This is a genomic window from Simkaniaceae bacterium (assembly GCA_021734805.1).
In the GTDB taxonomy this organism is placed as follows: Bacteria; Chlamydiota; Chlamydiia; order Chlamydiales; family JACRBE01; genus Amphritriteisimkania.
Window position 1 is genome coordinate 1 of sequence record JAIPIG010000013.1, and the last position, 47,899, is coordinate 47,899.

Annotated in this window: 42 protein-coding genes; 22 read left to right on the top strand and 20 right to left on the bottom strand. The window is 39.9% G+C overall.

Annotated elements, in window-relative coordinates; all coding sequences use genetic code 11:
* Window positions 1-267: 267 nt before the first annotated feature.
* Window positions 268-552, top strand: coding sequence for an HPr family phosphocarrier protein (locus K9M07_03600; GenBank protein ID MCF7852310.1), 285 nt, complete (start codon window positions 268-270; stop codon window positions 550-552).
* On the opposite strand, the gene K9M07_03605 is transcribed toward K9M07_03600, so the two are convergent.
* The 3 genes from K9M07_03605 to rpiA all read right to left on the bottom strand — a co-directional run bounded on the left by K9M07_03605 (window position 524) and on the right by rpiA (window position 2,326).
* Entirely contained in the window at window positions 524-1,135 is a 612-nt protein-coding gene (locus K9M07_03605; GenBank protein ID MCF7852311.1) for a class I SAM-dependent methyltransferase, read from the bottom strand. The genes K9M07_03600 and K9M07_03605 overlap by 29 nt on opposite strands.
* A gap of 3 nt (window positions 1,136-1,138) precedes the next feature.
* Window positions 1,139-1,555 (bottom strand): bifunctional nuclease family protein, encoded by a 417-nt coding sequence (locus tag K9M07_03610; protein MCF7852312.1) that lies wholly within the window; start codon window positions 1,553-1,555, stop codon window positions 1,139-1,141.
* A gap of 87 nt (window positions 1,556-1,642) precedes the next feature.
* Window positions 1,643-2,326, bottom strand: a complete 684-nt coding sequence (gene rpiA, locus K9M07_03615; protein MCF7852313.1) for a ribose 5-phosphate isomerase A — start codon at window positions 2,324-2,326, stop codon at window positions 1,643-1,645.
* 180 nt (window positions 2,327-2,506) lie between these two features.
* Here rpiA and K9M07_03620 point away from each other — a divergent pair, with 180 nt between their 5' ends.
* The 6 genes from K9M07_03620 (at window position 2,507) to K9M07_03645 (ending at window position 8,291) form a co-directional block, all read left to right on the top strand.
* Entirely contained in the window at window positions 2,507-2,827 is a 321-nt protein-coding gene (locus tag K9M07_03620; protein MCF7852314.1) for a hypothetical protein, read from the top strand.
* Complete coding sequence (tyrS, locus tag K9M07_03625) at window positions 2,817-4,103, top strand: tyrosine--tRNA ligase (protein MCF7852315.1); 1,287 nt, start codon at window positions 2,817-2,819, stop codon at window positions 4,101-4,103. Before K9M07_03620 ends, tyrS begins: the two co-directional genes overlap by 11 nt.
* 136 nt (window positions 4,104-4,239) lie before the next feature.
* The gene (locus K9M07_03630; GenBank protein MCF7852316.1) at window positions 4,240-4,575 is read left to right on the top strand and encodes an HU family DNA-binding protein; all 336 of its coding nucleotides are present in this window, start codon (window positions 4,240-4,242) and stop codon (window positions 4,573-4,575) included.
* 178 nt (window positions 4,576-4,753) lie between these two features.
* Window positions 4,754-6,166, top strand: coding sequence for a hypothetical protein (locus K9M07_03635; GenBank protein ID MCF7852317.1), 1,413 nt, complete (start codon window positions 4,754-4,756; stop codon window positions 6,164-6,166).
* A 102-nt stretch (window positions 6,167-6,268) separates the two neighbouring features.
* Window positions 6,269-7,309: a L,D-transpeptidase gene (locus K9M07_03640; protein ID MCF7852318.1), complete on the top strand. Its 1,041-nt coding sequence runs from the start codon at window positions 6,269-6,271 to the stop codon at window positions 7,307-7,309.
* A gap of 16 nt (window positions 7,310-7,325) precedes the next feature.
* A complete protein-coding gene (locus K9M07_03645; GenBank protein MCF7852319.1) occupies window positions 7,326-8,291 on the top strand; it encodes an acetyl-CoA carboxylase carboxyltransferase subunit alpha in 966 nt (321 codons plus the stop codon).
* 2 nt (window positions 8,292-8,293) lie between these two features.
* Here K9M07_03645 and K9M07_03650 read toward each other — a convergent pair whose 3' ends face one another.
* On the bottom strand, window positions 8,294-9,745 hold the full coding sequence (locus K9M07_03650) for a DNA photolyase family protein (GenBank protein MCF7852320.1): 1,452 nt from the start codon (window positions 9,743-9,745) through the stop codon (window positions 8,294-8,296).
* A gap of 219 nt (window positions 9,746-9,964) precedes the next feature.
* On the opposite strand from K9M07_03650, the gene K9M07_03655 reads away from it, so the two are divergent.
* Complete coding sequence (locus K9M07_03655) at window positions 9,965-11,899, top strand: ABC transporter ATP-binding protein/permease (GenBank protein MCF7852321.1); 1,935 nt, start codon at window positions 9,965-9,967, stop codon at window positions 11,897-11,899.
* An 8-nt stretch (window positions 11,900-11,907) separates the two neighbouring features.
* Here the strand turns inward: K9M07_03655 and K9M07_03660 are convergent, their stop codons facing one another.
* Together K9M07_03660 and K9M07_03665 are read right to left on the bottom strand one after the other, a co-directional pair.
* On the bottom strand, window positions 11,908-12,738 hold the full coding sequence (locus K9M07_03660) for an SDR family oxidoreductase (GenBank protein MCF7852322.1): 831 nt from the start codon (window positions 12,736-12,738) through the stop codon (window positions 11,908-11,910).
* Complete coding sequence (locus tag K9M07_03665; GenBank protein MCF7852323.1) at window positions 12,725-13,429, bottom strand: DUF3820 family protein; 705 nt, start codon at window positions 13,427-13,429, stop codon at window positions 12,725-12,727. The genes K9M07_03660 and K9M07_03665 overlap by 14 nt, the downstream gene beginning before the upstream one ends.
* Window positions 13,430-13,562: 133 nt before the next feature.
* Here K9M07_03665 and pdhA point away from each other — a divergent pair, with 133 nt between their 5' ends.
* The 9 genes from pdhA (at window position 13,563) to K9M07_03710 (ending at window position 23,662) form a co-directional block, all read left to right on the top strand.
* Window positions 13,563-14,573: a pyruvate dehydrogenase (acetyl-transferring) E1 component subunit alpha gene (gene pdhA, locus K9M07_03670; protein MCF7852324.1), complete on the top strand. Its 1,011-nt coding sequence runs from the start codon at window positions 13,563-13,565 to the stop codon at window positions 14,571-14,573.
* Window positions 14,574-14,584: 11 nt separating this feature from the next.
* Complete coding sequence (locus K9M07_03675) at window positions 14,585-15,565, top strand: pyruvate dehydrogenase complex E1 component subunit beta (GenBank protein ID MCF7852325.1); 981 nt, start codon at window positions 14,585-14,587, stop codon at window positions 15,563-15,565.
* Window positions 15,566-15,575: 10 nt separating this feature from the next.
* Window positions 15,576-16,871: a pyruvate dehydrogenase complex dihydrolipoamide acetyltransferase gene (locus K9M07_03680; protein MCF7852326.1), complete on the top strand. Its 1,296-nt coding sequence runs from the start codon at window positions 15,576-15,578 to the stop codon at window positions 16,869-16,871.
* A 52-nt stretch (window positions 16,872-16,923) separates the two neighbouring features.
* Window positions 16,924-17,229 (top strand): hypothetical protein, encoded by a 306-nt coding sequence (locus K9M07_03685; GenBank protein ID MCF7852327.1) that lies wholly within the window; start codon window positions 16,924-16,926, stop codon window positions 17,227-17,229.
* A 134-nt stretch (window positions 17,230-17,363) separates the two neighbouring features.
* Window positions 17,364-18,200 (top strand): efflux RND transporter periplasmic adaptor subunit, encoded by an 837-nt coding sequence (locus K9M07_03690; GenBank protein ID MCF7852328.1) that lies wholly within the window; start codon window positions 17,364-17,366, stop codon window positions 18,198-18,200.
* On the top strand, window positions 18,197-19,903 hold the full coding sequence (locus K9M07_03695; protein ID MCF7852329.1) for an ATP-binding cassette domain-containing protein: 1,707 nt from the start codon (window positions 18,197-18,199) through the stop codon (window positions 19,901-19,903). Before K9M07_03690 ends, K9M07_03695 begins: the two co-directional genes overlap by 4 nt.
* The gene (locus tag K9M07_03700) at window positions 19,900-21,072 is read left to right on the top strand and encodes an ABC transporter permease (protein ID MCF7852330.1); all 1,173 of its coding nucleotides are present in this window, start codon (window positions 19,900-19,902) and stop codon (window positions 21,070-21,072) included. The genes K9M07_03695 and K9M07_03700 overlap by 4 nt, the downstream gene beginning before the upstream one ends.
* Complete coding sequence (locus K9M07_03705; protein ID MCF7852331.1) at window positions 21,069-22,166, top strand: ABC transporter permease; 1,098 nt, start codon at window positions 21,069-21,071, stop codon at window positions 22,164-22,166. Before K9M07_03700 ends, K9M07_03705 begins: the two co-directional genes overlap by 4 nt.
* Window positions 22,163-23,662, top strand: coding sequence for an efflux transporter outer membrane subunit (locus K9M07_03710; protein MCF7852332.1), 1,500 nt, complete (start codon window positions 22,163-22,165; stop codon window positions 23,660-23,662). Before K9M07_03705 ends, K9M07_03710 begins: the two co-directional genes overlap by 4 nt.
* Window positions 23,663-23,667: 5 nt before the next feature.
* Here the strand turns inward: K9M07_03710 and K9M07_03715 are convergent, their stop codons facing one another.
* From K9M07_03715 to recR, 5 genes are all read right to left on the bottom strand, one after another.
* The gene (locus tag K9M07_03715) at window positions 23,668-24,588 is read right to left on the bottom strand and encodes a magnesium transporter CorA family protein (protein ID MCF7852333.1); all 921 of its coding nucleotides are present in this window, start codon (window positions 24,586-24,588) and stop codon (window positions 23,668-23,670) included.
* Window positions 24,589-24,654: 66 nt separating this feature from the next.
* Window positions 24,655-25,710, bottom strand: a complete 1,056-nt coding sequence (gene lpxD, locus K9M07_03720; protein MCF7852334.1) for a UDP-3-O-(3-hydroxymyristoyl)glucosamine N-acyltransferase — start codon at window positions 25,708-25,710, stop codon at window positions 24,655-24,657.
* Window positions 25,711-25,747: 37 nt separating this feature from the next.
* Window positions 25,748-26,296, bottom strand: coding sequence for an OmpH family outer membrane protein (locus tag K9M07_03725; GenBank protein MCF7852335.1), 549 nt, complete (start codon window positions 26,294-26,296; stop codon window positions 25,748-25,750).
* Between the two features lie 20 nt (window positions 26,297-26,316).
* Window positions 26,317-28,719 carry an outer membrane protein assembly factor BamA gene (gene bamA, locus K9M07_03730; protein ID MCF7852336.1) on the bottom strand — a complete coding sequence of 801 codons (2,403 nt, stop codon included), beginning with the start codon at window positions 28,717-28,719 and terminating at the stop codon, window positions 26,317-26,319.
* Window positions 28,720-28,986: 267 nt separating this feature from the next.
* Window positions 28,987-29,586 (bottom strand): recombination mediator RecR, encoded by a 600-nt coding sequence (gene recR / locus K9M07_03735; GenBank protein MCF7852337.1) that lies wholly within the window; start codon window positions 29,584-29,586, stop codon window positions 28,987-28,989.
* 124 nt (window positions 29,587-29,710) lie between these two features.
* On the opposite strand from recR, the gene K9M07_03740 reads away from it, so the two are divergent.
* From K9M07_03740 to acpP, 4 genes are all read left to right on the top strand, one after another.
* The gene (locus K9M07_03740; protein MCF7852338.1) at window positions 29,711-30,688 is read left to right on the top strand and encodes a ketoacyl-ACP synthase III; all 978 of its coding nucleotides are present in this window, start codon (window positions 29,711-29,713) and stop codon (window positions 30,686-30,688) included.
* A gap of 16 nt (window positions 30,689-30,704) precedes the next feature.
* Window positions 30,705-31,673, top strand: a complete 969-nt coding sequence (gene fabD, locus K9M07_03745; protein ID MCF7852339.1) for an ACP S-malonyltransferase — start codon at window positions 30,705-30,707, stop codon at window positions 31,671-31,673.
* A 9-nt stretch (window positions 31,674-31,682) separates the two neighbouring features.
* Window positions 31,683-32,441 (top strand): 3-oxoacyl-[acyl-carrier-protein] reductase, encoded by a 759-nt coding sequence (fabG, locus tag K9M07_03750; protein ID MCF7852340.1) that lies wholly within the window; start codon window positions 31,683-31,685, stop codon window positions 32,439-32,441.
* A gap of 159 nt (window positions 32,442-32,600) precedes the next feature.
* Window positions 32,601-32,846, top strand: a complete 246-nt coding sequence (acpP, locus tag K9M07_03755) for an acyl carrier protein (GenBank protein MCF7852341.1) — start codon at window positions 32,601-32,603, stop codon at window positions 32,844-32,846.
* Window positions 32,847-32,944: 98 nt separating this feature from the next.
* On the opposite strand, the gene K9M07_03760 is transcribed toward acpP, so the two are convergent.
* Complete coding sequence (locus tag K9M07_03760; GenBank protein ID MCF7852342.1) at window positions 32,945-34,162, bottom strand: multidrug effflux MFS transporter; 1,218 nt, start codon at window positions 34,160-34,162, stop codon at window positions 32,945-32,947.
* Between the two features lie 277 nt (window positions 34,163-34,439).
* Between K9M07_03760 and K9M07_03765 the strand changes: the two genes are divergently transcribed.
* Window positions 34,440-35,717 (top strand): MFS transporter, encoded by a 1,278-nt coding sequence (locus K9M07_03765; GenBank protein MCF7852343.1) that lies wholly within the window; start codon window positions 34,440-34,442, stop codon window positions 35,715-35,717.
* Between the two features lie 22 nt (window positions 35,718-35,739).
* Here K9M07_03765 and K9M07_03770 read toward each other — a convergent pair whose 3' ends face one another.
* The 8 genes from K9M07_03770 to K9M07_03805 all read right to left on the bottom strand — a co-directional run bounded on the left by K9M07_03770 (window position 35,740) and on the right by K9M07_03805 (window position 47,379).
* Entirely contained in the window at window positions 35,740-36,315 is a 576-nt protein-coding gene (locus K9M07_03770; GenBank protein MCF7852344.1) for a YeeE/YedE family protein, read from the bottom strand.
* Between the two features lie 12 nt (window positions 36,316-36,327).
* Entirely contained in the window at window positions 36,328-36,807 is a 480-nt protein-coding gene (locus K9M07_03775; GenBank protein MCF7852345.1) for a YeeE/YedE family protein, read from the bottom strand.
* Window positions 36,808-36,839: 32 nt separating this feature from the next.
* Window positions 36,840-41,597 carry a hypothetical protein gene (locus K9M07_03780; protein ID MCF7852346.1) on the bottom strand — a complete coding sequence of 1,586 codons (4,758 nt, stop codon included), beginning with the start codon at window positions 41,595-41,597 and terminating at the stop codon, window positions 36,840-36,842.
* A gap of 263 nt (window positions 41,598-41,860) precedes the next feature.
* Complete coding sequence (locus K9M07_03785) at window positions 41,861-43,366, bottom strand: hypothetical protein (GenBank protein ID MCF7852347.1); 1,506 nt, start codon at window positions 43,364-43,366, stop codon at window positions 41,861-41,863.
* Window positions 43,367-43,488: 122 nt separating this feature from the next.
* Entirely contained in the window at window positions 43,489-44,571 is a 1,083-nt protein-coding gene (locus tag K9M07_03790) for a spermidine/putrescine ABC transporter substrate-binding protein (GenBank protein MCF7852348.1), read from the bottom strand.
* Window positions 44,571-45,347 (bottom strand): ABC transporter permease, encoded by a 777-nt coding sequence (locus K9M07_03795; protein ID MCF7852349.1) that lies wholly within the window; start codon window positions 45,345-45,347, stop codon window positions 44,571-44,573. The genes K9M07_03790 and K9M07_03795 overlap by 1 nt, the downstream gene beginning before the upstream one ends.
* Window positions 45,344-46,273: an ABC transporter permease gene (locus K9M07_03800; GenBank protein MCF7852350.1), complete on the bottom strand. Its 930-nt coding sequence runs from the start codon at window positions 46,271-46,273 to the stop codon at window positions 45,344-45,346. Before K9M07_03800 ends, K9M07_03795 begins: the two co-directional genes overlap by 4 nt.
* 14 nt (window positions 46,274-46,287) lie before the next feature.
* Complete coding sequence (locus K9M07_03805; GenBank protein ID MCF7852351.1) at window positions 46,288-47,379, bottom strand: ABC transporter ATP-binding protein; 1,092 nt, start codon at window positions 47,377-47,379, stop codon at window positions 46,288-46,290.
* Between the last annotated feature and the right edge of the window lie 520 nt (window positions 47,380-47,899).

Below are 47,899 nucleotides of genomic sequence, written 5' to 3' on the forward strand. Positions count from 1 at the left end.
CTCTCGGACGCTCGACCTATGGTCGAACTGGGAGATTATTAAAACCGGGAAGGGGTAAAAAACCCCTTCCCGGTTTTAATAACTCCCTAGAGAACAAATATCTCGAGGCCTTCGAGTCCAAAAAGTTACAAAGTCGAGTATAAACGTCTATCTCATTTATAGATAGTAGGTTAAAATTACATTAATCACAAAATACAGATCTTTTATTGCAGAATAAATGTGCTGAAGACATAATAAACTTTAACTATCCGGTTTTTATTGTTCAATATGACGACTCACCAAAAATTAACAAGTACTTTTGTTGTCTTAAATGATAAAGGTTTGCATACACGTCCGGCAACAGAGCTTGTGAAATGTGCATCCTCGTTCAAGGCGCATATTTCATTAATTTATCAGGAATTCACTGTAAATGCTAAATCGCTTTTGGGTATTTTAATGCTAGCTGCAGCGAGAGGGGCAAAAATTCGCGTTGAAGCAGAAGGCATTGATGCCGATACGGCAATTGAGGCTCTGACTGCTCTGGCTAAAAATAAGTTCCACGTTCAGTATTAATCAATTTTTGATGAATCCAGTAATTGTTAGGACCGAAAACAATATTTTCATTAAATGCTTCGTCAACTGCCCGCATGACCCCGGGAAATAAAGAGTTATAGTCATGTCCTGCGATCAATCCACCTGATCTGATCTTAGGTTGCCATAATGTAATATCTTGTTTTACGTAAGAATAGCTGTGATTGCCGTCAATAAGAATGAGATCAATGGGTTCGGCAATGAGATCGGACGCTTCTTGTGAAGTGTGTCGCATGATTGTTGTTTGAGGGTCATTTCCGAATAGAGAAATAACCATGTGATAGGCCTTTTCCATAACTTCTTTGTCTTGTGTAGGTGCTGCAGCCTCCTCATTTTTATAATCGGAATAAATTTCCCAAGGATCAATCAGATAGAGGTGCGCTTCCGGGAAAAGTTGCCTGAGATAGATAGAGGAAATACCCCGATAGACTCCAATTTCAGCAATCGTTTTAATTTTGACATTCCATAAGAGTGAGACCGTTTTTAAGAAAGCTATCGGATGGGGAAAATAGCTGCAGGAAAGCAGGTCGAGCCAAAATGGGTGATATGGGCTGATCTTTTCCATTGATTAATTTTCAACTTCGACTGTTTTGTCTAAAAGCTCTTTTGTGCAGAAGATAGGGATATTATTGTAAATAGCTAAAACTAGGCAGTCGCTTGGGCGTGCATCAATCTCTAATATCGTTTTTTTTGTTTTAGATTTATGTTCTAAAAAAAGTTTTGCAAAATAGATAGTATCTTGAACATCATAGATCAAAACTTGAAGGGGTTTGACATCTAAGCTATTTAATACTGAGTTGAGAAGTTCATGTGTCTTTGGGCGTTTTGAGGTTTCATCCGAGAGATAATCTTCAATGTCTTCTCCTACCTTTGGTTCAGTATAAATTGCAAATTTTTTTTCCTCGGCATCCAGTAAAAATAAAGTGTAGATATTGGATTGCATGATTTTGTGACATGAAAGGGGGATGAGTTCATTACTTGACATGACTATGACCTTTGATTGACTTGAACTTTTGTTTTACTCTTTAACTTGGATAGGTCATTATTCCAAGAGGAATTTTAAGAAATTCTTTTATAAGTTAGTTTTTTCTTCAACTTGGCCATTGTTTTTTCCAATTAAAACTCGATCGGCAAGGTGATAGAAGAGACCGGTTTCAATGACTCCCGGAATGGTGATCAATTGCATATGAAGAGATTGGGGATCGGGGATTTTTAGGAGAGGGTGCAAATCGTAAATATAGTTGCCACCATCAGTCAGATAAAATGTGTGATCGGATGAAGTGCGGATTTCACCTTTTAATCCGAGGGCATTGATTTTAAAAATGGTTGCAGTGTAGGCAAATGGGCAAATTTCTATCGGAAGCTTGCAAGCGCCGATAGAGTCAACACACTTTGACTCATCAACCACAACAATCATATGCCGGCTCGAAGAGGCAAGCATTTTCTCTCGGAGAAGCGCACCACCACCACCTTTAATCATGTTTTTATATCGATCGATTTCATCTGCACCATCAATCGTGATATCAAGTTCCGTAAATAGGTCATTTTTAATAGGAGTGATTTTTCCTTCAAGAGCTTGTTTGCGCGATTTCTCAGAACTGAATGCAGCTTGAATACATAGACCTTCTTCACATCTTTGAAGGAGGCGCTCAATAAAGTAATAGACTGTTGAGCCCGTTCCAATGCCTACTTTCATGTTATTCTGAATCAAATTAGCGGCTTGATAACCACAAGCTTTTTTTCCATCTTCGTTCAAAACAGCCCTCAAATATTAAAACTAGCATTGCTATTAGATATACCGTGAGTCATTTAAACTGGGAAGGGGTTTTTTACCCCTTCCCGGTTTAAATTATCTCCTAATCAGAGATTCTAAATATTTGAGTTTTTATAATCCTTTAGTTAAGATAAACTTTCCCTGACACTTGATGGAGGATTCGTGAATATCACATCTCAAAAAAATGATGTTATAGCTAAAGAAAGTGCAAAAACATTGAGAGATCGGCGTAAACTCATAGCCCGCTTTGAAGAAATTGACAAACAGGTGACAGATGAGGGTCTAAGACATGCGGCTATGCGTATTCGTGAGAGAATTAATCGATTAGCTCCATTGCGCGTTCCCTTAGGAAATAGTTTTGAAATGTTTGATGGAAATCAACATCCAAAGGAATTAAGTGAGCGGGTGAAAAAATTCGCAAGTGGCATTCGTCTTATGATGCCCATCGAAGATGGGAGTGACGAGGAAGTCAATGACGCATAATATTATTGATATTCTGATACAGCGCAAAGTGGTTGAAGATATGACTTCAACAGAGCTGAGAAAAATTTGCGCTAAACCCATTAAATTTTATCATGGAATTGATCCCACAGCTTCTTCACTCCATCTTGGAAATTTAGTTGGTTTGATTATGGCCTCTCGGTTTCAAAGATTAGGTCACAAGCCCTACATTTTAATCGGTGGTGGAACATCGCGCATTGGGGATCCTTCAGGGAAAAGTAAGGAGCGCCCTCTTTTAGGTGAAGAGCAAATTAGTGCTAATATTGAGGGGATTTCAAAGATATTACATCGCCTGCTTGATTTTTCTCATCCCACTGCTGCCCCCGTCATTGTTAATAACTTAGATTGGCTCAATGAGTATCGGCTCATTGATTTCTTACGCGATATTGGGAAGCATTTTAGAATGGGACCGATGCTCTCAAAAGAAAGTGTCAAACAGAGATTAAATTCTGATGAAGGCATTAGCTTTACCGAGTTTACTTATCAAGTTTTACAAGGGTATGATTTCTTGCATCTCTATCAAAAAGATGAGGTGATTTTACAAATTGGCGGCAGTGATCAATGGGGGAACATTACATCGGGATGTGAACTCGTGCGCAAATTATTGGGGGATTCGGTTTACGGAATGACGTATCCTCTTCTCACCCGCAGTGACGGTAAAAAATTTGGTAAAAGTGAAAAAGGTGCGGTTTGGCTTGATGAAGCGGCTACTTCCGTTTTTGATTTTTATCAGTATTTTATGCAGGTTCCTGATTTAGATGTCCCAAAATTGATGCGTAGTTTAACTTTCATGGATCGTGATGAGATCGATAGTATTGAAAAAGAGTTGTTAAGTGGTCAGTTTGTTCCTAATCAAGCCCAACAACGCCTAGCTGATGAGATGACAACGTTTATTCATGGTGAAGAAAAGCTTCACAAGGCGAGAAAAGTGACGGAAGTTGCTTCATTTGGTTCGGAAATGGATTTGACTTTGGATGTTCTTGAAGAAATTGCTAAAGATTTTCCAAAGGCTGATCTGAATCGTGAAGACGTTCTCAACAATAAATATGTGGATGTTGCTGTGAAGAGCGGTTTAATACAGAGCAAAGGAGAAGCTGCTCGCTTGATCAAAAATCAAGGCGCCTATCTCAATAATGCAAAAGTTGAAGATGTGCAAAGGATTATTCAAGCAAAAGATCTTGTAGGTGATAAGTACTTAGTCGTTGGATCGGGAAAAAAGAAGAAAATTCTTATCAGGGTTATCGATAAAATACATTGAATCACGAGCGGTATACTAGTATACCTTTTATTTTTTTTAAAAAGTACTTGTCTCAAAATCAATAAGATACAACAATGAAATTTTTAAAGTCAGAATGACTTAACACTTTTACTTAGACTAACAAGGGAGTTGTAATATGGCAACGATCACAAAGAAAAAACTGATTCAAGTGATCTCACAACAAAAAAGGGTTCATCCTAATGATGTGAGAAATGTGATTCAGGCTTTTCTAGATGTTATGACAGATTATTTGTCGAAAGGAGATCGCCTGGAATTTAGAGATTTTGGTGTTTTCGAAGTCGTAGAAAGAAAACAAAAAGTCGGGCGTAATCCAAAAAATGCAATGGTCCCTATTATTATTCCTGCAAGACCTGCGGTTAAATTTACTCCCGGTAAAAAAATGAAAAAGCTTATTGAAGATGGTCCTGCACAACAAAGTCTTAACTCATCTTCACCTTCTCATGTTGGCTAATGTTTAATTGCTAAAGTCCCCGACCTTATTTTGATCAGGTGAGAAAAGATGATCAAAATAAGCCGGCGGATTTTTGGAATTAGACACTAAGATTTAAGAAAGCAATTGATATGGTCACATGATGGGTTCTGTTATGTGACTATTTTTTACTCCATAAAATCAATTTGGATCCCAAAATATGGATATTGATCATGTGCTCGATAATGAGATTATCAACTCATCGACAACCATTCTTTCTCAGTCGTTACAAGAGGGGCATTGGATCCAATTTGAGAGGTTAATTGAAAAGAAAATTCATTCACTTGATGAATTTTCTGAATTTATCACCGATCTTTTGATTCATTTATTTAAAGAAAAAACACTCAAAGAGAATATAGCATGGAAACTCAATCAGAAATTGAGCGAGTTTATTCCGAAAGTTAAAAAAGAAAAGATTGAATTGTGCCGTGCACTGGTTCTACAGTTAGGCAATATTCAGTCAATCAGATGGCGAGCCCCATTAACGGAGCTTGGATTTCTTTTAATCGATCCTTATGAAAATTCCCCTGAGGGAGCGACTTTTGAGCTTCCTTATTTTATTCAGATGATGGGATTGATTTATGCCATGGGTCTGCTTTTTAAACATGAAGGATTATTGCTCGATGCGATGCAAATGGCTTTAGCCTCTTTGCATATCCTCAATCGAAAAGGGGATTTACCAATTGGTATCGGATGTCCTCCGGATTCTATTAACGAACAAGCTTTGCGATCGCTATACTCACATATTCTTTTTTCTATCTACCAAGTCATGAATGATAAAAGATTAGAAGAGATCATTAGACATTTAAAGCAGTATCTTGTGTTCGATCGGCGAGAAATGGATCCGTTAACGCTTTGTTTAATCGAGATCATTGATCATGAAAGAGAATTACCCCATTTACCCCCCACTACTATTTATCAAGAACACGATATAGGTTTTGTCAATCTATCCGATTTTAATATGAGTTTAATTATTGATTGTTTCGGTCGGAGAACGCCGCTGGCTTATATTGAGTTTAAAGACTTTGAATTTAGGGCTTTAGGTTTTCAATATGGCGCTCTGGGGGATATGAGGACCTTTGGAACGTTCAGAATGGAGGACAAAGAGGCGGAAGGTGGTCAAATCATTGAAAGAGAAGGGTTTACTAAATACTCCAATTGGACGCGCCTCATTGAGCCTTCTTCAACAATGGAAAAACCAATCCCGGGGCGTGTTTTTGTCGATTTTACTGCGATTAAAAGTGAAGATGAGCTAGAGATTAAGTCCCGGATCGTTGACTACGATATGTGCGATAAAATGCATTTTACACTGTATGTGAAAGGGGATCAGGTCACGATAAATAAAGGCCATATTTTAAATAAAAGGTCTTTAAAAAATTATTTAGGCCCATCCGGACATATTTTGATATCTAATGGTAATAGTCGTATAGAGCTGATTTCTAATTGTTTGCATGAAATGCAAGTCATTCCCCTTGAAGGAGAGCATTTTTTTTGGGGAGCTGATTTTCTTATTGCTTATGAAATAGGTGACATTGATAAGGCATATACTTGGAAAATAAGAGATTATAGGTAAAAATAACGGTTTATAGTAATAAAAACTTTAATTACTATAAACCAGTTATTGAATTTTATTATCATTTTAATTATAATTTTGTGCAATTTAGAGAGGTAATGGATGTCATTCCGAAGAATTCTGATGATCTTTGCTGTTTTAACAGTTGCCGTGATGGGGATTAGGGCAATGAAAAAAAATGGTCAGACAAAGAAGGTTCAAGAGACAGTTAGCACGGAACGCATTGAAATAGACGATCATCCTAAAGAGATGGATCCTGTTGTTTTAGATCATGATTCAATCCTAATTCGAAATGAGTCTGTGGCTGAAAAGGTTGACAGCGCTGTTTGCTATTCTCCTCTTGCTTTACAAAATGAAAATGACAGCGACATCGATTTGATTGAAAAGCTTTTTACAGTAGGCAAAGACAAACTTCCCATTGTAAAAACAATCACTTATACAAGCCGTGTCCCTTGGCTTAAAGGGCGTCCTGCATGGATTGCAGATTATGCCTCTCATTATGCGACTTCTCGCCATTTTATTGCGCGCAGCTTAAATCGAAATAGCGATTATTATACGCAAAAGGTCTCCCCCGGAGATAAATTTAACGTTCTTAATCCCGAAAAACCCATTAACTTTTATCTCCTTGTCGATCTTTCGACGCCAAAAATGTGGTTTTACTATGTCGATATCGACTCAAAAGAAAAAGTGCTTCTTAAAACATATCAGATTGGCGTCGGCACAATTCGGAATAATCAATGCGCAACACCTGTTGGGCGGTTCATTTTAGGAGATAAAATTGCGACTTATAAACCCGGAATGATGGGTTATTTTCAGAATGAAAAAATTGAAATGATTAAAGTTTTTGGCACTCGCTGGCTTCCTTTAAGGAATTTACCTAATGAAGAAGAGGCCCATATCAAAGGGTATGGTATTCATGGCTTGCCATGTGAGATTAGAGGGAAAAATCAAGAGTTTATTGAATATAGCCAGCTCATTGGCAAATACGATAGCGATGGGTGTATTCGAATGGCAAAGAATGATATTGAAGAACTTTTTAGCATTGTGATTACGAAGCCGACGATTGTAGAAATTACGGATGATTCGACGGAATTAAGAAAAAATGCTAAAAATATTCCTCCAATTATAGCATATAACCAATAGGATTTTAAGGATAGTTATGGGGTTTTGTTTAGATCACGAAAAGCAAATTCAAGATTTTGAAGAGACGCTAGACCGTTTGAAAAAACACCAAAAAAATCATGATCTTGCAGATAGCCAAGAGTTTAACCAATTGGAGAAAAAACTCATTGAGTTAAAAAACAAAGTATACTCAAAGCTGACTCCATGGGAAAGGGTTCTGATTTGCCGCCATCCCAATCGACCACATTCGATTGATTATATCAAAATGATCTGCTCTTCTTTTGAGGAACTTTATGGAGATCGCCTCTATCGCGATGATCAAGCCATTATTGGTGGATTTGCTGTGATAGGTGATCAGAAATTTGTTGTCATCGCTCAAGAAAAGGGGCACGACACTGAATCAAGGCTTAAACATAGCTTTGGAATGCCCCATCCGGAAGGGTATCGCAAAGCGCAGCGTTTGATGAAGCTTGCCGAAAAGTTTTCTCTCCCGGTGTTATGTCTGATCGACACTCCCGGAGCGCATCCGGGATTAGAGGCTGAAGAAAGAGGGCAGGGGAGAGCCATTGCCGATAATTTATTCGTCATGTCACGTCTCAAAACGCCCATTATCATCGCAATTATTGGAGAGGGGTGTTCAGGAGGGGCTCTTGGGATCGCTATTGGAGATCGCATCGGGATGCTTCAGCATTCTTATTATTCAGTCATTTCACCTGAGGGATGTGCTTCTATCTTATGGAAAGATGCCTCTAAAAAGTCCGAAGCCGCGGCTGCTTTAAAAATGCATGTTGAAGATTTACAGCAATTTGGTATCGTCGATGAAATGATTCCCGAGCCACTGGGCGGTGCCCATCACGATCAAAAACAAACAGCTGAAAATCTCAAAACGTTTGTACTTTCTCAACTCTCTGAACTTCAGAAAATAGCTTCTGAGAATCTTTTAGAAGAGAGATATAAGAAGTTTCGCAAACTTGGAGAATTCCACAGCTTGCTTGATATTTAATTTCAGTGTTTAATTTTTTTCTTTTGTTTTGCTTTTTCTTGAAGCTGTTTCAACGTCTTTTTAGCTGACTCATTGAGATCTATAATTGGCATGGGATAGGTTTCTCCCAGAATGATTTTAGCTTTTTTCAAAACGGCAGCAGGCGCTTTATGAGGCGCGTGAATATATTTAGAGGGGAGCTTTTTGAGCTCGGGAATCCAAGTTTTAATATATTCGCCATCCGGGTCCGTTTTTTTGCTTTGTTGCTCGACGTGGTATGTTTTTAAAAAGGGCTCAAAGCGATTTCCACATTGAGCACTGAATTGCCAATTAAAGAGATTATTGGCGATATCAGCATCAAACAGATTTTTAAAGAACCAGTGTTCCCCTTCTTCCCGATGTATTTTCAGATCTTTAACAAGGAAAGATGCGGTGAGGAGTCGCGCTTGTGTAGGCATCCAACCCATTTCAAGGAGTTGGCGCATTGCCGCGTCAACAATGGGAAATCCGGTGATGCCTTTTTTCCATGCATTGAAATAATAGGTGTTTTCTGTCCAATGGAAGGGAGTCTCTTCATGTTCAAGCGGATTTTTTTTCATTTCATATTGATGATAGAGTAAATAATAGGCAAATTCTCGCAATGCAAGGTCTTTAATAAAGGCTTCAAGTTGTCGCTCAATTCCTTTAATCTTAGATCGATTGATATGAGCGTTGCATGCATCAATGATTTGATAGGGGCCGATTTCGCCAAAATGTAGGTAAGCGGAGAGCTCTGAAGAACAGGGTTTCCCAAGATATTGTCGATGTTCAATATAGTGATTTACTTTCGTTTTGAGGAAGTGATTTAATTTTTTTTGGGCATGGGTCTCATTGACTTTCCAATGTTTTTTTATATGTTCGTTCCAATGATAGGAAGAGGGTAAGTTGAGATCTTCAATATCAAGGCTTGATACTGAAGAGGAAAATCGTTCTATTTTCGGCAGGGGATAAAGCGCTCTTGGTGAATATTTGTGATTAATGGCATTCCAAAACGGAGTGAAGTGGTTGATAAAGGTTCCATTTGAATTTTTAATTGCATCAGGGTGAGCAATTAAATTGCCATGGAAGTGCTGAATAAGAGTGCCATGCTCTTCACATAAATAACGAAGATCCTGTGCGTTTTTTAGATCATGGTGTTCATACACATCATTGTAATATATGGCATAGGGTTTTGCTTCTTTAATGATTTCATGAAAAATTTTCTTGGGGGAGCCCTTTTTAATCACCAAAGAGAGATTGAGATTCTCTAGCGAGGCTTTGAGTTCAATGAGTGAGTGGTAGAGCCAAACGCGATGGGCATCAGCCTGAGTATACAAAGAATCTTCATCATAGATATAGACGAGAAGAATGGGATAACCGCTTTTTGAAGCTTCATATAGTGCTTGGTTATCTTTTAATCGCAAATCATTGCGAAACCAATGAATGACATACGACATTGTATTGCCTCAATGCTTCAGTTTATTTTGGTATATATTCCTAATAAAAATAATTGCAAATATTTTTATTGTTTGGTTTTTATATACCGGAAGTGATTCAAGAGTTGGAATTTTTAGAAGCCGGCGATGCGCGCTGGTCGATCGGTCAAAATCGATATTGTAATTGTACAATTACCGAATCGCTGTTATGATGCATAGCGCATAAAAGATTGAAGTGATATGAGACTGTTATTTAAAGCGGCAATTCGAGTCAAAGAGCATGTGATATGGCTCGTGATGATGCTCGTAACGCTATTTCTTCTAGTGATGGCAAGTAGTGTCGAAGTTGTTTCCCTTGGTGTATTAACAAGTTCCGGTGCCGATTTTTTTACTTTGTTCCACCCTAAACAGACCAATAAGTCGATTGAGCAATTATCAAGAGTAGAGGTTGAGGAGAGGTGGAATGATGTTTCTAAGGGAAAAGATGTCATTACTAAAGATGATGCGAGTCGTTTTTTAAGTAAAAATGATAGCAATCGCATGGGGCGCATTCTGCAGCGCATTAAAACTCACTTAAAAGTAGAGAAGGGGAGTTTTCATAAGCTCGTTATCATGTTGATATTGGTTGCGCTGTTTAAGGCAGTATTTCTTTTTTTCAGTCGTTATACAGCTCAAATTTTATCAATTAAGGTCTCCAAACAACTCAGACAAGATTATTTTGAGCACATTCAAAGTCTCCCGATGAGTTTTTACCATGAATATAATATTGGATCGCTTTCTTCACGTGTTGCAAGTGATGCAACGCAAATTGCCAGATCTCTCAATTCTTGCATTACCAACTATATTCTAACGCCCTTTACGGTTGTTCTTTCGCTAACGGGGTGTTTTTACTCATCTTGGCAACTCTCCTTAGTTGTTTTTGTCGGTTTGCCACTGATTATTTTACCTATGATTATGATCACCAGAAAAGTGCGACAAATCACGCGGCAGCTTCAAAAAAATCAAGAAAATTTCTCATCTGTTCTGATTGATTTTCTATCGGGTATTCAAACGGTAAAAGTGTTTGGAATGGAGCGATTTTCGCTCAAAAAATATAAAGAACAAAATGATCAGATGGCGCATTTTGAAGCAAAAACCGCTAAGTATGATTTATTAGTCAGACCCATTTTACATACGATCACAACGTTTTGTTTAGCAGCCGTTTTAATTTTTGGTTTATATGTCTTAAAGCTTACAATTGCCGAGTTGATAGTTTTTTGCGGGATTTTAAATCAATTTTATGAGCCGATCCGTAAGTTTGCTGATGAGAATTCCAATATCCAGAAGGGGGTTGTTGCTGCTGAGCGTCTCGATGAGGTGATGCAAATTAAGCCTCTGATTGAAGATAAAAGCGATGCCGTTCCCCTTGTCAACTTCCGCGATAAGATCGAGTTTAAAAATGTTTGGTTTGGCTATGAGGACAAATGGATTTTAAAAGATGTGAGTTTTACGATTCATAAGGGAGAAACCATTGCAATCGTCGGACATACGGGGTCCGGAAAATCCACGATTTTGCAGCTCTTGCCCCGTCTTTATGATGTTCAAAAGGGAGAGATTTTAATCGATGGGATCAATATCATCCATTACACTCAGGCTTCTCTTAGAGAACAAATAGCCTTTGTCCCTCAAAAGCCATTTTTATTCTTTGATACGGTTTTAGAAAATATTGCATATGGGAAAGGCTTCCCTAGAGAGCGGATTGTCGATGCGGCAAAAAAGGCATATGCACATGACTTTATCATTAAGCTGCCAAAGGCATATGATACGCATCTGGCAGAAACGGGCAAGAATTTATCCGGTGGTCAGCAACAACGCCTCGCGGTAGCTAGGGCGTTAGCTAAGCAAGCTCCTATTCTCGTTTTAGATGAGGCGACATCTTCATTAGATTCAGTCAGTGAAGATCGGATTAAAACGGCGATTGTTGATCTTTACGGCAATGTCACTCAAATTATTGTGGCTCATAGACTGACAACCATTGAACATGCCGATCGGATTATTTTCATTGAAGATGGTGTCAAAATCGCTGAGGGATCAAAAGATCAGCTTCTCGAAACATGTCCCCCCTTCAAACAGCTTTGGGATATGCATTTTCATATGGGGAAATCGGCCGCTCGAGAGATCCTAACGGGGATTTAACCACCCGGTTAATAGACCCGGTGGGGATGGATCAATTGATAGCCCGCTTCTTTTAGTTTCTGATTTGAAACGCGTTTGAGGTGACTGTGGGGTGTTGTTTCATGAGAAAAGAGCGGTGCGGGAAGTTGGTAGAGTTTTGTAAGTTTAGCGTAGAGTTGACTGCGCTCTATGTGATCATCATCGACTAGATTGTAAATTCCATTGAGATCATGATTAAGTGAAAATTCAATCGCTGAGCAAATATCATCGATATGGATCATATTGGTTGGGCTCTTCGGATTAAGAGGGAGAGGGTTTTTTGAATATCTTTCAATTTTCTTTTTTAACGAGCGTTCATCCCCATAAATTTCACCCAATCTGAAAATACATACCCTGCGATGAGAGGAGTGTAAAGAAAGGAGGATCTCTTCCGTTTCAGAGAGATATTTTCCTCTCGCATGAGGGGTGTGAATCAGCGGCGAAGTTTCTGTAACCCAGCCTCCTTCATTTTCTGCGTATACACCGGTAGATGAGGTATAAATGATTTGCCTGACAGATGAAGTGTTTTGAAGAATTTCAGCAAAATTTTTTGCGGTATCAACATAAGTTGTCTGATAGCTATCGGTTGTTTTAGGGGCCATTGTTAGGATTAAAACATCTTGATTTTCAATCCATTCCGCAATTTTTTCCCGATCACAACCTTTTAGAATAGCAATATCTTGGGAGAATTTCGAAAGTTGCTCAACTCTGTTTAAAGAAGTTGTCGATAGTGTTAGATGGTGGCTTTTGAGGGTTTGTGCAACGGCTTGTCCTACAAATCCACATCCGAAAATAGCAATTGACTTCTTATGAAATTGCAAGAAGCCCCAGTTTTTCTAAAGAAGTTTTAAGGTTTGTATTTTCACTCTTTTCAAGAGCACCGGATTGTCCAAGCCATTTGAGATATCCCTGTGGGAGTTTTTCAAGTGGGGTTCCTTTATGTTTTCCAAAGGGCATTTGAATGAGATCCGGTTCTTTTTCACTTAGACATTCTATCACTGTTTCAATGGAAAGATCTCCAATCATGAGCGAAAAAATCTGATGGAGCATGATAACGTCATCAAGGGCGCGGTGGGCGTTGTTTTTATCAATTCCAAAGACTTCACGCAAATATTGCAGCGAATGGCGGGGGAGATCGGGGCGGTATTTGCGAGCCCATTTCAAAGTGTCAATAAATTGATAAGAAGGGAGGATCAAATCATGGCGTTTACTTTCGTTGCGCAAGAAATGAACATCAAAATTATCATTATTATGAGCTATGAGGACGCAGTCAGTTCCACAAAAATCAAAAAAGGCCTTTCCGACTTCTCCAAAATCAGGTGAATCTTTAACCATGTCATCTGTGATGTTTGTGATTTGACTTGATTCAAGGGGAATTGGCATACCCGGATTGACTAAACTGACGAATGTTTTATTGAGCGTTGCGTCGTAGGCAGCAATTTCAGTGATGCGATCCTTATCCGATTTAACACCTGTTGTTTCCGTATCGTAGTAAATAGTCCTAAGAGGCATACGTCTTCTCCTTTTGGATAACTATACCTGCAAATTGTAAAGTAGTCTATAAAAGATAGGCTTTGATTTTTTTCCATTCTCTAATATAAAGTGATTATACGCATAATCTTTTTGAGATCACAAAAATTGCAATATGGCAAAAATTAAATATCACCTATTTGAGAGCAATAAAGAGGAGATCATTCAAGAAATTGGAAAAGATCGTCTGATTGAAGTTCTCAAAAAAATGCTCTTGATTCGAAATTTTGAAACAAGAGCCGAATCTGCTTATCAACATGGTAAAATTGGTGGGTTTTTTCATTCTTATATTGGGCAAGAGGCAATTGGCACTGCGGCTGTAGAAGCCCTTGGAATCGATCATTGGTATTTGACGACTTATCGTTGCCATGGCCTTGCTTTACTACATGATGAGCCTCCCAAAGAGCTGATGGCTGAGCTCTATGGAAAAGTGACGGGAAATGCCAAGGGAAGGGGAGGGTCTATGCACCTCTTTTCTAAGAATTTGCTCGGTGGTTTTGGGATTGTCGGTGGGCATTTGCCACTGGTGGCGGGCGCCGCCTTTTCGGCAAAGTACCAAGGTCAAAAAGATAAAATTGCAATTGGTTTTTTAGGCGATGGTGCCGTCGTTCAAGGGACTTTTCATGAAACACTTAATTTAGCGACGCTTTGGTCCTTACCTTCGGTTTTTGTTGTTGAAAACAATCAATGGGGAATGGGAACGGCCGTTTCAAGAGCCGTATGCCATCAACCGATTGCAGAGTCTTTTGCTAAAGCTTATGGTATTAAGGGGTATACGATTGATGGGATGGACTTCTTTAACTGCTTTGCTTGTTTTAAGCAGGTGTTAGAAGAGGTAAGATCCTCGTCTAAACCTGTTTTGATTGAAGCCTTGACTGAGCGATTTAAAGGCCATTCGGTTTCAGATCCGGGCCTTTATCGGTCTAAAGATGAGTTGCAAAAGGCGATGGAAAAAGATCCGCTTCATCGACTGGCAGGTGAGCTTATTGATGCCAAAATCATCACTCAGGAAGAGGTAGATCATTTCAATCAAGAGATAAAACAAATTGTAATTGATGCCATGGCTTTTGCAGATGAGAGCCCCCTTCCGGATCCACTGACTCTTGAAGAAGACGTATATGCATAAAGGAAAAGGTAATGGAAAAGCAAACTGTCGATCTTAGAGAGGCTTTAAGGCAAGCCATTGATGAAGAGATGACGCGCGATGACACGGTCTTTGTTCTTGGAGAAGAGGTCGCTGAATATAATGGCGCTTATAAGGTCACTAAGGGCATGCTCGATAAATGGGGTTCCGGGCGCATTTTAGATACACCGATTTCTGAAAATGGGTTTACCGGGCTGGCGATTGGAGCTGCAATGACGGGACTTCGCCCGATTGTTGAATTTATGAGTTTTAACTTCTCTTTTGTTGCGGCTGATCAACTGATTTCCAATGCTTGCAAGATGTATTACATGTCGGGGGGGCGTTTTAAAGTGCCCATCGTTTTTAGAGGATGCAATGGGGCTGCGGCTCAAGTTTCTTCTCAGCACTCGCATTGTGTGGAAGCTCTCTATGGTAATCTACCCGGATTTATTGTCATTGCGCCATCAAACCCCTATGATGCTAAAGGGCTTCTTAAATCGGCTATTCGCAATGACAACCCCGTTATCTTTTTAGAAAATGAGCTCTGTTATGGAGATAAAATGGAAATCCCAACAGCAGAGTATACTGTTGAGATTGGTAAGGGAAAGATTGTGCGAGAGGGAACCCATCTCACCCTTGTTTCGTATTCGAGAATGCTTCAATTTTGTGAAAAAGCAGCGCAGGAGCTTGCTAAAGAGGGCATTAGCATTGAGGTGATCGATCTAAGAACTATTAAACCCCTTGATATCCCCCTTGTGATCCAATCGGTTAAAAAAACTAGGCGTTGTGTTGTCGTTGAAGAGGGACATTTCTTTGCCGGTATTTGTGCCGAAGTCGGATTCGAAGTGATGGAGCACTGTTTTGACTATCTCGATGCTCCGATTGCCCGCGTTTGTCAAAGAGAAACGCCCATGCCATATGCTAAAAATATGGAGCTTGAAACCGTTCCAAATATCCAAAGAATTATCGCAGCCATTAGACAAACACTAAAATAGGGGAAAACGCATGCCGTTCACTGTGACTATGCCTAAACTCTCACCGACAATGACTTCAGGTCAGATTGTCAAATGGTATAAAAAAGAAGGCGATCTCATTAAAGAGGGCGATGTTTTAATCGAAGTGGCAACAGATAAAGCGACTGTTGAGTATACGGCTCTTGATGATGGATATTTGCGAAAAATTCTCATTCCTGACGGCGGAGAAGCCCGAGTAAATCAACCGATTGCCGTGTTTACCGCAAGTGAGTCGGAGTCGATTGAGGGATACCGTCCTGAGGGGGAAATGCCTGCCCCATCCCCACAAAAAGAAGAGGCAAAATCCGACAGTGAAGCACCGGAAAAACAAACACCGGCTCCCGTAGCTCAAGCAATTGGGGAACCTGTTTTTGCTCCGATGCCCCCACTACAAAATTATACATTCGAATTTCCCACAGGTATGCAAAATGAGCGCGTTTTAGCTTCGCCTTCAGCAAAGCGCACTGCTGAAGATCGAAATATTGACCTTTCAACGATTAAGGGCTCAGGTCCTAACGGTCGAGTTGTCATGCGTGATTTAGAAGGTGTTGAAGGGGGGCATGTAGGATTTCACTCAAGACGATTACCAACACGTCCACCGGGTTCATATACTGATGTGCCTTTGACTCCAATGAGGAAAGCGATTGGAAAACGGTTGCAAGAATCAAAGATGTTTATCCCTCATTTTTATGTACGCGATGAAATTGTTGTTGATTCACTTGTCGAAGCGCGCGAGCAATTAAAGAAGGGTGGAATCAAAATCACCTATAATGATTTTGTGATTCGAGCAACAGCTTTAGCACTGAAAGAGCATCCGATCATCAATAGTGGATTTGATAATCAGAAAAACGTCATTATTCAATTTGATACGATTGATGTTGCCATTGCCGTCAGCATAAATGGGGGATTGATTACCCCAATTATTCGTCATACCGATTACAAAAATGTGAGTCAAATCTCTCATGAAGTAAAAGAACTCGTCGCCCTAGCCCGTAAACAAAAACTCACCCCTGAGCAATATCAAGGGGGGAGCTTTACTATTTCTAATTTGGGAATGTTCGGAATCCAAGACTTCCAAGCGATTATTAATCCTCCCCAGGCAGCGATTTTAGCTGTCGGTGGGATTATCAATAAGCCCATTGTCAATCATCAAGGAATGATTCAAGCGGGAAAAACCCTTAGTGTTTGGCTCTCAGTAGATCATCGCGTGATTGATGGGGCTGAAGCAGCTGCTTTTCTCGTCACATTAAAAAAATATCTTAACAACCCATCTATTTTATTGATTTAGCCTCTTATTTATGCTATAATTGTGCTTTTAAAAATCTTCTTGGGGAATTGGTATGAAAAAATGGTTGTTTGGTTTAGCGACACTATTATTCAGTTTTAAAGCTTTTGCAGCGCTTCCTCCTCATCAAGAAATGGCAAGACAGATCAATGCCATTTTAAGTTCATCTGAGATTTCTGAAAAATGTCCTCAAGGAATTAGAGGCATTGAGTCGACAATTGACGGTGGATATATGATTACAACAAATGATGGATTTAAAATGAGAGTCGATGTGATTGGATTGCCTTCAGATGGAACTCTTGGTCCTAAAAAATTCAAGCTTCGTTTTCACGAGCTAGATAGCGTTGTAACGAGATTATAAAAGTTCCAACTCTTGAATTACTCCCAGTATAGATCTTTATTTTTCTATTTTATAAGTTGATTTTTTTTTAATTCAAAGCTACTAACTAGTTTTTGGACTTAGCCCTTAAAACTTACAGTTTAGTATAGGTTTGAATGAAAAGAAAAAAAATCTCATCGCTTATTCTTATCATAATTATAATTGCGATAGGATTAACTTCTTTTTTCTTTTTTCGAGATCATAGCAATTCAGATGAAATCACTCTGTATGGAAATGTTGATGTGCGTCAAGTCGATATTGCATTTCGCGTAAGTGGACAGGTGACGCAGCTCTTTTTTGAAGAGGGCGATCGGGTGAATGCAGGTGATTTGATGTGCAGACTTGATCCAACTCCATATAACAGCCAACTCCAGGAAGCAGTCAGCGCCAAAGAGGCTATCATTGCAAATCTAGCAAATGCAGAAGTGATGCTGGATCGGCGCAAAGAACTGATTGGCATTGGAGCCGTATCGCAAGAAGATCTCGATAATGCACAAGCCAATCGCGATCAATTGTGCGCTAATTTGATGCAATCCAATGCGGCAATATCAGTAGCTCAGGACAATCTAGATTATACTCAGGCTAGAGCACCGACAGATGGGATTATTCTCACACGTATTCGAGAGCCGGGCACTGTAGTGAATCCTGCTGATCCCGTATATACATTGTCTGTGAGCTCACCGGTTTGGATCCGGGCTTTTGTCAATGAGCCCCATCTCGGTGATGTCTATTATGGGATGGAGGCAAAAGTTTACACGGACAACGGGCGTGAATATACGGGGAAAATCGGATTTATTTCACCGGTTGCGGAATTTACACCAAAGACAGTTGAGTCGGTTCAACTCCGAACGGATCTTGTGTATCGATTGAGAATATATGTCGATAATCCCGATATGAGTCTTGTTCAGGGAATGCCTGTGACAGTCAAACTATATATAGGGAGTTCAACGTGAGTGACGCTATTGCATCCATTCACGATCTGACAAAATCATTTAATTCACATCGACCTGCCTTAAAAAAGATCAATGCAGAAATCCTCAAGGGTAAGATCACAGGACTTGTCGGACCCGATGGAGCCGGAAAAACAACGCTCATTCGTTTGATTGCAGGGCTTCTCACCCCTACTGAGGGACAAATTCTGGTTGAGGGATATGATACGATCCGCGATAGCGAATCGATTCATTACCTCACAGGGTATATGCCTCAGAAATTCGGTTTATATGATGAGCTCTCCGTAGCTCAAAATCTCAATCTTTATGCTGATCTTAAAAATGTCATTGGTGAGGAAAAAAAGGCCGTTTGTGAAAAACTGCTTCGTTTTACCGGTCTTACTGAATATACATCGCGCTTGGCAGGGAATTTATCGGGTGGAATGAAGCAAAAACTCGGTCTTGCATGTACGCTGATTAAAAAACCTGATCTGTTGCTTTTAGATGAACCTAGTGTTGGGGTTGATCCCATTTCAAGAAGAGAGCTTTGGGAAATGGTTGGGCAACTGCTGGGTGAGGGCATTTCCGTTCTATGGAGTACGGCATATCTGGATGAGGCAGAGCAATGTGATCGGGTGATATTGCTCAATGAAGGGGAGCTCTTATATCATGGAGATCCTAAGGAGCTAACCCAAACAATGCAAGGGCGCACTATTCATATTACCGATATCGAAGGGGATCGGCGCAAACTCCTCTTTGAGCTGCTCAAAGACTCAAATGTCATCGATGGGGTGATTCAGGGCCGGGATTTAAGAATTGTTCTTCGCAAAGAAGGAAAGCTTTCCTCTCATGTGCAAATGGTTGAAGCGCACCCGAGATTTGAAGATGCCTTTATCGATATTTTAGGTGGGGGACCCGGAGGTACATCTAAACTCGCTGAAGCTATGCCCGAGTGTGGTGAATGCAATTCAGAAACAATTGTTGCGGAAAAATTAACAAAAAAATTTGGGAGTTTTACGGCGACAAATGAGATTTCACTCTCTGTAAAACAGGGCGAAATTTTTGGACTATTAGGGCCAAATGGAGCAGGGAAGACAACAACATTTAAGATGCTATGCGGTCTTTTAAAGCCCACATCGGGAAAGGCCTTTGTCAATCATCTCGATCTTCAAAAAGCACCCGGTGTTGCCCGCTCGCGTATCGGATATATGGCTCAAAAATTTTCGCTCTATGGCAATTTAAGTGTACGACAAAATCTCGATTTTTTTTCAGGGATATATAATTTAAAAAACCATGAAAGGCGCGAAGCAATCGATCAGATGATCGAAATCTTTAATTTAGAGCCTTATTTGTCCTCATCGGCGGAGATGCTTCCGCTCGGTTTTAAGCAAAGGCTGAGTTTAGCCTGTGCAACGATGCATCGTCCGAGTGTTCTTTTTCTCGATGAGCCAACATCCGGTGTCGACCCCATTACGCGACGAGAGTTTTGGAATCATATCAATGGCCTAGTTTCTAAAGGTGTGACGATTTTAATCACGACACATTTTATGGATGAAGCCGAATATTGCGATCGAATTGCCCTTGTCTATCGAGGTCAAGTGATCAGCATGGACACGCCCAATGCTCTTAAAGATCAAATCCACTCAGAGCAGAATCCCAATCCCACCTTAGAAGATGCCTTTGTTCAAATGATCGAAGAACACGATCGACAAAGGGTCATAAAATGATTAAAAATGACATTTCCAACCAATTGATCAATGTTCAAAAAAATGGGAAAATGCGGCGTATTCGGGCCCTTTTAAAAAAAGAATTCATTCAAGTTTTTCGCGATCCCAGTAGCATTTTAATTACGGTTTTTCTCCCTTTATTATTGATCTTTCTATATGGATCGGGTGTTTCTCTTGATTTAGATCATTTGAGGATGGGTCTTGTTATGGAAGATAGCTCTCCCGATGCACAGAGCTTTGTTGAATCTCTACAAGGATCGCGCTATTTTGACTTGAAAATCTCGCGTCATCGGAAGGACATTGTTGATGATCTCATGAAAGGGAGTATTCGAGGCTTTTTTGTGATTCCTTCATATTTTTCTCAATTTCGCAGCCGACCCGATACAATTGCTCCCATTCAGATCATTGCGGATGGAAGTGAAACAAATACGGCTAATTTCGTTCAAAATTATGCAGAAGGAACCATTCAAAATTGGCGTGCTCAGCAGCTTTATACACAAGGGCTAGTTCAAGAGCAGCTTCCCGTGATCAGTATGCAACCCCGCTTTTGGTATAATGAAAAACTCGAGAGCCGCTATTTTCTTTTATCGGGATCACTCGCCATTATTATGACGCTTACGGGTTCTTTATTAACGGCTCTTGTTGTTGCGCGTGAGTGGGAGCGGGGGACAATGGAGGCCCTCATGTCAACGACTGCAAGTGCCTTTGAACTCGTCATTGCTAAAATTATCCCCTATTTTATTCTGGGGATGATTTCAATGGCGATTTGCGTGATTATTTCTGTCTTCATCTATGATATTCCACTCAGGGGTTCATTTTTACTTCTCACTTTAGTCTCCGCTCTTTTTTTGCTTTGCTCACTTGGTCTTGGACTGATGATTTCAACTCTAGCTCGGAATCAAGTTTTTGCATATCAAGTGACTTTGATTGTCGCTTTTTTGCCGGCTTATATGTTATCGGGATTCCTGTTTGAGATTTACAGCATGCCTCAGTGGATACAATATCTCACATATATCATTCCCGCGAAGTATTTCGTGCAAAGTTTACAGACATTATTTTTAGTCGGTAATGTTTGGACGTTGATTTTATATGATATGGTTCCAATCGTTGTCATTGGACTTGTTTTCTTTCTGATCACTGCATCTAAAACTGTGAAGAGGCTCGATTGAATCGGATTATTGTATTGATTTGGAAAGAGCTTTTGGCTGTGTTAAGAGATGCTAAAGTGAGGATTTCAATTTTAGGCCCTCCCATTTTACAGCTCTTTATTTTTACATTTGCAGCGACACTCGATGTGAAAAATGTGCCGATAGGAATTCTTAATCGCGATAATGGGGAGCAAGGATTTGAGCTTGTCGAGCGGTTTATGGGAAGTAAAACGTTTAATGATCGCATTTATTTTTTGAAGGGCGTAGAGGAGATTGCCCCGTTTATTGATCATCAAAAAGGGGTGATGGTTGTTTCTATTGACCAACAGTTTTCGCGTAATTTAGATGAAGGCAAACCGGCGACGGTTCAATTGATTCTGGATGGGCGTAAGACAAATACGGCCCAAATTTTAGCCGGGTATACCGGCGAAATTATTAATCAGTTTAATCGGGATTATCGCAAAATCGTACAAAAAGTTGAGTTGGTTCCACGTACTTGGTTTAATCCCAATCGCATTTACTATTGGTATAACATTCCTTGTTTGGTTGCTATTTTAGCAATGCTTACCTGTCTTGTTGTAACAACCCAATCAGTGGCAAGAGAACGAGAGCTAGGTACCTTTGATCAATTACTTGTCTCACCATTGATCCCTTATGAGATCTTGATTGGAAAAATTGTGCCGGGGATTATCATAGGGCTTTTAGAGGGATTATTAATGCTTGCGATCGGGACACTCGTTTTTGGCGTTCCTTTCACCGGATCATTTTTTCTCTATTTTTTGAGTCTTTTTATTTTCGTGAGTTCCATTAGTGGTGTCGGACTCTTTATTTCTTCTCTCTCTTCAACTCAGCAACAAGCAATGCTCGGTACCTTCATTTTTATTCTTCCTTCCGTCTTGCTTGCAGGATATGCGACTCCAATTGAAAATATGCCAACATGGCTTCAACCCGTGACATATTTAATCCCTTTGAAATATATGTTAATTATCTCAAAAGGTTTGTTCTTGAAGGCGCTGCCGGCGAGAATCGTATTTGAACATATTTGGCCCCTACTCATTATTTCGGTAGTTAATTTTGTGGGGGCGGGTCTCTTTTTTAGGAGAAGATTGCAGTGAGAAAAAAGATAAAATCATATTTATTGATTGTCAGTATAGTATTTCTATCCGGTTGCATGGTAGGGCCTAATTATAAGAAACCCGAGTCGCAAATATCAGGGCAGTGGGCATCGATTTGCGATGATGATGCTATGGCATCTCAGACGCCTATTATTCAATGGTGGGAACAACTCGAAGATCCTCTACTCAATCAATATATGGATTTGGCAGCACAATATAATCGCGATGTATTAGCTGCAACTGAGCGTATTTTACAAGCAAGGGGACTCAGGCAGATGGATGCTTCTTCTTTCTGGCCTCAAATCGGAGTCGATCTCAATGCAACAAAAACCTATTTTAGCAAAAATGGGCCGATTTTTGCCATTGGTCCGAGTGTTGGAAATGTTCCCGGTACGCTATCAAGCTCAACGGGACTGCCCTTTACACTTCAAACACCTCAAATTCAAAGTTTATATAATGTCCTTTTTGACGCAACTTGGGAGATTGATCTCTTTGGAAAAACGCGTAGAAAGGTAGAGGCTGCCAATGCATTTATTGAGAGCAATATCGAGCAAAGAAATGATGTGCTCATCACTGTTTTAGCTGAAATTGGCCGTAATTATATTGAGTTGAGAGGATCTCAAGAAAGAGCGGAGCTTATTTTGGATGAGATCGAATTAATTAAGCAAAAGGCTCAACTTTTTGAGAGACAGTTTGAGGTGGGACGTATAGGCCGTCTTGATATTGAAAATATCCGTGCCCGGCTCGCAACTGAACGGTCTAAATTGCCCGATATTTATGCACAGATTTATCAAAGCATTTATGCGATTTCAGTCTTAACAGGGTCATATCCGGAAAAGCTTCTTGCCGAACTCCTTCCCTATCAACCGCTTCCAAAATTTCCCGGGAATGTGACGGTTGGGCTTCAATCGGATCTTCTGCGCCGACGCCCTGACGTGCGAAGAGCGGAAAGAGAGCTTGCAATGGCCACTGCAAATGAGGGGGTTGCCGTTGCAGAATTTTTCCCGACATTCACACTTGTCGGGGATGGGGGGCTTCAATCGCTGGCTCTTAAGAATCTGTTTTCATTGGGAAGCAAAACGTGGGCTATCGGTGGAGATATGAATATGCCGATTTTTATGGGGGGTAAACTCAAAGGCAATCTCAGTGCAAAAAGAGCGGCAACGGCAGCTATTGCACACACCTATCAGCAGACGATCCTCAGGGCCATTGAAGAGGCTGAGAGTGTAATTATTTCTTATACTCAGGATCTTAACGCTCTTTATGAGAGAGAAATGTCAACAAGTCATTATCAAGCTAGCACCCGCTTAAGCGATGAGAGATTTCAAAAGGGGCTTGTTAGTCTTATTGATGTTATCAATGCCAAGTCTAATCTTAATGCCTCTGAGCAAGAACTCCTCAATACCGATATGAAGACGCTACTTGATACGGTTCTCCTATATAAGGTGCTAGGTGGAGGATGGGAGCAATATTTTCCCGAACCAAAGCATAAATAATTAGATTACAACCACTTACGTTTTTGGAATACCATGTAGGCGAGAATCGAAACAATCGAAATAAAGAGCATAATATAAAGAAAGGCAAAGGGGCTGCGACTAATGGGGAGATCGACGTTCATACCATATAAACTGGCGACCATTGTTGGGATATTAAGGATGATCGTAAGAGCTGTTAAGAGTTTAATCGTTTTATTGAGCTGATTTGTGAAAATGATTTGAAATGAATCCCTTAGAGAGCGGATCGATCGTAAAATCACAGTACAGAGTTCCTCGGATTGCATTGAGGCATTGAGTAAATCCTCAAGGAGGTCTTGGTCTTTTTCTTGTAGGAAAGTATAGCGACCCGAAGAAATAGCCTGATAAACATTGCGCAAGGGGAGTAAGGAGGAGAGGTATTGATTGAGGTTTTCCTCGGAAATGGTCAGAGAGGTGATATCTTCGCTATCCACTTCATTGAGGGCTTTTTCCTTTTGAAGGACGCTGGATCGAATTTTTTTAATTTCAATTGTAAACTCTTGAGTGATGCGCAGTAGCATATGAATCAGAAGTTTAGATGTATTAGCTGTTGCAATTTTGGGCCTTTGAGAAATAAATCGATCAATGAGATTACTGCGGTGGGGACAGACTGTAATAAAGTAGTCTTTGGTTAGAATAATGGTAAGAGTCGTTGTTTGAAGGCCGATTTCTTGTGTCGAGGGGTGGCGAGTAAATATTAGGATATTTTGATCCAGTCTCTCGATACGAGGAATTTCATACTTATCAAGACAGTCGTGAATATCGCTATAGTCACATCCAATATATTTTGCGAGCTTCATTACATCAGATGTCGTCGCTGAATCGACATGAATCCAGCAACCTTCAGTAGGTTCATCGATCGTATGAAAGGTCTCTTCAAACTCATCTTTGTAATAAATGGTGATCATTCAGAGTTCCCCAAAAATAACCCGCCTCATTTGTGCTATGGCAGATTTGTGATTATTTCATCAATCTTAATTCAGGATTAAAGAACTCTTCAGCTCTTTTAATTCATTTTCTAAGTTCTTAATGCGGTTAACATAGTGTTCAATTTTTCGTAGATGAACTTGTTGCTTGTTGTATTCGGTAATTGGCATGATGGGGCTACCGCCATAAGCGCCTTTTTCCTGAATTGATTTGCTCACTCCACCTCGAGTGGCAATCATGACTCCATCTGCAAGCTCTACATGACCGACGATTCCTACCTGGCCACCCATCATAACGAGATGACCTGTTTTACTCGATCCCGCTATTCCCGTTTGAGCAACGATTAAATTATCCGCACCAATTTGAACGTTATGGCCAATCTGGACGAGGTTGTCTATTTTTGTCCCTTTCCCAATTGTTGTCGATTTAAAACGAGCCCGGTCGATTGTCGTATTGGCGCCAATTTCAACATCATCTTCAAGAATGACATTGCCAATCTGTTCGAGCTTGATGTGTTTTCCTTCCGGTGATGTCAAATAACCATATCCACATGAACCAATAACGGCTCCCGGTTGAATGATGACTCTGTTTTTGAGTATGCATCTTTCACGGACAGTGACATTGGGATATAAGATGCAGTTTTCACCAATGCTAACCCCGGGACCAATATAAACTTGAGGAAAAATAATGGTGCCTTTTCCTATAGTAACATCTTTGTCAATGACTGCATAGGGTCCAATTTGGACATCGCTCTCAACTTTAGCAGAAGGATCAATAACCGCTGTTGGATGGATTCCTACAAAAGCTGTTTTTCCATCTGCAATATTGATGAGAGTTTCAGCGATTGATTGAAATGTCTGAGAGGGGTTTTTGCAAAGAAGATAGTTTTTGCCGTCTGTAACGGGAAAGTCTTCATGAACGCAAATCACACCGGCTTTTGTACTTTTTAAGGCATCTTTGTATTTGAGATTCGCTAAAAAAGTTGCATCTGTTTCACTTGCCTGTTTAATGTCATCCACGCCATGAATTATTTGGCTTGGATTGCCGATAAGCTGAGTGCCGGTGAGTTGAGCGAGCTGTTCGAGTGTGAAATGTTTAATCATTAAAGACTTCCTTTTATCTAGGTTTTAAAATGTCTTTTTATTTCTTTTCTTCAGCTTTTTTCTGAGATTCAAACTCGTCATTCAACTTATTAACTACAATTTGAGTGATATCAAACTTTTCGTCATAGAAAAAAGCAGCTTCTTTATTCAAAATAAGAGGGATTTTATAGTCTTTTGCAATGATTTCAGAGGCTTGATTAATTTTATTAGTCATGGTTTGCATCAATTTCATGTTCGCTTGTTGAAGAACTTGATAAAATTGACTTTGATAGCGATTCATTTCTTCGTTAAGAGCTTGGAAACGCACTTTGAGTTCTTGTTCTCCTTCGGGAGATAAGCCATCGATATAGTCTTGATCTTGTAGTTTTTGAGAAACTTCATTGAGTTGCTTTTCCGTATCAGTCAGCATACTGATCATTTGTTTTTTTAAAGATTCAAAGCTTTCTCTTTCATTTTTACCGAATTTGGACTCTTCGATACATGTGCTAAAATCGACAATGCCAAAGCTAGCTCCTTTGATTCCGGCATGTGTCGCAATAGAGAGCGACAATGCAATTAAAGTAGATGTAAATAATTTGTTATTCATAAAAATCCTCAAGTTTAATTCTAGAATTGGCCCGCCATTGAGAAGAAGAAACCATCATTTTGTATTTCATCTTTGTGGGTTCTTGAAATCAGTGGGTAACCCCAACCAACAACAAGGGGAAGTCTGCTTCCAATATCGATACGCAAACCTCCACCGACGCTCGCTCTAAATTTGCCAATAGCGTACTCATTCAAAGTTACGGCACCGGCATCAAAGAAGACAAAAGCATCCAAAGGTCTGAAAATATTTTGTAAATATTCTGTTGAGAAGAGTGCTGAAGAAGCACCCCCTGCCGGGTCATTTGTTAGAGTCCCGTTATTGCGCACATATTTAGGACCGATGATTCCCGGTTGGAATCCGCGGACTGAGTTGTCGCCTCCTAAGAAGAAACGCTCGTTAGCAGGTAATAAAATAGGTTCGCCATTTCCCATTGCCGTTAAAAATTTTAAATCACCGCGGAATTTAAGGGTTCCTTTTCTCCAAACGGGGATGTAGTAAGAGTTAAGATAGAAAAGTTTGGCAAATAGGAAATCTCGATCATTTACATCATGCCTTCTTACCCCGGCAATTTCACCTTCAATTGTGGATCTAAATCCTCGATGAGGTCTTAAAATATTATCGGTTGAATCATAACCAAAGTAAAGTCCGACACCGGATACAATACCGCTGTTAAGCGACTGGCGTTGCGCCTCTTCACTCGAATCGATACCCACTTTAATTACGGTGTTTGAAATTCTAAATTTCCATCCATATGACCAGTAGGCTGAGAGGGGATATGAAGCGTAGAAGTTAAGGCCGGTTGCATTTGATTTAAACGATTTTGAAGTGATCCGGCTCTTTGAGTAAGAGACGTCAAAACCGACGCGCCAGAGGCTATCTGCAAAGTAAGGGTTTAGCCAAGAAATCGCGTAGGTTTGATAGCGGGGACCAATAGACACATTTAAGCGCGCATATTCTCCGCCTCCACGAAGTCCTTTTAATCCCTTATCGAAGAATCGACCAAGACCTCGATGATTGAAGTTGTTCTCAACGAGATCGACTCCCCCATTCACGCTATCGGTAGAGCTCGCTCCAAAGAAAAGAGACATTGATCCCGTAGAGGTTTCTTGTACTTCAATGTTGACATCTCTGTATTCGGGTCCTAAAGCCGTATCATCGGGATTACGGACGGCATAGACATTGACTGATTTAAAGAAGCCAAGGGCTTCAAGCCGATGCTGTGTTTGTTTTAATTTGTCGGCATCGAAGACTTCACCGGGTGTCAGGGTAGAGTGATTTAAAATGACGGGCGTTTCCGTGCTGACGTTGCCAAGAACGCGAATGACACCAATGCGAAATTGTTTAGACTCTTCAATAATAAATCGGACATCGTAGGTTGATGAAAATTGAGACAGTCTGAGTTCATAGCGCACATTTGTATCGATATAGCCCTTACGGCCATATAGATCTTTAATTGCATCAGCGGCTTCTCTTAGTTTATCAGGGGAGTAGACATCTTCTTTCTTTATGCCGAGAGCATCAGTGATTTCTTGATCTTCTTTGATGGTATTCCCTTCGAAAGTGACATCGCCAAAATGGAAGAGGGGACCTTTATTTGCTTTAACGACAATGATAATATTTTGTTGTGGCGAACTTTTAAGCATGATATCGACATGGGCATCCGCATAGCCTTCGTTTTGAAGGTAATTAACGATGACAAGTTTGTCTTGCTCCATCGCTTCGGGGTGGTAAATGCCTCTTCCGGTAAGCCAACTAACAAAGAGGTTGTATTTTTTAGCGCTGATCATCCCGAGAATATCAGACTGCTCTTTTTCGCTTAGACCTTCGAACTCAATTTTTAAGATATGAGCAGATCGACCTTCTCGAACAATAATATCGATTTGGATTTCATTGGTATCGGGTATGCGAACGATTCGATAAGTTAAGTGCGCTTCAAAATAGCCCTTTTTGACGTAAAATTCTTTGAGCTTATTGAAGGCCTTAATGAATTTTTCTTTGTTGTACTGAGTGTCGGGTTTAATGCCGAGTTCTTTTTGAAGCGTTTTTGTTTTAACCTTCTTATTTCCGGTCCATTTAATCGCTCGAATAAATGGTTTTTCCCAGAGTAGGACTTTAATGTAAACTTCGCCGTCTTTCACTGTTACGGTGGGATCAACTCTCTCATACTCATCAGATAGTTTTTTTAGATCTTGATCAAAGACGCGTTGTGAAAAAGGCTCGCCCACCTTTGTTCGCATTGTCGAACTTAAAATACGAGGATCATAATAGGATCCCTTAGGGCGGTTTTCGATTTGCATATCAATTTTAGCGACGTTTTTATTTTCGATGACTTCGACCATAGGTTTTGTCGATGGATCAGCCGAGTATAAAGGTAAAATTGAGGTGAGTAGAAAGGCGCTGAGAATGAATGAGCTTTTTTGCATTAATAGATCTTCTTATTAAACTAAACTTTTGCAGCGAATTATATGGAACTACTGTAAATAATTGCAACCTAGGTTGTGATTTTAACTCGACTTTGTAACTTTTTGGACCCGAAGGCCTCGAGATATTTGTTCTCGGGGGAGTTATTAAAACCGGGAAGAGGGTTTTTACCCCTTCCCGGTTTTAATAATCTCCTAGTTTGACGATAGGTCGAGCGTCCGAGAACAAATAGACGGGGCAGGCGGGCCCAAAAAGTTGCAAAGTCGAGTTTAAAGAGGTTGCCTTCCTAAAATAGCTCGATTAAGCGTTCCTTCATCTACAAAATCAAGTGAACTTCCAAGCGGGAGGCCAAAGGCTAGCCGGGAAATGACAAGGTTCATATTTTCAAGTTCGCCTTTAATATAGAGTGCCGTTGCATCTCCTTCCAAAGTCGAATCAAGGGCGATGATCATTTCCCTTATACCTCTTTTTTGAACTCTTTCTTTAATGAGATCCGTTTTGATTTGCTCTTCATAGTCGCCGTCAAGAGGGGATAAGAGTTTGGGGATAATATGATATAACCCATTAAAAATATGTGTTTCTTCTATGGCATAGACATCTTTGACTGAGGATAAAATACAAAGAGATTTTTGATCGCGATCAGTAGAGTCGCAAAAGGGGCATTTTCCATCTTCTAAAAAAGCAGAGCATTCTAAGCAGGGGTTGATTTGGGTTTTCAAAAGGCTTAAATGGCTAGAAAATTTTTGAATATCACTCTCTTTCCAGTTCAAAAGGTGAAAAGCAAATCTCTCTGCCGATTTTTGCCCGACACCGGGAAATTTTTTAAAATAGGAGATCAAGGCATTGAGGGGCTGGGGGTACCTTTTCATTTCATTTTCCTTTAGTTTTTTCTTTGCTTTTTATAAAATTGAAGTCGACTCTTTTGATTTCTAGAAGTGATCTTTGGAACAAGCCTTTTTACTTCTTATGAGATTATAGGACTAAAGGAAAATTATGAAAGCGAAAATCATTGCGACTAGCTCTTATTTGCCAAAGAAAATTTTATCTAATGCCGACCTTGAAAAAATAGTTGAGACGACAGATGAATGGATCACTTCTCGTACGGGAATGAAGGAGAGGCGTATTGCCGCTGAGGGGGAATACACTTCAGATATGGGGATTAAGGCCGCTCAATCAGCCCTTGAAAAAGCAGGTCTTTCCGCTACAGATGTCGACCTAATTATTGTGGCAACTCTAACGCCTGACTATACATTTCCAAGTACGGCCTGTCTGATTCAAAATGCAATACAGGCAACTCATGCTGCGGCTTTAGATGTTCAGGCCGCTTGCTCGGGCTTTATTTATGGTTTATCTATTGCTAAGGCATATATTGAATCGGGAACGTATCGCAATATCCTTCTTATTGCTTCGGAAAAACTATCTTCTATTGTGAACTATGAAGATCGAGCGACCTGTATTTTATTTGGGGATGGGGCTGCAGCAGCGCTTATTTCAAGTGAAGGAAAAGGGCTACTCATTGATCATGTCGTCCTTGGGGCAGACGGATCATTGACGGAAATTTTAAAAATGCCGGGAGGGGGATCGCGATATCCGGCAACTCAGGAAACAGTCGATCAGAAAATGCACTACATTCACATGGAAGGAAGAGAGACGTTTAAACATGCCGTCCGTCGAATGGAAGCAGCTTCCGTCGAGTGTGTAGATAAGGCGGGGATTGATGAAGTACATTGGATGGTTCCCCATCAAGCTAATGTGCGTATTATTGAGGCGATCGCAAAACGATTTAAATTGCCGATGGAGCGTGTTTATTTGACAATCCACAAATATGGAAATACATCAGCTTCTTCTATCGGGATAGCTCTCGATGAACTTTTAGGAGAAAATAAAATTTCTTCAGGTGAAAATATTCTTTTAACGGCATTTGGAGCCGGCCTCACTTGGGGCTCAGCTGTTTTAACGCAACAATCATAATTAAGGACGATTGAGTATGAGACATCGCAAAATTGCCATTATTTTTCCCGGTCAAGGAGCTCAATATCCCGGAATGGGACTTGATTTTTACGAAAATCGCAATGCTGCTAAAGAAGTCTTCCAAATGGCGGATGAGCTGATGGGTGAAAATTTTTCAAGGACGATTTTTGAGGGCGATGCTCAAGAGCTTAGCCAAACGCAAATCAGTCAGCCCGCCATCTATATTACCAGTTATGCTCTCTACCGATCTTTAATAACGGAAATCCCTGAAGTTGCACCATATTGCGTAGGCGGGCTTAGTTTAGGTGAGTATACGGCTCTTGCCGTATCCAATCGTCTAACGTTTGATCATGGCCTTAAGCTTGTTCAAGCTAGAGGCGCTTACATGCAAGAGGCTTCAGAGAGAAATCCCGGAACGCTTGCTGCGGTTTTAGGGATTGATGAACCCCAAGTAACGGAAGTTTTACGCCCTTTTCAGGAACAAGGCGCTCGCATTTGGATAGCAAATATGAATTGTCCGGGGCAGGTTGTTATTGCCGGAGAAAAACCTGCGATCCAAGTTGTAGAACCCGTTTTGAAAGATCGCGGTGCAAAACGCATCATTTTTCTTGATGTTTCAGGGGCATTTCACACTCCATTGATGAAGCCGGCACAAGATCGATTAGCTCCTATGATTGAAGCGGTTTCAATGAATGATAGCCCAATTAAATTTACATCAAATGTCACAGGCGGATTTGTCAGCAACATCAGCGAAATTAAGCACAATCTCATAGCTCAAGTGGCTTCTCCGACTCGATGGGAAAGTAATATTCGAGCAATGCAGGCTGATGGAGTGGAGTTGTTTATTGAGGTGGGATGCGGTAAATCCCTTGCAGGGATGAACCGTAAAATTCAACCGGGGGCTCCAACTGTTAGTGTGGATAAGCTATCTGACCTAAAAAATGTCGAATTGGCGTTAAATGGACAGACGGTTAATAATTCTTAAGGGGATGACATCGTGTTATTAGTAGATCAAAAAAAAGCCCTTATCACAGGTGCAACAGCCGGGATCGGAAGAGGAATTGCCATAGCCTTTGCTAAAAATGGCGCTGATGTTGCGATTATCGGGACCAATCTTGAGAGAGGAGCTGAAGTTGTCGAGGAGCTGAATCAAGTGCGTGTCTCTCCTAATCAATCATTTCAGTTTATTGCCATGGATGTTTCGAATCACGATCAAGTGCAGGAGAGTGTTGATGCGCTCTTAAAGTCGTGGGGGGCAATCGATATATTAGTCAATAATGCCGGGATCACCCGTGATAAGCTACTTATGAAGATGTCTGAAGAAGATTGGGACCGCGTGCTTGATGTCAATTTGAAATCGGCTTTTAATTTTTGTAAAGCGGTGATTCGGCCCATGATGAAAGCCAAAGAAGGCAAGATCATCAACATCTCTTCTGTCATTGGCTTGACAGGAAATCCCGGACAAGTTAATTATTCTGCTTCTAAATCGGGTATGATCGGACTTACGCAATCTCTTGCTAAAGAGGTTGCTTCAAGGGGGATCTGTGTTAATTGCATTGCTCCGGGCTTTATTCAAACAAAAATGACTGACGCTCTAAATGAGGGTCAAAAAGAAGCCATTACTCAAAAAATTCCCATGCAGAAATTGGGGCAAGTTGAAGATATTGCAAATGCATGCCTCTTTTTGGCGTCATTTCTTTCTGATTATGTAACGGGAGAAGTTATTGCCGTTGATGGAGGATTAACAGCTTAGTCTGCATTTCTCACAAAGTTGGGAAGAAGAGCTGCAGCCCGATATACCGGCTGTCAAGGATTGGCCTCCATTCAAAGTCATCTTTAAAAGAGATGAGGGCTCACTTTGTAGACAAACTTTTAAATTATAACTAACAATATTAGATTGAGGAATATATTTATGACATCATCTATTGAAAAAGAAGTAATAGACATCGTTGTAGAGCAGCTTGGAGTTGATATAGCTGAGGTGACAATGCAAAAGTCATTTGTAGAGGATTTAAATGCGGATTCTCTCGATTTGACAGAGCTTATTATGACTTTTGAAGAAAAATTTGGTTTTGAAATCCCGGAAGAGGTTGCAGAAACACTTAAAACTGTTGGCGACGTCGTTGCTTATGTTGAAGAAAAGCAAAAACAAGCGTAAATAAGCGCTATTTTTTTACCGATTGAAAGCTGTTTAAAAGAAATTTTAAACAGCTTTTTTGCTTTCTTGCGAGTGGTATAAAGCCAAAATTCAGGATATTAATCTTCCGAAAGATCAGCAGAAGAGGGGGCTTGTCTTGCCCATGATCGTTCGTAGAATACGATAATAGGCAATACGAGAAAAAGGATACAAACTAAAGTAATGCCAATAGGATAAATTGTTGCATTATAAAATGAGCTGACAAGTGCAACGATAAATGAAGTGATGAGTAGGCGAATGGTGGTTAGCAAGCTTGCGACAACACCTTTAATTTCCGGGAATAATTCCATTCCTTCCGGAAAGTATAGCCCATTGATCCAATTAGCCCCGAGTGTGAAAAATAACATCCCCATTGTAAACCCAAGTGGGCTGTGGGGCGCTAAAAGCATGATTGCAACTGCCCAGATTCCCCCAACTGCCAATAATACAACACCGAACTTCTTTAAAGTGGGAGCTCCCCATTTTTTAATAGCTATATTACAAGTCATACTACCTGCAAGCCATACGATTAAAATAGAGGCTTGATAGAGGGGAAAGATATTTTTACTCACCCCAAGTTCAATGACAAAAAGCACTGAAATATTAGAGATAAATGTCATGTAAGCAGAAAAAATAAGGCTTAAAACCAGGATGATTTGCCAGAAGCGCATATTGAGAAGGACTGTTTTAAAATCGTGTTGGATTTTTGCAATTTTAAGATCTTGACGATTATCAATTGGAAGCGTTTCTTCTAAGAAAAATAAACAGATCAGAAAACTAATCAAAACTAAAACGGCGATCAAAAGAAAATTTGAATGAAAACCAAAATGATGGTTGAGATAGCCACCGGCGATCGGTGCAGCAGCCATAATAAAGGGGATTGAGGCATTCAAATAGTTATTTGCTTGGAGCGCCTTTTCTTTTTTAAAGGTGTCAAAAATAATGGCTGTTCCAAGTGTAAAACAACCGCCGCTTCCCAATCCTTGAAAGAAGCGCCCAACAAGCATCAATGAAAAATGATGTGAGAAGAGGGTGATAATGCTACCTAATAGGAAGAGGCCTAAAGCGATGAGGAGTGGTTTTTTGCGTCCTAGGACATCAGAAGTGGGGCCATAAAAGCAGCCCGAGGCACAGATACCAATAAAATTAATTGTTAATAGGTGTTGAATGGCATCTTCCGAAACTTTGAAATAACTCATCATATCGGGGAAAGCGGGTAGATAAATGTCCGTTTCAATACAGGCAGCAATAAAGATAATTGCAATGAGAAGTAAATATTTAATTTCTCGACTAGTCATAAAAAATGGGAAGAAGGGGTTATTGTTTTCTATCCTATACCGAAATGAGTTGAAGAATTCGGATTTTAGCTTTGATGGCGCTTCGAATTTTTATCAGGCTTTAGCCGGCATAATTGTTTGAACCTATCGAAGATAGCTCAAAAAATTATGGATAAAAAGTCGAAGATATCGGCGAAGATAAAAACCAATTCTTCAACTTATTTCGGTATATATTCTACTGGATTTTTTAATTTCATTGTAATTATATAAAATATTTTATGCGGGAGGCTTTTACAAGATGAAATATTTACGTTGGTGGATCTGGAGTCTAGTCGTTTTATTCTTGTTTTATGATTATTTTCTCAGAGTTAGCCCAAGTGTTATGGTCGATGCATTGATGAGAGAATTCCAAGTCAACGCGACTATGGTTGGGACCATTAGTGCTTTTTACTTTTATGCTTATGCCCCATTACAGCTCCCGGTTGGCCTTTTAATGGATCGATTTGGTGCAAAACGCCTTCTGACTTTTGCGATGCTTATTTGTGCTCTAGGCGCTTTCTCGTTTGGAATGGCTCATCATATTACGGTTGCTGAAATGGGCCGATTTTTAATGGGAGTGGGTTCAGCCTTTGCTTTTATAGGCATGGTTTATGTGTGCGCGCATTGGTTTCCATTAAAACAACGCGCCTTTTTAATCGGTCTTGGAAATTCATTTGGAATGCTCGGTGCTGTTGTCGGAGAAGGCCCATTGAGTATTGTATCTGAGCGCCTTGGTTGGCGCTATACCATGAGTGGATTTGCCGGGATTGGGGTTATAATAGCTATCATCATGTACTTATCTATACGCAATACACCCCCTCATCAGGCTTCAAAAAAATTAAAAAAAATTCAATTCCATCACGTTTGGGTTCATTTTATTGAGGTGATTTCAAGGGGAGCTTCTTGGATCAATGCCATTGGAGCGCTTCTTATGTTTGTTGTAACAGTTGCGTTTGCGAGTTTATGGGCCGTTCCATTTTTACAGTATGCTCATCATATTTCACGTGATGAAGCAGCTTTTGCTGCTTCAATGGTATTTGTCGGGTGGATTGTAGGTGGTCCCTTTTTTGGATATTTATCTGATCAACTGAGACACCGCAAGGGAATCATCATATGGGCGATTCTTATAAACTTAGCCTTGCTTCTTCCCTTGATTTATATCCCTCATATCCCGGCATTTTGGGTGTTTGCAATGATGCTTTTAATTGGAATAGCGCAATCAGCACAACTTCTTTCATTTAGTATGGCTGTTGATATCAATCGACAAGAAGCGAAAGGAACGGCAATTGCCTTCACCAATTTTTTGGTTGCCTTAGGGGGAGCGATCTCGCAGCCGCTTGTTGGATTTATTCTTGATCGCTTTGCTCTTGTGACTCCGGATCGCGTTTTTTATACATTGCGCGATTTTCGAATTGCAATGACTGTTTTTCCTGTTTGCCTTGTGCTTTCGCTTATTTTTTATCTATTTTTAAGATATAAAAAGCACTCGAATCAAAAACGCCGCAAGCCTTTAGTGCGCAAGCGGCGTTCGGTATAAAGAAGTCAGGGGCCGGAAAAAGTCATACCCTGCTTTGCTTCTTTTTGTGCTCAATCCCTTTTGTAAGCAGGACGAATGCAACATAAATAGTTGCAAATGCTGCAAAAACTATAAAAAATGGTACATGAAAATAATCCATCATAGAAAGTTGATAAACAGCATCTTTTTCATTCATTTTTGAGGATATAAAGACAGAGAGCTCATTAAATATGGCAGCTCCAACAAGCATGCCTGCAAAGCCGACAATGATTTTTTTCGATCCTTCTGCTAATGCAGCAAGAAGGGTTCCCGGGCATAATCCTAAAAGAGCCATACCAACCCCAAAGAATCCGCCGCCAATTAAACTAAATAGGATGGGCGTTTTTGAAAAATGAAATGTTGGAATCATTCCTATAGCATTTAAGCTATAAATACCGAGGCTTCCCACTAAAATAGCAGTTAAAATAACCTTCATAACGGTGAAGTCTTTTAATATAAGCTGATTGATAATGACTTGCGCATTGGCAACGCGAGCCTTACGCAAATAAAAACCAAAGACCATACCCGTTAAAAGAGCTGTAAGAGAAAGGATTGGATTTGAAAAAAAGTGAATTGACATTATACATCTCCCTTAAGATTTTCGATATGCGAGCATCGCAGTTGGAATGGCAGTCATAAAAAATGCCATCATAAAAATCCAACTTGTAATAGAAAATTGAGCGGCACCTGAAATGGCGTGACCGGAAGTGCAGCCATTGGCCAATCGAGCCCCAAACATCAGAAGAATACCTCCTATAAAGGCTTGAAGAGCACTATTGGAATAGGTTGAGGTGCGCGAAGAAAGACGATAGGCGAATATTGAGCCCAATATTAAACCGATCATAAATAAAATGGACCAATCAAAGACCACTCCATTTTTCAATAAGGAGGCAAAATAGGGGGTTTGAGCCACATGGGCCGGAGTAATCAGCCATTCAATCCACGCTGCAACTCGAGCAATTCCTGTTGAAACTCCAATTTTTTCTCCGAGCATAAATAAAAAGATAAGTAGTCCTCCAATTCCTGTTCCGACAAGATATGGAGACCAAGATTCTTTTTTTAATGGCGACATGTTATTCCTCATTGTCATCTGATTTCTTTAATTTAATGATTTAAGATTGATAGGGGGTGTGTGCGTTTTGATTGGTAGGTATAGGGGTTTTTCGTTGAGCGAATCTCCTTTTTAATGGGAATTAAATCACTCTCTCCCTGTTGGGAATAGAGCCTTGCTTCAGCACATGAAACCTCTTTTGGATCGATGAGAAGGGCAATATTGCCATATAAATCAGGAAGGGGAACATAGGCTTTTCCTTCTAATTCAATACACACCGGGGTTTGTAGACCTTGATAAGAAGAGGGCTTAATGATTTTTAGTTCATAGGGAGAAGCATTGCAATACGATCCGATTTCAGTTTGATGGTCATATATAAATGAAAGCTTTTGCTCTTCTTTTCCATTTTTTATCGTTGCTTGTGTCATCAGTCGATTTTGCGAGTCATAGGTATAGCGAATCACTTCTTTATTGGAGCGCCATTCAATTAATCGATCGAGGGCATCATAGATACAATGAAAAGTATCTCGAGGAGTTTGAATTATTTTTGGATTGTTATTGTCATCATATTCGATCGTTTTATCATCGATTTGAAGTAGATTTTGATAGGATGAGATTTCTGTTTTTTTTCTGTTTTTTTTACGTATTTTCCCAAGGGAATCAAATTCATAAGTGTTTGTAAATAGGCCTTTTTCTTCTACAAGTTGATCGTTGGCATTATAGAGAAACTCAGTTGTAAATGTGTCGTTAGGAGTACTCAGTGTTGTTTTTAGAGGTAGGCCTGAAGGGCTTACAAGATCAATGGTTTGTGTGAATAATTTATGGGAGATTTTGGATATATTCCTATAATGATTCAATTGATAGGTAACTGAGCCAAGGTCATACATCAAAGTTTCTTTTAGACATGTACCGTTTTGATCATAGACTTGAAAAAGATGTTTTTGGTTTTTACGCTCGATCGACACAAGATGAGATCCGTGATAGTGATAGGCTATTTGGGAGTGATCAGGGAGGGTGATCAACATTGGGCGTCCAATTCCATCATAAGTGTATTGAATTTTTAAGCCATTAGCCAATGTTTCCGAAAGTAAGTTTCCTTCTGCATCGTAGCCGTACGTTTCTTGTCTTTGTAAAATATGGTCAAAGACTGAAATAAGATGCCCTTTTTTATCATATTCATAAGAATAATCAATCGTTCGATTTGTTGATAGAAGGCGAGAGACTTGATTTGAATCATTATATTGATAGAGAAGCGAAACACCCGATCTTTTGGTAAAGGACTTGATCTGATTGCTAATGCCGTATTGAGCTTTAGTTATTTGAGGAATGTCTTCAATCTGGCCACTTTGATATGAAGTGATATTACCCTTTTTATCATAACCCCAATGGGTAACATAGGTGGCAATGACTTTCCCATTCAATATAGCTTTATTTTTTTGGAAGACTTTTCTCTGATATTGATCATAGCCATACTCTTCTTGCGCAAGAAGAAGGCCGTTTTTATCTTTTTTTTCGAAAGAAATCAGTAAATCAGCTTCATTATAGCAGTAGCAAGAAACAGTTTGCTTAGCATCTATTTTCTCAAGTTGAAGGACTTGAATCGTATCGGGTATTTTTCTTGCATTGCGTTTGATTGCTTTGGATTTATGGATAGCCGTTATCGCTTTTTCTCCTTTAAAAAAAGGTAAATGGGAATAGCGATAGCGCGTTGTTTGTCCATATATATCCGTATGAGAAAGGCGCTGCCCCCAGCTATCATAGCTCCATTTTTCAATAAGAGGGGCATCATTTGTATGAACTTTTTTTTCAATGACATGATCATAAAGATCATATGTTAATTCGATGTGACTAGACATTTGTCCATTGCTTTCAATTTTCTCCTCAATTAGTCGATTGAGGTTGTCATATGCAAAATTTTCATGGATAGCATCTTTTTCATTGTTTGATGGATATCGAGTCTTCCTAGCAATGCGTCCACGCGCATCATAGGTGTAAGTTGTTCGCGAATGAGGGGTCATTTTTTGAATGACTCGGCCTGCTGAATCATATTGATATGAAATCTCATTCCCCTTTTCATCAGTTTCAGAGAGAAGAAGGAATCCGGCATATTTGTAGTGTTTTTGAGTTAGCAGTTCTTTATTGGATGAAAAGGTATCGATTCGAATCGGTCTTTTCAGAGCATCGCGAGTATAGAAAATGCGGTGACCATTTGGAAGATGAATTGATTCGACACTATCGGGAATATCGGCTAAAGCACATTTCTCACACATTTGAGTCGGATCATCTTTCTGATATTGCTCATTGCCAATATCTTGTAGGTGTTGACTCTTTGCGTTATCAAACGGGCTGCAGCCCGTTTCTCCGGCTAAAGAATAAACGATGCGCGTTTTTTCACCACTCACATTTGTAGTTTCAATCACATTTCCTAATGAATTATAGGTGTAGTGATTAGTCTGCAAATGATTTTCAACCGTTTTTAAGATGCGATGAAAGGGGGCATATGTTGTGGAAGAAGATGGTTCTACAAGATAGCCTTGATGGGTTAAATAAGCCGGGGAGAGAGTAGAAATAAGATTGTTTTGAGAGTCATATGTAAATCGCTTTTCACGTCCCCTCTCATCTTTTTCACTCACTTTTCTCGATTGGTTGTCATATTGATAACGAACGGATCGAGTTCCATGAGGAGTTTGTATTGTTTTTTTTATCAGGCGATTACTTTGATCGTATTCCATCATAGATAGAATTTGTTTTTGGAGATGCTGAGTGCGGATTAAATTGCCATAGGCATCATAGGTATACTTTATTTCTCTATTGAGAGGATCTGTTTCATAAATGAGACGCCCCTGATCGTTATATTGAAAATTTAGGACATAACATAATTGGTCATCAGCATCATAGATTTCTTTGCAAATGACTTTCCCTTCAGGAGAGTAGGAGAGGATCGTTTTTTGAATCAAAGTCACTTCTTGAGAGGAGGGATCGATTCCTTTTTCGAGAATAATATGAGGTAGATCAAGACCGGGATCTTGGGGTGTTGGGATGATGTCTCTTTCCTTTCTCAAGTGAACACCTGAAAAGTCATTTAACTCCATAGAAGTTCCATCATCTTCGACTTCGCAAGTGAGAAAGTGATCCTTATTGTAGCTATAAAATTGGCGTTTAATCACTCCTTTATCAGGAGCATGATAGAAATGGCGTGTTATGAGGTGTGTCGAGTTCAAATAGTCAAAAGTTTCAAAGGATCCGTCGGGATAAACAATTTTAACTAATCGGTTAGTTCCATCATGTGTATATTCTCGAGTTGTTATTCGTTTTTCTACTTCGCCAATGGGAAACCCTGCATGATTGAATTTAAATTTATTTGATTTGAGACCGCTAAACGATCCAAATTGAGTTTCTTGGATAATATTGCCATTTTCATCATATTCAAAGTGAGAGGAGAGAACACCCTCTTTAGTCTGACTTTTTGTTGTATAAATGCAGCTTAGGTATTGCATTCCATTTTTGTTTTCCCAGCAAAAATGTTCAGAGTGATCTAGATGAGTGGATCCTTGTTGTTGTTTATATGTCTCAATTTTTGTTAGAGAGAGATCGCGATTAAATTCATATTTCAATAGCCCCCCCGCAGTTTCTTTCACTTGTGTTGAAAACTGCGTTAATATCCCCCTTGGGGTGGGTGTAAAGGGGGTATATGAAAAACGATAGAGCTCAATCGGCTCATTGTTTTTTCCATAAGGGACGTTAATAGATGAGAGTCGATCCTTTAGGGCTTCGTTTAGACCAAGCTGCCTAGGATTCTCAAAAGTGTGGAATTGAATAAACCGCCCTTGTAAAAAGTCAATCATGGTCGGATAAAGAGCCGATCCGGAGGCGTGTTTTTTCCAGATATAGCGGTGCTTAGAATCATAAGCAGGTGAGATTTCTTGGAAGAGAGGGTATTCTAAATTTGATTTTGGGAATGTGGAACAATCCATATGGTAGATATGGGTTTTCCCTTGGCTTGTAATGATTTTAAAATCAGAGGCTCGAGGGTCCTTATCTGCGACAAAATAATGAAACCAGACTCCTCCATAAGCCTTTGTTTCACCGGGGTTCATCGATTTAATCTCACAAAGTCGGCGGTGTTGGTCGTATTGATAGAGGTAGGTTAACCCATTTTTTAGCGTTTCTTTAATAAGGTCATAGCGGTAGCCTTTATAGACAAGCCTATCTTGCAGTTTATGGCGTTGGGCATAAACTTTTTCAGTGCCGTCTCCCATCACAACTCGAATTTCATGTTTATCCGAATCGTATTTTATTCGGATATTAAAGGGATTTGTTTGACCGGAGGGATCTCCCTCAAATGTATTGGTCAAACCTATAGGAGGGATGAAGTGATATTGATAGCCCAGGGAACCTTTTTTTTCTGATTTAAAAAGGAATTTTCTTCCATATTCATCGCTAAAACGAATATAAAACACGGGTGTGAGGCCTTTTTCATGCGAGAGATATTGATCGATATGCAAATGGGGCATGAGATGAAAAGCCCCATGTAGATTTCCAATGGATGGTAAGGGAGAGAGATAGGACGATTTAAGATAAATAGGCTGTTTTCCACCGGTCATTAAATCTTCTCGAAATTCCATTAGCTGGCCGGTGATCAGAGCTACCTGCAATTGTTGATTTAAATGGATTGGTTTTGAGGCTTCATTTTGATTGATCGAAAAGGCTGCCCGATAATCGGTATAAAAAGCGATATTGGGATGGCTGAATTCAGCAAATAGCGCAAAGGATATAAATAAAAAAAAGCTCAAAAACCGGCGCATAATCATAAATAAAAAAACCTTTGAGAAAGGTGAGTTACAAAGCCGAGATTATCTCGACTTTGTAACTTTTTGGACTCGAAGGCCTCAAGATATTTGTTTTCGGAGGAGTTATTAAAACCGGGAAGGGGTTTTTTACCCCTTTCCGGTTTTAATAATCTCCTAGTTCGACCGTAGGTCGAGCGTCCGAGAGCAAATAGACGAGGTAGGCGGGCCCAAAAAGTTGCAAAGTCGAGATTATGGCAAATCAAGATTTTTTTAACAGAAATACTTCACCCTATTTCCCTATATATGCGCTCTGCGCATTCGGGAAGAGGGATTTCTTTATTTACGAAAAGTTCGCGCATTTCGGCAATGGTGTCATTGATTTTTGGGTGTTCATGGAGCATCATATTCCACAAAATTTCTTCTTTAAGAATGGGGGTAAAGCTGTAACGCTCTCGAATGAGGCGGGAAAAATCCCTCATTTCAACTTGAAGACGCGGATCCGATATCAGTTCATATAAAACAAGAGCGTAGCGCAGTTCAAATCGAGAAGTACGACTACTAAATAGAGAGATCATAAACCTAAAAAATGGAGAAAGAAGGGGGAAGCGCTCCCTATGTTTTGTTGCATATTCGTATAAACTAGAGACAAAAACCTCTTTGTGAGGCGTCATTTCATATAGAGGAAGTCCGTGTGCTAGAGCCTCGGAAAAAGAGACATCCCCCGTACAACCAACCCAGCTTTTTGAAGCAGCTATTAAAGTCAAAACATCGCGATGAGGCAGTGGAAACGGATTGATCAATCTTAAGCACACACCGCTATGAGAAAAAATAGTTTGCGATCGACAAACGAGCGTTTCTGTTGTTTCACACATCTCATAAAATTCAATTTGTTTTAATCCGCCAATATGCATTTCAGACAAATAGTCGATCCCATTTTGTGCAGGACAAATCATATTAATGTTTTTTCCTCTTGGAATGTGCATCATCAGTTGAGCGAAAACGAAATAACAAAGAAGGGTTTGACTATGGAAATATGCAAAAAGAGTTTCACCGGGGTTAGTTGTTAAAAAAGTTGATAATGGCCGATGTGCTAGTGAGGATAAATCAAATGGAGAGGGAAGGGATGCAATGGGGATTCCCGCCTGTCCCGATCGAATTCCCATTGAGCGTAAACTTGAGGTAAAATCAAGCTCATAAAACTGAATAATAGGCGGTAAGGGATGGGCTTCTTTTTTTAAGATTTTTAAAAGGGAGCATAATCGATGATAAGGGAGGTTAATGATGAGATTTGCACGATGAATGATAGAGATGGCCCTGTTAATGAGTGGATTCGTTTCCATTTCTTTAATCTTTCGGTGAGCGATGTCGATAGAGAGAAGTTTAATTATTTCATAAGGGGTTGTCTCTTGGTCTTTGTCTAAACTGTCCGGGTCTTCGAATTGAGGAATCATACTGATTTCAACAGCCGGAAAGAGCGAAGAGATTTTTTCAGCGGTAAGACGCATTTGAAAATAATCGCCAAGACCGTCATTGAGTATTTCGCCGCAAATCAGAATATGTTTTTCTTTCAAGTCGCTACTGAGTTTGTCAGATAGTGAGGAGCGGATCGCCTGATCAAAGAATGCGCTGAAACGGTCTCGGCTTGTTGTAGGGCCATTAGTGTGATAAGCTGCAAAGACGGCTCTTGCTGCTTGGTGGACAGGAAGGGATTTTGTCGCCTCCAATAGCTCTTCTGATGTAGAATCAGCTGCTATTGATGTTGATCCCAAAGAAAGTGCTGCTGCGGCCATGAATTTACCCTGATTAGCTGAATAATATTAATCTCGACTTTGTACATTTTTCGGCGCGATTTTCACAATCTTTTGACATACAATCTTGCAAAACTTGCGTCCAAAAAATGTACAAAGTCGAGTTAATGGGATTTAACTTCGATCCAAATTTTCCGCATTTCTTCTTCACTTAAAAGACGTTTAAAAAAGACAAAATCTTGCCTCTCTAATGAGCGATAGTACTGATCAAAGTAGGGTTGTGATTCATCAATATAGTCAAGCGCAGAGGGATTTGCCGGATACATAGGGGAGTGTTTGCCAATAGCTTGAGCTTGGACTTTTGGTTCATAAAGATAGTTGATGAATTGATAAACGAGATCTTCCTTCTTTGAGTGGGCGGGTATAGCTAAATTTTCGATACTTATAAAAGTTGCCTCGTCAGGGGTAATAAAATGGAGAAAGGGGTGTTCTCTAAACATAGAAAAGGCAAAAGAAGAACGGAGAATACCTGCATGACAGTTTTTGGTTTGGATTAGGTACTTCCCTCTATAATCGACATAGGCTTCCACCCATTTTTTTTGAGAAATGAGGAGTTTTAATACTTGATCGGCTTGTTCTTTTGTCAGTTGAGAGAGGGGGCCGTAAAGATAGTGTGAAGCAAATAAAATAGCCTCTCCGGCATCAGCGGGCATGATCAACTTATATTGGACAACTTCAGGATCAAATAGGGCGTGTAGGGAATGAGGGATTTTATTTTTAGGAAAAATCTCTTGATCGATCACGATCCCATAGATTTCCCATGCACAGGGAAGAGAATAGATGTTGTTAGGGTCATATTCGAGATGCAAAAGGGAAGGGGATATGGCATTGAGACATTGGAGGCGCTGATGATCTAGTGGCTTTAATAAATTTTTCTGGATGAGCGTTTTAACCATGTAGTCAGAGGGAATGATCAAGTCATAACCATTCTTATTCGATAAAAGTTTGGTATACATCTCTTCATTGGATGCAAAGGGATGAATATTAACTTTAATTCCTGTTCTTTCCTCAAATTTTTTTAAAATATCATCATGATCAAAAAAATCTCCCCATGCAAAGACATCAATTGTCCGGGGATGGTCCTTTTTAGCTATATTGGCTAGATTTAACAATGCAAATAGGAGGACAACCCAAATGCCGATAAAAATAAGGCGGATCAATGAAAATGAGTTTCTTTGCTTTTTCATTAAAATATCCTCGTTTTTACCTTTGGAGAGCAAAAAATCATTACGGCAACCGATGTCCCCAGCAATAAAAGAGTCGATAGAGCATTAACGACAGGGGATATGCCATAGCGAAGTGAGGAAATTAGATAGACGGAAAGTGTTTGAAAAGAGGTTCCGCTACAAAAATAGGATAGGATAAAATCATCAAATGAAATGACAAAAACGAGAAGGCCGATTGAGATAATTGCCGGTCGAAGTTGTGGAATAATGACTTTAAAAAAAGTTTGAAGGGGCGTTGCTCCTAAGACTAGAGACGCTTCGATAAGTCGGGGGTCTAAACTCGTATAGCGCACGTAGAGGATGGGAACAACAAATCCAAGTGCAATGACAGTGTGGGAGACAATTAAGGTATGAACACCGAGGGTGATATTGCAAAAAGAAAAAAATGAAGTGAGGGCAAGAGCGAGTACGGTTTCCGGAATAACGAGATTACCATAGAAAAAGGGGATCATTTTTTGAATACGAGATCCATAAATATGAAAGCTAATCATCGTCATCCCTAAAAAGAGGCTCAAAAGAGTTGATGAGAGGGCGACAACAAGCGAATTAAAAAAGGCTTGCCAAAGATCGGGTGTCAAAAAAAGTTGGTGATACCATTTTAATGTAAATTGCTCAAAGGGGGAGGGAAATGTCTTAGTATTGAAGGAAAAAGCAACAAGAACAATGATTGGCAAATAAAGAAAAACATATGTAAGGATGACAAAAAATGTGGAGCTAATTCTTGAGAATGAGTTCATCGCGATCCCCCTCCCGATAGGACTTTAGAGAGGTGTTTAAAGAGCCAAAATAAAATCGATATGCAAAAGGAAAGAGCGCAGATGCTAATCACAGTGTAAGCCGTTCCTAAATGTCCCGTTTCTTCTCCTAGAATAAATTGAGAAATCACACTCCCAATATAATAATCTTTATCGCCTCCCATAAGTTCCGGTATGACAAATTCTCCAAAGGCGGGAATAAAAACGAGAAAAAATCCCGAGCGAATTGAATTCATCGTCAAAGGGAGGAGAACGCGGCGGAAGGTTTGAAATTTAGAGGCTCCAAGGTCTTGCGAGGCCTCTAAAAGAGAGGGATCAAAACGGTCTAGAGATGAATAGATGGGGAGAGTCATAAAGGGGACATAATAATAGACCATCATGAGCATGACGGCAAATGGGGTATTGAGAAAGTGGATAGGAGATTGAATAAGTCCCACATTGAGTAAGATGGTGTTTAAGAATCCATCTTTTTCTAAAACAAAAAACCAAGCGTAAATATGCAGTAAAAAGTTTGTCCAAAAGGGAATGATCAGAAGGAAAAAAAACATGTTTTTAAAGCGCCCCCCACGAAATGCAATGAAATGGGCAAGGGGGAAGCCAATGCAAAAACAGGTAATGGCGGTTGAAAAAGAGAGAAGAAGAGACGATCCGATTGATGAGAGATAAGATGATTGGCAAATATGTCGAAAATGGGCGATTGAAAATGAAAGCGTTCCGCGTTCATTCCAAACAAAAAAACTGGCTAAGATCATCAAAGCAATAGGAAGATAAAAAAAGAGGATTTGCCAAATCAGAGCAGGTATCCCAATCGCAAAAGGGGCTTCTCTTTTAAGAGCACTAATGAGTCTTCGGATAGGTGATGACTGTGTTTCCGAAGATAAGATAGTCGCTTCTAACACTTCATTCATCTTTAACTCCCCCTTTAGTTCTGTAGTAAAACGACGTTTTCTTTTTGCCAATAGAGGAAGACTTTATCATCATAGTCAATCATTTCTTTTGGGAAATGATCCTCATTTTGCTCAAAGACCTGAACTTGGATTTTATCATTAATCTTAATGATATATAGGGTAGAGCGGCCGTGGTAGACAATATCACTTACCGTACCCTCAACCGTATTTGAAAAATTTTCTACAGGTTTTTTGGATAGAAAGATTTTTTCGGGACGGATCGTGAGTGTGGTTAAACAACCACTCTTCAGCCAAGGCTTATTCGATGGGACTTTGATGCTAAAGCGCCCAAAATCGGGAATATCGATTTTAGTGTCATTATCAACTTCGTGTAAAATCCCTTTGTAAATATTCGTAGATCCAACGAATTTCGCAACGAATGAAGAAGTCGGGAATTCATAAATTTGCTCGGGCGTGCCGATTTGTTCAATATCACCATCATGATTCATAATAGCCATTTGATCGGCAACTGTCAGAGCTTCAAACTGATCGTGAGTGACATAGATAAATGTTGTTGAGAGTTTTTCTTGCAAATCGATCAGTTCGATGAGCATTTTTTCTCGGAGTTTATAATCAAGAGCTGCTAAGGGTTCATCAAGAAGGAGGACTTCGGGTTCATTCACAATCGCTCTTGCAAGGGCAACGCGCTGCTGTTGTCCCCCCGATAGCTCTTTGGGGAGTCGATGCGTGTGGGGCTCGAGATCGAAGGCTTTGAGGAGCTTCATAACGCGCTCGCGGATGTCTTCCTTAGGGCGATTCTCAATGACAAGGCTATAAGCAATATTCTCAAAGACGGTTAAATGGGGAAAAAGAGCATAGTTTTGAAAAACAATATTGACTTTGCGCTTATTAACCGGAAGGTGGGTAACGTTGTGATTTCCAATATAAATTGATCCGGAATCGACTGTTTCCAGCCCTGCAATAAGGCGTAGAAGCGTTGTTTTTCCGCATCCACTAGGTCCAAGGAGAGCAAAGAATTTACCCGCCGGGATAGAAAGATTGACATTTTTAAGGATCACTTCGCCATCTTTTGACTTCGTGACATCCTTGAGGTGGATGCTGCGCATAGACCTTGCCCCCAATTAAAAAAAAAATTAAAAAATCACCGCCCTAGTCGTTGTTTGACGGGTTTTCCTTATTATTTAAGAAAACCGACCATTCGCCTTAATTGCTCTGACAATTGTATCGATTCACTGAAATAAAATACACATATATATTGGGAGATTATGTGAACCGGGAAGGGGTGATAAATGGCGTTTTTGCATCGTTCATTTTTTATCTAACATGTTCATTATCAGTTTTTTAACAAATAAGAACTGCCCTTCCTCAGTCTCCGTTATTGTTAAAATCTTTATGGCCAATGACTTGATCATTCGTTGAATGGGGGCCAAGCGGGCTAACAGCTCTCGGTATATACCGAAATAAATTGAAGAATTGGTTTTTATCTTCGCCGGCATCTTCGACTTCTCACCCTTAATTTTTTGACCTGTCTTCAATAGGATCAAAAAATTAAGCCGGCTAAAGCCTGATAAAAATTCGAAGCGCCATCAAAGCTAAAATCCCAATTCTTCAACTCATTTCGGTATA

What these genes read in the sequence shown, in the direction of transcription:
- K9M07_03600 (MCF7852310.1), top strand. Translation starts at nt 268, where the DNA reads ATGACGACTCACCAAAAATTAACAAGTACTTTTGTTGTCTTAAATGAT.
- K9M07_03605 (MCF7852311.1), bottom strand. Translation starts at nt 1,135, where the DNA reads ATGGAAAAGATCAGCCCATATCACCCATTTTGGCTCGACCTGCTTTCC.
- K9M07_03610 (MCF7852312.1), bottom strand. Translation starts at nt 1,555, where the DNA reads ATGTCAAGTAATGAACTCATCCCCCTTTCATGTCACAAAATCATGCAA.
- tyrS (MCF7852315.1), top strand. Translation starts at nt 2,817, where the DNA reads ATGACGCATAATATTATTGATATTCTGATACAGCGCAAAGTGGTTGAA.
- K9M07_03630 (MCF7852316.1), top strand. Translation starts at nt 4,240, where the DNA reads ATGGCAACGATCACAAAGAAAAAACTGATTCAAGTGATCTCACAACAA.
- K9M07_03635 (MCF7852317.1), top strand. Translation starts at nt 4,754, where the DNA reads ATGGATATTGATCATGTGCTCGATAATGAGATTATCAACTCATCGACA.
- K9M07_03640 (MCF7852318.1), top strand. Translation starts at nt 6,269, where the DNA reads ATGTCATTCCGAAGAATTCTGATGATCTTTGCTGTTTTAACAGTTGCC.
- K9M07_03645 (MCF7852319.1), top strand. Translation starts at nt 7,326, where the DNA reads ATGGGGTTTTGTTTAGATCACGAAAAGCAAATTCAAGATTTTGAAGAG.
- K9M07_03650 (MCF7852320.1), bottom strand. Translation starts at nt 9,745, where the DNA reads ATGTCGTATGTCATTCATTGGTTTCGCAATGATTTGCGATTAAAAGAT.
- K9M07_03655 (MCF7852321.1), top strand. Translation starts at nt 9,965, where the DNA reads ATGAGACTGTTATTTAAAGCGGCAATTCGAGTCAAAGAGCATGTGATA.
- K9M07_03665 (MCF7852323.1), bottom strand. Translation starts at nt 13,429, where the DNA reads ATGCCTCTTAGGACTATTTACTACGATACGGAAACAACAGGTGTTAAA.
- pdhA (MCF7852324.1), top strand. Translation starts at nt 13,563, where the DNA reads ATGGCAAAAATTAAATATCACCTATTTGAGAGCAATAAAGAGGAGATC.
- K9M07_03675 (MCF7852325.1), top strand. Translation starts at nt 14,585, where the DNA reads ATGGAAAAGCAAACTGTCGATCTTAGAGAGGCTTTAAGGCAAGCCATT.
- K9M07_03680 (MCF7852326.1), top strand. Translation starts at nt 15,576, where the DNA reads ATGCCGTTCACTGTGACTATGCCTAAACTCTCACCGACAATGACTTCA.
- K9M07_03685 (MCF7852327.1), top strand. Translation starts at nt 16,924, where the DNA reads ATGAAAAAATGGTTGTTTGGTTTAGCGACACTATTATTCAGTTTTAAA.
- K9M07_03690 (MCF7852328.1), top strand. Translation starts at nt 17,364, where the DNA reads ATGAAAAGAAAAAAAATCTCATCGCTTATTCTTATCATAATTATAATT.
- K9M07_03700 (MCF7852330.1), top strand. Translation starts at nt 19,900, where the DNA reads ATGATTAAAAATGACATTTCCAACCAATTGATCAATGTTCAAAAAAAT.
- K9M07_03715 (MCF7852333.1), bottom strand. Translation starts at nt 24,588, where the DNA reads ATGATCACCATTTATTACAAAGATGAGTTTGAAGAGACCTTTCATACG.
- lpxD (MCF7852334.1), bottom strand. Translation starts at nt 25,710, where the DNA reads ATGATTAAACATTTCACACTCGAACAGCTCGCTCAACTCACCGGCACT.
- K9M07_03725 (MCF7852335.1), bottom strand. Translation starts at nt 26,296, where the DNA reads ATGAATAACAAATTATTTACATCTACTTTAATTGCATTGTCGCTCTCT.
- bamA (MCF7852336.1), bottom strand. Translation starts at nt 28,719, where the DNA reads ATGCAAAAAAGCTCATTCATTCTCAGCGCCTTTCTACTCACCTCAATT.
- recR (MCF7852337.1), bottom strand. Translation starts at nt 29,586, where the DNA reads ATGAAAAGGTACCCCCAGCCCCTCAATGCCTTGATCTCCTATTTTAAA.
- K9M07_03740 (MCF7852338.1), top strand. Translation starts at nt 29,711, where the DNA reads ATGAAAGCGAAAATCATTGCGACTAGCTCTTATTTGCCAAAGAAAATT.
- fabD (MCF7852339.1), top strand. Translation starts at nt 30,705, where the DNA reads ATGAGACATCGCAAAATTGCCATTATTTTTCCCGGTCAAGGAGCTCAA.
- acpP (MCF7852341.1), top strand. Translation starts at nt 32,601, where the DNA reads ATGACATCATCTATTGAAAAAGAAGTAATAGACATCGTTGTAGAGCAG.
- K9M07_03760 (MCF7852342.1), bottom strand. Translation starts at nt 34,162, where the DNA reads ATGACTAGTCGAGAAATTAAATATTTACTTCTCATTGCAATTATCTTT.
- K9M07_03765 (MCF7852343.1), top strand. Translation starts at nt 34,440, where the DNA reads ATGAAATATTTACGTTGGTGGATCTGGAGTCTAGTCGTTTTATTCTTG.
- K9M07_03770 (MCF7852344.1), bottom strand. Translation starts at nt 36,315, where the DNA reads ATGTCAATTCACTTTTTTTCAAATCCAATCCTTTCTCTTACAGCTCTT.
- K9M07_03775 (MCF7852345.1), bottom strand. Translation starts at nt 36,807, where the DNA reads ATGTCGCCATTAAAAAAAGAATCTTGGTCTCCATATCTTGTCGGAACA.
- K9M07_03780 (MCF7852346.1), bottom strand. Translation starts at nt 41,597, where the DNA reads ATGATTATGCGCCGGTTTTTGAGCTTTTTTTTATTTATATCCTTTGCG.
- K9M07_03785 (MCF7852347.1), bottom strand. Translation starts at nt 43,366, where the DNA reads ATGGCCGCAGCAGCACTTTCTTTGGGATCAACATCAATAGCAGCTGAT.
- K9M07_03790 (MCF7852348.1), bottom strand. Translation starts at nt 44,571, where the DNA reads ATGAAAAAGCAAAGAAACTCATTTTCATTGATCCGCCTTATTTTTATC.
- K9M07_03795 (MCF7852349.1), bottom strand. Translation starts at nt 45,347, where the DNA reads ATGAACTCATTCTCAAGAATTAGCTCCACATTTTTTGTCATCCTTACA.
- K9M07_03800 (MCF7852350.1), bottom strand. Translation starts at nt 46,273, where the DNA reads ATGAATGAAGTGTTAGAAGCGACTATCTTATCTTCGGAAACACAGTCA.
- K9M07_03805 (MCF7852351.1), bottom strand. Translation starts at nt 47,379, where the DNA reads ATGCGCAGCATCCACCTCAAGGATGTCACGAAGTCAAAAGATGGCGAA.